Consider the following 57,671-nt stretch of genomic DNA (forward strand, 5'->3'; position numbering starts at 1 on the left):
CTGTGAAGTAAATTTAGGCATAGTCACAGCAACATTTGGCTACATCATATAATGTATTTAGTGTATCCAAATCAGATATACTGCGTTGGCGATGTTAGTATATATTACTTGGCAAAGTCAGTACTACTGCGTTTGCCGACTAATAAATGACCGATTGCCATACACTTCCGTTAAAATAAATAAAAAAGGAAAAAGAGCTTACGTATCCCTTGCCCCAGAGTTGTCTCATATATAAAACACCGACAAATTTGTATTAACAATAAAGCTATACGTACATGAAAATAACAATCGTATCGTTCGTAATGACAGCTGCTTTCGGTTTAATCGCCTGTGATAACACGAAGCATAACACATTGACCGAACAAGAGAAAGCGGAAGGTTGGGAACTTCTATTCGATGGGGAAACCTTGGATGGCTGGCGGGATTATAACGGAACCGCCTTGACCGGACCTTGGGAAGTTGTAAACGGAACCATCCAAGCGGACGGGCAAGGTAGCGATGCCAGCGGATACATCGTCACCGACAAGGCTTATGAGAATTTTGAGCTTTCGTGGGACTGGAAAATCTCGAAAGGAGGAAATAGCGGTTTATTATATCATGTGGTAGAACGTCCTCAATTCCCGGTTCCCTACGTTACCGGCCCCGAGTATCAATTGATTGATGATATCAATTTCGCGGAGCCATTGGAAGATTGGCAACGTTGCGGAGTGGATTACGCGATGTATTTACCGGACTTCAACACGATAAAAGTACATCCGGCCGGCGAATGGAACAACTCTAAGATTATTTTTGACAACGGACATGTCACCTACTTTATGAACGGGCACAAAACCGTAGAGTTCGATGCATGGTCTGATGATTGGTTCTCCCGTAAGAACAGCGGTAAATGGGCGAACGCTCCTGAATACGGATTAGCGCATAAAGGCTTGATTTGTTTGCAAGACCACGGTTATCCCGCATGGTTCCGTAATATCAAGATCAAGGAACTTCCCCGCAAGACACGAGAGGCTCGTTTATTCAACGGCGAGGACATTACGAACTGGGATAAATACGGCACAGAATTATGGTATGTAAAAGATGGTTTATTAATATGCGAAAGTGGCCCGGATAAACAATACGGCTATCTAGCCACCCGGGAATATTACGACGATTTTGACCTTTCCGTGGAATTTAAACAGGAAGCGGATGGTAATTCTGGCGTATTTATTCGTTCCTTTGTAGAAGAAAAAGATGTAAAGGTAAACGGCTGGCAAGTGGAAGTCGCCCCCAAAGGCTTTGACACGGGCGGTATCTACGAATCCTACGGACGAGGATGGTTGATACAGATCCCGGACGAGAAGGAGAACATCCTAAAACAAGGAGAGTGGAACACGATGCGTATCCGGGTACAAGGAGATAATGTACAGACTTGGCTCAACGGAGAGGAGATGGTAAACATCCGGGATGAAAAGATCGGAGCCGGTCAAGGGCGCATCGCATTACAAATACATGATGGTGGCGGCATCAAGGTTCTTTGGCGCAACCTTCATTTACAAACATTATAGAATTATCGTTTTCTTAAAATTTAATAGTTATGAAAAACATTTCGAGAAGAAGTTTCCTCAAGACCGGAGCCGTAGCGGCAGCCGGACTAACGATCGTTCCGGGTTCCGTGCTCGGTAAATCCTTTGGCTATACAGCTCCTAGTGACAAACTGAATATCGCGGGTATCGGTGTCGGCGGTATGGGACGTCGTAACCTCGCCAACATGAACACGGAGAATATCGTAGCTTTATGCGATGTAGATTGGCACTATGCGGACAAGACCTTCAAGGACTATCCGAAGGCTAAACGCTTTAAAGACTGGCGTGTCATGTTCGATGAGATGGGTAAGTCCATCGACGCGATTATGGTAGCCACCCCAGACCATACACATGCCGGCGTGACCGCCCACGCAATCACGCTAGGCAAGCATTGCTATACGCAAAAACCGCTTACCCACTCCGTTTACGAATCGCGTTTGCTTACCAAACTGGCGAAGAAATATAAGGTAGCCACCCAAATGGGTAACCAAGGTAACTCATTCGACTGGTGCCGGCAGATCGCGGAGTGGATACAGTCTGGCGTAATCGGCGATGTATATGAGGTACATTGTTGGACAGACCGCCCCATCTGGCCCCAAGGCTTGATGAAGCCGAACGATACCCCGAAGTGCCCGAAGACACTGGATTGGGATTTATGGATCGGCCCGGCTCAAAAGCGGCCTTATAATCCGGTCTATACCCCTTGGAACTGGCGTGGATGGTGGGACTTCGGAACCGGGGCCTTGGGCGATATGGCTTGCCATATCATGGACCCGTTGTATTGGGCACTCGACTTAAAATATCCGACCAGCGTAATCGGCAGCTCGACTTTGAGTAATCTGTACTCCCCTCCTCACGCACAGATCGTAACGTATACATTCCCCGCACGTCCGCCCAAAGGAAATGTCAAGATGCCGGAAGTAAAAGTCTATTGGTACGATGGTGGCTTGATGCCTCCCCGTCCGGAAGAATTGAAAGACGGGCAGATGATGGGCGACGAGAACGGCGGTATCATCTTCATCGGAACGAAAGGAAAGATCATGACAGGCTGTTACGGAATGAACCCGACCTTATTACCGGTTTCCGACATGGAACATTTCAACCAGCCCAAACCGACGATCCCGAGAGTGAAAGGTGGCAATGGAGACATATGGTCTACCAACGCCCATGAGCAAGACTGGATCCGTGCATGTAAGGAATCCCCGGAAAATCGTACGGAAGCCTCATCCAACTTCCAGTTCTCCGGTCCGTTCAACGAGATGGTCGTGATGGGAGTCTTGGCCGTTCGCCTCTCCGGACTGCAAGGTTTGCATCGTGAGTTGCAATGGGATGGAGAGAATATGCGGTTTACGAACATCTCCCCGAACGATAAGATCAAGATCGTCACGGTGGATGATTTCAAGGTAATTGACGGAGATCCGCGTTTCGACCGTCGCTTCGCCGAGTTTAACGCCGCAGAGATGGCCAACGAATGGATCAAGCATACGTATAACAACGGTTTCTCTCTGCCGGATATGCCAAGATAAACCTTTTAATAACAACCGAATATGATAAGACATATCTATAAAATAATGATAGCGATCGTTTGCTGCCTATTGGCTATTCCAACCGAAGCGCAAACGAAGGCCGAGAAGAACGGATGGCGTCTAGGGATGCAATCCTATAGTTTCCACCTGTTCCCTTTGACGGAAGCTCTCGATAAGACACAAGAACTGGGATTGAAATACATCGAGATTTATCCCGGCCATAAGCTCGGTGGTAAATGGGGAGATAAAGTATTCGATTTTAACCTCGATGCACAAACTCAGAAAGAGATCAAGGAGCTTGCGGCATCCAAAGGTATCAAGATCGTAGGAACCGGGGTGTATGTAGCCGAAAAGTCGTCCGATTGGGAAAAGATGTTCAAATTCGCGAAAGCGATGGACCTAGAGTTCATTACTTGCGAACCGGCTTTAAGCGATTGGGACCTGGTAGAAAAATTGTCCAAGCAATACAACATTAAGATCTCCGTCCATAATCACCCGCAGCCTTCCGAGTATTGGAAACCGGAGAACTTGTTGAAAGCCATTTCCGGACGCAGCCACTTGCTAGGTTCTTGTTCAGATGTGGGGCATTGGCGTCGGGAGGGGCTAAACCAGATTGATTGCTTAAAGCAACTCAAAGGTCGAATCATCTCTTTGCATTTCAAGGATATCGCCCCGAAAAAAGCAGGAGAGAATGAGCAGCACGACGTGATCTGGGGCACAGGCATCCTAGATGTAAAGGAAATGTTGAAAGAACTCAAATCCCAGAATTTCAAGGGAGTATTCTCTATCGAGTATGAATACAACTGGGAAAACTCAGTACCGGATATTAAAGAATGTATCCAATATTTCAATAAAACCGCAAACGAAATCTTATAATAGGGTCAGCATTAATTGACAGGCAGTAAGCGTATAGGCCCAAGGAATGTTCTCCTTGCCTATACGCTCCACCTTTCTAATAATACACGGGAATAAAATGGCATCTGACAACAAAATAATCGAATTGATCAAACAAGGAGATATAGCCGCCTTTAATACCCTGTTCAAGTCTGTTTATCTCCAACTTTATATACATTGCCGAAAATTTATCCCCGACCCGGAAGACGCAAAAGACATCTTACAAAACGTCTTCCTCCGCTTCTGGGAAAAGCGTGAGAACATCGATATTCACACGTCTTTAAACGCTTATTTATACAGGGCTATACAGAACGAATGCCTCAATTACCTTCGTTCTACCGGAACTCCCTATCTGATTAGCCATAATTAATAAATTTAAGATTAATAATAAGATCTAACAATGTTACGTTTTTATCCGTATTACACTAAAAATCATCCATTTCTCATAAGCAAGACTGTTTTTAAGATTAATAATTCAATGATTTATTATTTGATTACTATAGTATCTTTCAGTATTTGATAGCGAATGCCCGTATTCGTCTTTATCACATTGAGAATCTCCGATAAATCTTCGTTGTTACGGAAACTTCCGCTAAACCTTAATTTTTTTATCCCTTGATTTTCATAACGAAACACAACGTTATAGTTCCTTTCCAACAACTTTGTTATATCTTGCAGATACATCATTTCAAAAGACAAGAAACCTCCTCTCCATTGAGCGAATAGTTTCTTATCGTAAGGCACTACTTCTATCTTATTTCTACTTTTATCATAAACCGCCACTTGGTTAGGCTCAAGTAAGACCTCTTGTTTAGTCAACGTAGGTTGTACGGCGACCTTGCCATTGAACAAGGTTGTGGTTAGTTGCGAGTCTTCCATATAAGCGGAAACATTAAAGGCCGTACCAATCGCTTTCACATCGATACCGTTTGCCTTTACAACAAATGGTAAGTCTTTATTCTTTGCGACTTCAAAATAAGCTTCTCCATCCAAATAAATGCTACGATTGGAATGGCCGTAGTTCTCCGCATATTCTAGAGTTGTACAAGAGTTAAGCCAAACCTTCGTACCATCCGGTAATTGCAAATAGCTCTTCTCTCCTTTGCTCGTTACTAATTTATAATTTCCAACTGTCGATAAGTTCTCTTGATTCGTAAGATACAACGTTGATAGTGAAATACCTATGCCCAAAACCACGGCAGCGGCATATTTCATGTATTGAAGGAATAGCCCTCTTGTTTTCATTTTGGAAATAGTTTTTTTCTCTATGGATGAAAACAAACGCTCCCACTCCCTATCAACATCTACTTCGTCTTTGAGACTTTCCGCAATTATATTTTTTATATATTCTTTCATTGTTTTTTCTCGATTCTATATGTATGACACTTCAAAACGATGTGCTACTTACAAGATTGATAGATTTTTGTATTATATTTTTTCAAGAAACCAGATAGTCTTTCAATCTACTTTTCAAAATCTTAAGGGCTCTATATATCTGTGTTTCCACTGTACGGACGGAGATAGCCAATTTATCTGCGATCTCTTGGTTCTTGAGTCCATTTATACGACTCAATTTAAAAATGGATTTACATTGATCTGGTAATTCCTCTATCGTATTTTCCGTGATTCGTTCTATTTCAAAAATACTAAGTATCGAATAAGGATCATTATCTTCCACAGCCTCTTGTTTATCCATCTCTGATATTTCATATCGGGGAATGTCAATGGTTCCGGTAGAACTAATTACAGAACCCTGAAAAAATCATTATTTTTAGGTTTGTGCTTAACCTTTTTCCAGCCGTACACAGTAGCGGCATCAGCACAAATTATATCCTTAAATATCACAAAAGGAACTATCACTGAAGTTTTTAAGGCGATTGAAGACCAAAGTGAATATAAATTCTTTTATAATGACAATCAAATCAATTTGAATAAACGGGTTGATGTCAATATCCATGAAGAATCCATAGAACAAGTATTAAACAATGTCTTTAGAGGTACGGATATTACGTATAAGATCGTCAAGAATCACGTAGTACTTACCAACAAGACCATGAAAGATACGGAGTTGCCATCCACCAACCAAAATCGCAAACGGCTAACCGGACAAGTAGTAGGACAAGATGGGGAGCCTCTGATCGGAGTAAACGTTGTAGTGAAAGGTACGACAATCGGATCTATGACCGATATGGACGGAAACTACATTCTAGAGAATGTTCCCTCCAACGCTACCGTTGAATTCTCGTACATCGGCTATCTCCAACAAAGTATCAACATAGGCAATAAAAGTAACCTCAACGTCACTTTAGCGGAAGACACTCAAAAGTTGGATGAGGTAGTAGTTGTTGGTTACGGTTCCTTCAAGAAAAGAGATTTAACCGGAGCTGTTTCTCAAGTAAAAGGAGATGAGATCTCGAACCTACCGCTTCGCAGCGCTGCCGACGCCTTGCAAGGAAAAGCAGCCGGTGTAACCATAACATCTAGTTCCGGTAGCCCAGGTTCACTCGGTAATGTCCGTATCCGTGGTGTCGGTACTATCAATAATAATGATCCGTTGTATGTAGTAGATGGTCTACCTCAAGGTGATATCGGTTGGTTAAATGCCCGTGATATCGAGAGCATAGAGGTATTGAAAGACGCTTCCGCACAAGCGATCTATGGTGCCCGTGCTGCCAACGGTGTGATCCTAGTGTCCACAAAGCGAGGAGCTTCCGGCGAGAGTTACCGAAGCAACATCGAGTTTGATATGAACATTGGTTTCCAAGATGTAGTGAAAACGTATGACATGCTAGACGCCGAAGGTTTCATGGAATATAAGAACCGGGCTTACGCCGCATCCGGGAAAGCCTTGATCGATGATTTCGCCACATCAGAGAAGCGAGAGCAGATCCTTACTTTCCTAGGGAAAAACGGAGGACGATCCGGTACGGATTGGTGGAAAGAGAGTACCCGTAAACCCAAGGAAGCTATCAGTCAGAATTACAACCTAGCTTTCTCTGGAGGTATGAAGAAACTCAGATACCGTGCTAGCTTTGGCTATATGGATCAACAAGGAATCTTGAAAGGTTCCGACTATGAACGCCTCTCCGGTCGATTGAACGTAGACTCTGAGGTAACCAAGTGGTTGAACCTCTCCGCAAATGTGAACGTCACGTACGAATCCAGGCGCAACCTAGATGAGAATAACTCTTACACAGCAACCGTGTTCAGTACCCTTGCGGCAGACCCAATCACTCCGGTATATCGCGACAACCTAGTGGATATCCCAGATTTCTTGCAAAACCGGATTATGGGTGGTTATGAGCCGACCAATCCTTGGTCTCGCTATACAGGCGTGATTTACTCAAACAAACCGAACACGGTTGGACAGGTAGACCGCTCCGCATTAAATCAATGGCACGGGATCGCCACGAAAAGTAATATCTCCGGCGAAGTCAAGTTGTTACCCTTCTTAACCTTCAAATCCAGTATCGCTCTTGACTTAGTCCGTAACCAAAGCGACTCTTTCCGTCCTTCTTACTATCTGGATGGAGATGAGTACTCCACTTATGCGGGCGCCAGTCGGAGCGTAGCGAATAAAGATTACTGGGTATTCGACAATTACCTAACTTACAATCAAAAATTCGACAAACATGCGGTAACAGCCATGGTCGGTACCTCCGCGGAGAAAGAACGCTACGAAGAGATCTACGCCTATAAAGAAGGACAGGTCAACAACAACCCGAACCAGCAGATCATCAACGCCGGTACCATGAATCCCGCCGCATCAGGCTACTACGCCACAAGTACGCTGAATTCTTATTTCGGTCGTGTATTTTATTCCTTTGACAACCGTTATATGATCACAGCCAATATCCGTTGGGATGGATCCTCTAAATTTGCGGATGGTAATCGCTGGGGTTGCTTCCCCTCCGTATCCGCCGGTTGGAATTTCTCGGAAGAGAGCTTCATGAATAACCTTGAGTGGCTGTCACAAGGTAAGTTAAGAGCAGCTTGGGGTGAGATCGGTAACCAGACTATCTCCTCCGGAGCCTATATGAATACATTCGGAAATGGTAGCTACTACCTCTTCGGTAATCCGTATCAGACGAACTTGTATGCCGGACGTACGCAGGTGGGTAATCCGGATCTGAAATGGGAGACTACTCGCCAACTGGACTTCGGATTGGATTTGGCCTTTTTCCAAGGTTCCTTGAGAGCAACCTTCGACTACTTTGACCGTCAGACAAGTGATATGTTGGTGCAAGTACCCGTGCCCAGTTCACTAGGATTCCCCAACACGCCGTGGATGAATGCCGGTAGCGTAAGCAATAAAGGTTTTGAAGTAACGCTAGGATACGACGGTAAGATCGGGAACGACTTCCAATATCATATCAACGGAAACGTATCCACCTATAAAAATAAGGTAAAAAGCCTAGGCAGTGGAGCGAATATTCCGGGTAAAGGCATCCATCTAGGATACTTCTCCTATACGATGACAGAGCCAGGACAACCGATCGGTTATTTCTACGGATATAAAACCGATGGTGTCTTCCAGACCCAAGAAGAGATCGACAACTACAAGAACAACGGTCAAATGGTAATGCCAAACGCAAAGCCGGGCGACTTAAAGTTCCAAGATTTAAACAAAGATGGTAAACTAGACGACGAAGACCGCACGATGACAGGAAATCCTCATCCAGACTTCACCTTTGGTTTGACCTTAGGCGCAGAATGGAAAGGATTCGACATTTCCGCCTTCTTCCAAGGATCAGTCGGCAACGACATCTTAAACATATTGAAATATGACATCTATTCAGGTACCGGTTGGTACAATGCTCCGAAAGATATATTAACAACCTACTGGAACGGACCAGGTAGTACAAACGAGAACTTCGCAATCGATGCGGATAGCCGCATGAACTTGGAAATGTCCGATTGGTATGTGGAAAACGGTTCTTATGTTCGTTTGAAGAACCTGACAATCGGTTATACGCTTCCGTCCGAATGGACTAAGAAGATCACGATCAACAACCTTCGTTTCTTTGTTGCCGCACAGAACTTATTCACGATCACCGGTTATTCCGGACTAGATCCTGAGATCGGAGAGATCAATAACTCGCCTCTTTACAAAGGCTGTGATATGGGATTCTATCCGCAACCGCGTACATTCATGTTCGGTCTTAGTTTGAAATTATAATCTTAAAATGAATTATTATGAAATCTATAGTTAACATAGGGAAATTACTTGTATCGATCGCATGCGTCGGTGCCCTTACGACAAGCTGTAACAGCGACTTTCTAGACCGCCCGCCATTGGGAACATTGGATGAGGTAACTTATCTGAGTACCAAGGATGCCGGCTACAAACTTTTGGTCAATTGCTATCAGCCCTTACAGGATAGCTGGAACTATCAGGACATGAAATTTGTCTTGGGAGATCAATTGAGCGACGACTGCTCCAAAGGCGGCTCTGATGCAGGAGACCGCGTTCGTATCACGGAAATCGCCCGCGGAACACCAATGGCGACTAATCAAGTCTTGTCCGACCTTTGGACTCATCGCTACCAAACAGCGATCTCAGCCTGCAACGTATTCCTATCGCTAATCACACCTGAATCAGAATTGATCGATGATGCCGGAGGCTTGGTCAGCACAGAAACCAAACAGCGATGGATCGCAGAGGCTCAATTCATGCGTGCGTTCTATTACTACGACCTAGCTACAATCTTCCAGAATATTCCACTACTTGACAAGCCCCTGGAAGTCGTCGACAAAAGTACGATCACGAAATCCAGCAAGGAGGAGGTCATGAACTTTATCCTGAAAGACCTGAACACCGCAATTGCCGAACCTAATCTACCTAATGCAAAAAGCCTTCCAACCAGCGAGATTGGACGAATCACCAAAGAGGCCGCCATGGCTTTCCGTGCTAGGGTATTGATGTTCTACGGCAACTACGGAGAGGCTCTGAAAGACCTGAAGGCAGTTGTCGAATCCGGAAGCTATGAATTAGTAGATGACTACGAGAAGCTATTCAATAACGCCACAGAGGGCTATATGTCAAAAGAGTCCGTCTTCATCACCCTGCGCTCTTACATTCCTAGCTACACTAGCGGTAGCGTTTGTCCACAAATGAATGTCGGTCGCGGTATTGCCGGCGGATGGGGCGGCGAGTGTCCGACGAAGGATTTGGTAGACGAATATGAGGTAGGCGATCCACGCTTGGTACACACGGTATTGTCATCCGGCGATATATTCGTCAAGAACGATGGTTCCGAAGAGGTACACGACTATTCCGGCTACGACAATTTCCCACAGCAACACAGCCGCAAGCAGTATCCAGACTTCTCCAGACGGCCACTAAACGATTTATTGAACACGGATTGGACCCACTATCACATCCGCTATGCCGATGTATTGCTGATGTACGCTGAATGCCTGATCGAGACGGGTGGCGACAAACAACTGGCGGCGGACCTGATCAACCAAGTACGTTACCGTGCCTTCGTGACAACCTCCTTGACAGATAGCTACGCAAAATACCGTAAGTTCAATCTCAAGGAGAGCGATCGAGTGACCGAGGATACTTTCAACGCTAAGTATAAAGTGAAAGCTTCCGATGATCTGCGTGCCGCCGTTCGCCACGAACGCCGTATCGAACTTGCAGGCGAGGGATTACGCTTCTACGACTTAATTCGCTGGGGCACCTTCGTATCTACGATGCAGAAATTCGGCAAGACTGATGAGGGCAAGTATTCCGGTGCCGGGACACTCGTCACCGATAAGACATACCCCTACCCGATTCCACAAAGCGAGATCGACTATGTAGGAGGCGCATTAACACAGAACGATAATTATTAATCTTCAATTTTTATAACTGTAGCCCCCCGCAGATAGTCCTTCTTGTTGTCTGCGGGGGTTTCTATTCACGAAATACCTTAGAAATCCATGAAACGAATCTTATTTCTCCTAACCATCGCCCTCCTAAATTTGGGAAGTGGCCTATGCAAGACACGACAATCGTTAAGAATCATGAGCTACAACATCCGCATCGGGATCGGTATGGACCAACAGACCAATTTGAAGCGAATCGCTGAAGTGATCAACAAGATCCAGCCGGACTATGTCGGGCTACAAGAGGTGGACAGTGTATGCGAACGCTCTGGATGGATCAACCAATATGCAGAATTGGCACGGTTGACCGGCATGTATCCAATCTTCGCACCCGCCACAGAACGTTCTAAGGGATTATACGGAATCGCCGCACTCTCCCGCAAGAAACCTCGCAGCTACCAATACATACCCCTGCCGGGAAAGGAAGAGCCACGTACCTTCCTTTGTCTCGAATATCCGAACTATACCTTGTGTAACACACATTTCTCGCTCGACCCAGACTCTCGCCTGGCCTCTATACGACTCATCAATGAGACGATGAAAAGCGAAAACAAACCAATCCTGATCACCGGAGACTTCAACATGGAGCCAGACTCTAAGGAATTCAAGGCGATGAAACAAACGTGGAGGCTCTTATCCGACCCTACGTTAGAGACCTACCCCTCGGATCATCCCCGTTTGCGTTTAGATTATATCTTCGGCGACCTAAAGCATGAATTTAGGATTATCAACGACCAAGTGATCGATATCCAGTCGTCCGATCACCTGCCGATCTATATAGACGTGCTATTTTAAGCTTTCTCCCCCGGACATCCTCAGAATCCCGAACAATGCGAATCTAGAAATTCTTAATGTTGTCCGGGATTTTCATGCAATAAGAATACTTCCAATTGGTTTTAAGCAAAATATTTCCTAGTTTTGCGCAATAATATACAGAATTAAAATAAACTGGGATATGAAGAATATAATCATTATAGCTAGTTTACTCCTCGGGATGCCGCTTATGGCACAAACCAAGGTGGTAAAAAAGAACGCCGTAAAAGCCAATAATTTCGGAATCACCTACTCGTTACCCAAGACCTCGCTAGTCGTTGATGCAGAAGTGACGAAAGTAACTTGCAAAGCCGGGCCTTACTATCAATATGCAGAGAAGTATCTAGGCGTAAAGGATGCAGTCACGGAAGACAAGGTTTATTTCGATCTCGGAAAAATCAGTCTGATCAACCGGGGATTACCCGATGCGGATAATACCTATATCGTAGAATTCAAGCAAGGTACGGTCGCCCCTTACGCTTATCTTACCGAAGATGGATTATTATGCTCGATAAACGCAGAATATACGCCTGTTGAATCCGAGCTAGATGCTGTAAAGAAAAATAAAGGTCCTCAGCAAAAAGTGACAGACGCTTCCGTTTTCTCGGAGGAATTACTAATGGCAGGCTCCACCGCCAAACAAGCGGAGGTGGCCGCTAAACAAATTTACCGTATCCGGGAAAGCCGTTTGAACATCTTGACCGGCGAGGCGGATAATTTACCCCCCGATGGTGAAGCCATGAAACTGGTGATCCAGCAATTGGAGGAGCAAGAAAAAGCATTAACAAACCTATTCACCGGAATCTTGACCAAAGAAACCGAGCATTATGAGGTAAGCATTATCCCTCACGACAACCTAGACAAAGAAGTATTGTTCCGTTTCTCCAAGCAGCTAGGTATCGTAGACGCTGACGATTTGGGCGGTACCCCTGTCTATATGAACTTGAAAGCGACAGAAAGAGCTCCGATCCTTGATGCCAAGGAAGCCGAGAAGAAAGACAAATCATTGAAAGGAATCGTCTACAATGTTCCGGGAAAAGCCAGCATAGAAATACTAATGAACAAAAAAACACTCTACAAAGGAGAGGCCCAAATCACTCAATTCGGAACACGGGAAGGATTAGCCCCTGTTATGTTTGAGGATAAGAAAGCCCCTGTCAAGGTTCTTTTCTATCCGGAAACCGGCGCCATAAAGCAAATTATTCAATAAGTATAAACTAATATTATCTAAAACACATGTTACAAGGACAACCTAAAGGTCTCTATGCCCTAGCACTCGCGAACACGGGCGAACGCTTCGGTTATTACACGATGCTTGCGATTTTCACATTATTCTTGCAAGCGAAATTCGGCTATACGGCCGCTGAGACATCAACGATTTTCGCTAGCTTCTTAGCGTTCGTGTATTTTATGCCATTGATTGGCGGTATGATGGCCGATAAGTTCGGTTATGGAAAGATGGTTACCTCGGGTATCATCATCATGTTTGTCGGTTATCTTTTATTAGCCATCCCAACAGATGCCGCCTCGGGAAAAATCATGATGTTCGGCTCGCTAGCGCTAATCGCTTGCGGTACCGGATTATTTAAAGGTAACTTACAAGTGATGGTAGGTAATCTTTATGATGCCCCGGAATATAGAAGTAAACGTGACCAAGCCTTTAGTTTGTTTTATATGGCGATCAATATCGGTGCCATGTACGCACCTACGGCTGCCACTAAAATGACAGACTGGATGTTGGGTAAGTATAACCTTTTCTACGAGTCACAAATTCCGGCACTCGCTCACCAATTCTTAAACGGAACCATCTCCGCAGAGAACAAAGAGGCACTCGCCGCTCTGCAAAGCGCACAAGGTTTCACCGGCGATATGGCTACGTTCTGTTCCACGTATATCGAGAAGTTGTCCGAGGCATACAACTATGGATTCGGCGTAGCTTGTATCTCATTGATCATATCGATGGCTATCTATATGGGATTCCGCTCTACCTTTAAGCATGCGGATGTCAATACCAAACAAGCACAGGCTTCCCACGCTCCGCAAGAGGAATTGTCACCTGCCGAGACGAAACAACGTATCACCGCCTTGCTGCTGGTATTCGCCGTGGTATTGTTCTTCTGGATGGCTTTCCATCAAAATGGTCTGACAATGACGTTCTTTGCTCGCGACTATACGGCCAACCAAGTGACCGGACTGGATCGTATCGGCTTTGATGTGATTAACTTAACATTATTGGTTATCGCCGTGTATGGAGGATTCGCTATCGCACAATCCACAACGAGCAAAGGCAAAACGATCGCCGGCATCGTGACCGTGGCCGCATTAGCCGCTCTAGGTATCAAATATATGGCTATGCCGGAAACCGTAACGATCCTTCCGCAGACCTTCCAGCAATTTAACCCGTTCTTCGTGGTTGTATTGACTCCGGTATCATTGGCGCTCTTTGGTTACCTGGCTAATAAGAAGAAAGAGCCGTCCGCTCCTCGTAAGATCGGATTGGGTATGATGATCGCCGCTTGCGGTTTCTTGATCTTAGCGATCGGTTCTATGGGCTTGCCTACACCGGACGCTTTAGCGGCAGATAGCAAATTGCAGGTATTGGTTTCTCCGAACTGGTTGATCTCGACTTATCTGGTATTGACCTTCGCCGAATTATTGCTTTCTCCGATGGGTATCTCTTTCGTATCCAAAGTGGCTCCTCCTAAATACAAAGGTATGATGATGGGTGGGTGGTTCGTGGCTACGGCTATCGGTAACTATCTGGTCGCTATCATCGGCTATTTGTGGGGAGGCATGCAGTTATGGATGGTATGGAGCGTGTTGATCGTTCTTTGTTTACTGTCCGCGTTGTTCATGTTCTCTATCATGAAGAAACTGGATAAAGTGGCTTGACAATTGAAAATTAGAGGATGAGAAAGTCGTATACATATCGTTCGCAGGCACTCCGTTTCAGAAGATGGAGCCGGAAGGCGTATGCGGCTTTCATCAGTGTACAGAGGGCTGTTACGATCGGACAATTATCCTTTTCTGTAGCCGATCGCTTCGAGAAAAAGAACCAGTCTTTACATACCGGTATCGGTACGTTCACGGACGGATTTTTCGAAGAGGATGACGAGGAGAGGGAGAATACCGAGGAGAACAAACGGAGCCTTGCGGTATCGCATGGACTGTTTACGGCATTACTCCCGGTATTGGTATCAAATGAGATCGCTCATCCGGCTCATCGTGTAGCTCACTATACATTATATAATATAGTAAAGGCGGGAAGTATTCTTTCGGATACTTCCCGCCTTTCTTATTTCCATCCGGTTGTAGAGACGGGGCACGCCCCGTCTCTACAACTGGGTATATATATACACGGAATTATTAAATGAGAGAAAATGACAATAGAAGAAGCAAAGCAGTACATCCTAGAGGGTGGGAAGATTACTGAGGAACAGGCTTTAAGCTTGGCGAATCACCCGGACAAAGAGGCGCTTTACGAGGCCGCCCACCAAATCACCCGCCATTTTATGGGGAATAAGTTCGACACTTGTTCCATCATCAACGCCAAAAGCGGTAATTGCAGCGAGGATTGTAAATGGTGCGCACAATCGGGACATTACAAGACCCTCGTAAACTTATATCCTTTGCTTCCGGCCAAGGAATGTGTCTATCATGCGGTATATAACCGGAAACAGGGCATCCGGCGTTTTGCCTTGGTGACTAGCGGTAAGCGAGTATCGGATAAAGAATTGGAACAGATCACCGATACGATCCGGCAAATCAAGCGGCAAAGCGATATTAAATGCTGTGCCTCCATGGGATTGCTAACCCGCTCCCAACTCCAATCGCTTTACGATAGCGGAGTGGAGAATTATCACTGCAATATCGAGACCGCCCCTTCCTATTTCCGTCAACTTTGTTCCACGCATACGATCGAGCAGAAGATGGAAACCATCCATACCGCCCGGGAAATCGGTTTCCGCATCTGCTGCGGTGGTATTATCGGCATGGGCGAGACGATGGAGGAGCGAATCGAGATGGCTTGTTTCTTACAAAAAGAAGGTATCTTATCCATCCCTCTCAATTTATTACAGCCGATACCGGGAACTCCTATGGAGAATACACAGATCCTAGAAGAAGAGGAATGGCTAACAACGATCGCCCTTTTCCGCTTGATCAATCCGAACGCATTTCTCCGTTTCTCCGGCGGACGGGCACAATTAAGCGAGGCCACGCAACGGAAATCCCTATATATAGGGATTAACTCTGCGATCATCGGAGACTTATTAACGACTATCGGAAGCAAGGTAGAGGAAGACAAAGTCTTATTTACCTCCGAAGGCTATTCACTCACCGAAAACACCGATTGGGAAAAATGACAACAACCGAACTTTTACAATACGACCGGGATCATCTATGGCATCCCTACACCTCGACCATCGATCCACTTCCCGTCTATCTGGTATCCAAAGCGGAGGGCGTAACGATAACCCTTGCGGACGGCAGGGAGCTAATAGACGGAATGTCTTCTTGGTGGGCGGCAGTCCACGGATACAACCATCCGGTACTTAACGCGGCGGCTAAAACCCAACTGGATAAGATGAGCCATATCATGTTCGGGGGATTCACGCACGAGCCGGCTGTCGAGTTGGCCGCTAAATTACTACCGCTATTGCCCCCTTCCCTAGAAAAGATATTCCTAGCGGATAGCGGCTCGGTCGCCGTGGAGGTAGCCTTAAAGATGGCGATCCAATACTGGCAGTCCAAAGGCATACCGGGAAAACATACCTTCGCCACGATCCGTAGCGGTTATCACGGGGATACTTGGCACGCCATGTCGGTATGCGATCCGGTGACAGGTATGCATGGGATCTTCTCCGGAAGCCTACCCATCCAATACTTCATACCTCAACCTTCGGTCCGATTCGGCGAGGAATGGAGAGAGGAGGCCATGGCTCCCTTGCGGGATTTACTAGAGCGGCATGCCGACGAGATCGCCGCCTTGATCTTGGAACCGGTCGTACAGGGGGCAGGAGGCATGTATTTCTACTCCCCCACTTTCCTCGTTCGTGCCCGGAAACTTTGCGACCGGTATAACGTCTTATTGATATTCGACGAGATAGCGACTGGCTTCGGGCGTACCGGAAAGTTGTTCGCATGGGAACATGCGGGAGTCGAACCCGATATCATGTGTATCGGAAAGGCATTGACGGGAGGTTATCTTACGCTTTCCGCCACGATCACGACAAAGCCGATAGCCGACACGATCTGTTCCGGCGAGGCGGGATGCTTTATGCATGGACCTACGTTTATGGGAAATCCCTTGGCATGCGCTATCGCTTCGGCCTCGATCTCTTTATTGATCGCCAGTCATTGGCAGGAGAAAGTGAAGCTTATAGAGGAACAATTGCGGGCGGAGTTAGCGCCAGCCGCCAAGCTGCCTGAAGTCGCTGAGGTACGGGTATTGGGGGCGATCGGGGTGATCGAGATGAAGCATCCGGTGGATATGGCGGTATTGCAACGTCGATTCGTAGAGGAAGGGATATGGGTACGTCCATTCGGACGGCTGGTTTATCTCATGCCTCCTTTCGTTATCTCCACGTATGAACTATCCAGACTAACCTCCGGATTATTGAGAGTATTAACGCATAATTAACATATCTACAACCGGGTAATATATAGATATATGAAATCATATAACGAGCAACTTACGGCTTTACGAGCCTCCGGGAATCTTAGGCACCTACCGGAAGTCGAGCATCAAGGAATATGGATATTAAAAGAGGGAATGCGTATGCTGAATCTCTCTTCCAACGATTATCTTGGATTAGCCAGCCGGCAGGATTTACAAGAGGAGTTTCAAGCATCCACACAAGACCGCTTCTATCCCTACTCCTCCTCATCATCCCGCTTGCTAACGGGTAATTTCTCCGTATATACGAAACTGGAGAAACAGATCGCCCGCTCCTTCGACCGGGAAGCCGCATTGATCTTCAATAGCGGCTATCATGCCAACACCGGAATCCTCCCGGCCTTAACCGATAAACAGACCTTATTACTCGCCGACAAGCTGGTGCACGCCAGCATCATCGATGGCATCTTGTTGAGTGGCTCCCCATTCCTCCGTTACCGCCACAACGACTATGACCAACTGGAACGCCTCGTACAAAAGAACGCCTGTCAATACGAGACGATCATCATCTTGACCGAAAGCATTTTCAGCATGGACGGGGATGTAGCGGATTTAAACCGCCTGATAGCTATCAAAAGGCAATATCCCAATATCCTATTGTACGTAGACGAGGCTCATGCCATCGGAGCCCGTGGAAAGACGGGGCTAGGTATCGCCGAGGAACAAGGCTGTATCCAAGAGATCGATCTATTGGTCGGTACTTTCGGCAAGGCGTTAGCATCTATGGGGGCCTATTTGGTTTGTTCCCATACGATACGGGAATATCTGGTCAATACGATGCGACCGCTCATATTCAGTACGGCCCTGCCACCGTTCCAAATCGCATGGACTTCCTTCATCTGGGAGCAACTCCCCTCGTTCACGAAGGAACGGGAGAATCTTCTAGCGTATAGCCGATTGTTAGCGGAAGCTTTAACGAGCAAAGGTGGCGAGATCAGCCAAAGCCACATCATCCCTTTCATCGTGGGAGAGAGCGAGGATTGCGTACGGAAAGCGGAAGAGCTACAACGAAAAGGCTTCTACTGTCTCCCGGTTCGCCCGCCGACAGTGCCCAAAGGTACCTCCCGTATCCGCTTCTCCCTTACGGCAAACCTCACGATAAAAAATATGCATCAACTGATTGTAGAGACGGGGCGTACCTCGTCTCCCACCGGGACACGCCCCGTCTCTACCCCCCCGGATAGAGAACTGGATAGATAGTATGTATATAAATTGAATTGATAGTATGTATATAGATAAGATAATAAATAAGCGATCCCCTAGTCTGATCCTCTGTCTCGCCGGCTGGTCCACCTCGCCGGAGCTTTTCCGCCATCTGGAAGTACCGGAGCAGACAGACCTATGGATTGCCTACGATTACAGGACGCTCGGGTTCGAAGAGACGTTCGCCCCCTATAAGGAGGTGCATCTGGTCGCTTGGTCTTTAGGCGTATGGGTAGCCACCCGGCTCTGGGCAGGCCACCGATCCTTTACCACGGCGACCGCCCTGAACGGTACCCCTTTTCCCATGCACGATACGCTAGGCATCCCGACCGCAATCTTCGAGGGAACCCTCCATCATATCAGCGAGGAAGGCATGCGTCGCTTTAACCGCAGGATGTGCGGAGACAAGGAGACATTCAATCGCTATTCGGAACTCTCACCACGTCCGCTGGAAGAGATCAAGGAGGAACTGGAATCTCTATATAATCAGATCCTCCCGGAAAAGCTCGAATCAGCCGATCCGCGGATATCCGCCTTCTGGGATCAAGCCATCCTGTCCACCGAAGATAAGATATTCCCGGCAACCAACCTCCGGAACTACTGGCAAGGCCGTTGCCCCATCCAAGAGATCAAGGCGCCTCATCTTCCTTTTTACCACTATCAATCATGGAACGAATTATGGAAGTAATCGAACAAGAACGGATCCGCCGGCGTTTCAGCCAAGCGGTGAATACATACGACGATCACGCGGAAGCCCAGAAACGGATATGCGCCCATCTGGTACAGCTATTGACCGTATACACCTCCTCTCATTTCCGCAGGGTGCTGGAAATCGGTTGCGGAAGCGGCGGATTCACCCGTTTATTAAAACAAGAATGCCAAATCGAGGAATGGGTACTCAACGATCTTTGCGAGACTTGGCAAAGCGCCATCGAGGAGTTGTTTCCTTCCGCCCCTCCTCTATTCTTGGCCGGTGATGCCGAGCGACTGGCTTTTCCCGGCACGTTCGACTTGATTGCCTCGGCCTCCGCCCTGCAATGGATGAAAGACCTTCCGCGTTTCCTCCATAAGCTATCGTCCACCCTATCGCCCGGAGGCATACTGGCTTTCAACACCTTCACGCCGGACAACCTTCACGAGATCAAGGAACTGACCGGAGAAGGGCTCACCTATCCTACCGCCGGACAATTAAGGGAGTGGTTATCCACCTACTTCCGGATCGTCCATGAAGAGGAAGGAAATATCGCCCTGACCTTCCGGCACCCGCTGGAGGTGCTAAGACATCTAAAGTACACGGGTGTCACGGCCAACGCCTCTCGCGTCTGGACACGGGGAAAACAGGAACGTTTCTGCCGGGATTATCAAGAGAGATTCCCCTCGGCGGATGGTGGGGTCACATTAACTTACCGTCCACTCTATATCTTAGTGGTCAAAAGATAAAGGTGAGGTAGGTCGCCTCTTCCGAAGTATTGATCCTTTCACCTATATGATATGATCGTATCACAAGGGTGAAACGATCTTTTCACCTAGGTGATACGTTCTTTTCACAAGGGTGAAAAGATTAATAGCACAGAAGAAAAGGAATAAATCTCTTAGAGACAAGGGGGAATATCCATAGAGACAAAAGATTAATCAAGCAACTATTTAAACAACAGAACAATGAGCCATCAAACGAAAGAAAATGTATTATTTATCTCCGGCATAGACACGAACGTCGGAAAGACCGTAGCCACCGGAATGATCGCCAAGGCATTGGCGAAAGCCGGAAAGAAAGTGATCACCCAAAAGATGATACAGACCGGATGCGAGCACGTATCAGAGGATATAGAGGCACACCGCCAAATCCAAGGGATACCCTTTACCGACGAGGACATGCGAGGGTTGACTTGTCCTTATATCTTCACCTATCCTTGCTCTCCCCATATGGCGGCGGCGAAAGATGGAAGACGTATCGATTTAGACACGATCACCCAATCCACCCGGCGATTGCGAGAGACCTACGAGTATGTATTACTGGAAGGAGCCGGAGGCTTAATGGTGCCGAACGACATGGAATCCCTTACGATCGATTATGTAAAGGAACAGGCGTATCCCCTGATACTAGTCACGTCCGGCAAGCTGGGAAGTATCAATCATACTTTGCTCAGCCTGTACGCCTGCGAGCGATACGGCATCGAGGTAAAAGCTATCGTCTATAACCAATATCCAAGCATCGACCCGCTGATCGAGGCGAATACCTTGGAGTATCTAAAGGCCAAATTCCCGGAAATCCCCTTAATCCTCCTTCCGGAAATGAAAAAGGGAAGCGAGGAGCTTCCCGATATTCGCCCGTTGCTATAACGCCCTATCAAGCCGGATCAGGAAATAGATCCAGTATTTTCTGATCCGCTTTTCTCCGGATCTCCGGTGTAATGCTATCCTTCACCATTTTCAATACGAAAGTCATCACCGCCACATCGTCCGTGAAGCCGATAATGGGGAGCACGCTCTCCGGGATCAAGTCGAAAGGCAGTATAAAGTACCCTAAAGCCCCGATTATATAAGCCTTATGTTGAAGAGGCACCTTTTCATCCTGCAACATATAATACAGCGTGAAGACAGGACGCAATACCGTAGCCCCCACTTTCTTCGCTACCCGCTCTATCTTCTTCCAGAAACTCTTCTCCGAGAAATAAGTCCCATATCTTTGTATCTCATGTACTTCCTCGAAAGGAACATCCTCAATCTTTCTTGTGTCCATAAACGAATCCTATTAAATCATCTTTCACAAAGATAACAAGTAGTGTAGAAAAATTGCACATCAAATGAGGAAATATTACACAATGCCACCTCCACACCCGTATTCAAAGCTTTTCGTAATAATCTCATAAGAAAACAATTATAAAGAAACCTACAGGATTTATCACATCTGGCACGCCTTTTTCAGATAATCCTCTAGTTAGTATAGGTATTAATAAGACGTTTTAAACAAAAAGAGATGAGAAATGTAAAAACATGGGGCATACTATTCCTATGTCTACTTCTATTGCCCGGGGTAGCGTATGCCCAAAAAAGACAGATCGAGGGAACGGTGATTTCCCAAGAGGACAAGGAGCCTCTGATCGGAGCGACCGTTATCGTAAAAGGGAGCCTGTCGGGAGCGGAGACCGATCTCGACGGGCATTTCACGCTGGAAGTTGATCCTGACGCCAAATTCATTATTGTCGATTACATCGGCATGAAGCAGGCCCAAGTACCTATCCCGAAAAGCGGTATCTTAAACGTGGCTTTACAACCGGAGGCAATGAACCTCGATGAGGTCGTGGTAACCGGTTACGGTAACTTCTCACGTTCTTCCTTTACCGGTTCCGCCAACACTTTACGGGCTGACCTACTGAAAGAGATGCCGGTGGTTTCCATAGAACAGAAACTACAAGGTATGACCTCCGGTGTCAATATCACGGGAAGCTCCGGGCAACCGGGAGCGAACGCATCCATCCGCATCCGTGGTATGGGCTCGTTCAACGCATCGAACGAACCTTTGTTTGTGATAGACGGAGTTCCCGTCACCTCGGGAAACCTAAGTACCGGAAGCGGTTCGGAGGCCTCCTACATGAACAATGCCAAGACCAACATCATGAGTACGATCAATCCTTCCGATATCGAGAATATCACGGTTATAAAGGATGCCGCCGCCGCCTCCCTTTACGGTTCCCGTGCGGCCAACGGTGTTATCTTGATCACGACCAAACAAGGATCGAAAGGACGTACCCGGGTCACGTTGAACGCTAGCGCCGGATTCTCGGACGCAGCGGTAGACTTCCGCCCGACCCTCAACGGAGAGCAACGCCGGGAACTACTTTATGAAGGCTTGGTTAATTACGCGCAAGACCAGATCGCCAAAGATCCCGCATCTTTCACCCAGACTCCGGAAGAGTACGCCAACGCCAATATCGGGGCATACACCTCTGTTCCTGCTTTAGGCTATACCGATTGGAAAGACGTGTTGATGAGACGGGCCGTACATCAAAATTATGAGGCTTCCATTTCCGGCGGTTCCGAGAACACGACGGTCTACAGCTCCTTGGGTTATCAAAAACAAGAGGGTCTGGTGGAGAACTCATCGATGGAACGGTACTCCGGACGCTTTAACGTGCAACAAAAGATCGGCAAACGAGGCGAGGCCGGAGCGAACCTCATGTTCTCGCAAGTGAATCAAGAGATGAACGAGGAACGTACATCCAGTATCAATCCTTTCTATTGCATGGCGGTAGCCACTCCTCCCTCCTACCCGGTATTTAACGAAGATGGTTCCTACGCCAATACCTATCCCGGAACGAACGTAAATCCTTTGCGGGATATGCGTACCGACTATAACCGGGTTCGTATGACCCGTATCTTCGGTACGGCGCACGGTGCGGTAGAGATTATCAAAGGACTTAAATTAAAGGAAGTACTCAGCTATGATTATAGCATCCAAAAGGATGCCCGCTATTTCAACGCATTAAGCGGGGCGGGTCCCAAGAGCGGTAGCGATGCCCAATCGTCCAAAGGTTTTATCGAATACGGGAAATTGATCTCTTCTACCTCGTTGAACTACGTGAAGACATTCGCCAACAAACATCATCTGGATGTACTAGCCGCTTATGAGGCGGAAAGTTTCCAGACAGATAAAGCCGCCGGTGAGAAAAGCAAGATGCCGTCCGACCAATTATTCGAGCCGGACAATGCCGCCGTTATAAACAGTTTCGTATCCTCTACACAGGATTATCGGTTGCTTTCTTATCTAACCCGCTTGAATTACGATTACGACAACCGGTATTATATCGCCGGAAGTTTTCGCCGGGATGGTAGTTCCCGATTGGCGCCGGAGCATCGCTGGGGTAATTTCTGGTCGGTCTCAGGCATGTGGCATCTGGGAGCCGAGGATTTCATGAAAGCCGTAAAGCCGGTGTTGAGCGATGTCAAGATCCGTGCCTCTTATGGCGTGAACGGTAATCAGCCGGGATCTTATTACGGTTATATGGGCTTATATAGTTACGGAAAGAACTATATGGATAACCCCGGTTCGTATGAAAGCACACAAGCCAATCCCAATCTAAAATGGGAGAAGAACTATAATATGAACCTCGGACTAGACCTCGCGTTTATCGATCGCATCTTCGTAACGCTCGAGTATTACAATCGTGACACCAAGGATTTGCTTTACAACCGTCCGATCAGCGCCACGACCGGATTCCTGAACTATCTGGGTAATCTGGGGCAGTTAAACAATAAAGGTGTCGAGCTGGAGGTTCGTTCCTTGAATATCTCGAACGCAGATTTTAATTGGACTACGGTATTGAACTTGACACATAACAAGAATAAGATCGTGGCCCTTGATGGTAATCTCGATCAAGTGGTGGAAAGTAGTTGGTTTATCCGGAAAATAGGATTGCCATTCAATACATTCTATGTAAAGGAATTCGCCGGGGTAGATCCCTCGAGCGGAAATGCGCTGTATTATAAAAATACGGAAGACGAGAACGGCAATCTAGACCGCACCTTGACCCAAGATGTCAATGAGGCGCAAGCGGTTCCTTATAAACAAGTAGATCCGAAGATATCCGGAGGCCTTACCAATATCCTTTCTTATAAATGGTTCGACTTGGCCTTTACGCTCTCTTATTCATTGGGCGGCTATTCTTTCGACAAGACCGGTACGTATATCGAGACAGACGGAGCCAGCGAAGGAAACCGCAACCTGCCCATCTATGAGTTAGACCGTTGGCAAAAGCCCGGTGATATCACCGACATTCCCCGTTTCGTATTGGGACGCTCCGACAAAGTGAGCGGTGGTTCCTCTCGCTTCGTACATAGTACGGATCACTTGCGGTTAAAGAACCTGACGTTCGGGTTTACCCTGCCTCATAACTGGACCGATAAAGTCTTGCTGGATAAAGTCCGTGTCTATTTCTCCGGCAGCAACTTGCTGACTTGGGCGAAATGGAAGCAATATGATCCGGAAGTGCCCGTATCCGGCGAGGTATTCTGTGAGACACCGCCCATGCGAACCTTTAGCTTCGGCGTGGAAGTTAATTTCTAAACACAACAATTCATTCGATAAAAAAGAAATACAATGAAATGGTCAATTAAATATATCGTAGGCGCTCTTCCTTTCTTATTCACGGCTTGCTCCGGAGATTGGCTGGATCTGGATCCCTCCACTTCCGTGACCAGCGATAACGCTATTCAGTCACTGGAAGACGCTAAAACCGCATTAAATGGAATCTATCGCATAGCATCCGAGCATAGTTATTATGGAGACAACTACCTCTATTATGCCGACTGCCGTGGCGAAGACGTACAAGCTCGTATTGACAAAGGTCCCGGCAGACGTGTATCTCCGTACTATCTGTTCAACGTAGCCGCCGACGACGCTTTTAATATCACGAGAGTATGGAACCAACCCTATATCGTGATTCATCAAGCGAACAGCTTAATCGAGAAAATAGACAACGGTAGCGTCCAAACCTCCGACACGCAAGAAATCGCCCGTATAAAAGCAGAGGCGTTGGCTATGCGTGGCTTGGCCTTATTCGATTTAACCCGCCTCTTTGGTATGCCTTATACACTGGATAATGGAGCGTCCTTGGGTGTGCCCATCGAGATCAAGACGGAGTTGCCGACTCACCAACCGTCTCGTAACACGGTAGCCGAATGCTACAACCAAGTGATCAAAGACCTGACCGAAGCCTTACCCAACCTTGTTACAACCAAATCCGACGGTCACCAAAATGTATGGAGCGTGAAAGCACTTCTATCTCGTATCTATTTATATATGAACGATAACGAGAACGCCCTTAAATACGCTCAAGAAGTAATCAATAACGGAGGTCTTTATACCTTGTTCACGCACGATGAGTATACCTCCGTATGGGGAAAAGACTTCAATTCCGAATCCCTGTTCGAGTTCTACTTTACGCTTACCGAGCCTTCCGGCGGTAGTGGCGGAGAGGGCGCTCCCATGGTATATGCCGATAACGTGAAAGATTGGAACAATTTGGTCTTGACGAAAGATTTCTTGGATTTACTGGGTGAAGACCCGGATGATGTTCGCCATGCCTTATGCCGCTTACCTCAAAAACCGGACGAGGATATCCTTCCAACCGGTTCGACCGGACATCCTAAATATCTGGCGAAGTATCCCGGAAAAACAGGAGATGTATTGACCGGCAATCCGCAAGACAATGACCTATGCATCATCCGTCTGTCCGAGATATACTTAAATGCGGCCGAGGCGGCTTTCAAGCTAGGAAAACGTAGCGAGGCGTTAGGCTACCTGAATCAAATCGTAAGCCGAGCCAACCCCAATAAATCCGTTAGCGACTCCGAGCTTTCCCTAGAGAGAATCCTTAAAGAACGCCGCAAAGAATTGGTTGGCGAAGGACATGCGTTCTTTGATTACATGCGTAACAATATTCCGGTAATCCGCAAGGGCGGTTGGCATTTGCCGCAATTACCTACCGACGTACAGGTGATCAACGCTTCCGATCCCCGGGTAGCACTCCCGATTCCGCAAAGCGAGATCGACGCAAACCCGAATATCGTACAGAATAAACGGTAACCAACAAGAAAAAGGGGAATGGCATTAAAACCATTCCCCTTTTTCTTGTTTCGCTTATTTCTTTTTCAAGATCCGTTGCGCCGAATCCGACAGCACCACGATCGCACCGGCCAGTATCGCCGTATCTTTTATCACCAATCGCCCGGCCCCCGATAATAACGGGAAACCAAATTCCCCGCTGCCAAGATTAGGTACCCAGACCTCCGGAGTCGTGACCAAGAAGGACAACGTCCCGAACGTCATGATTATAGCCAACCCCGCTCCTACCAAACCGATCTTCGGCGAGAAAATGCCGAGGAAAGTCAAGATACCGATCGCCATGATCAAGATTCCCAAGCCACGAGAGAAGCCATACGTGTTATTCTCTTGATGCCACTCATGCTTCGCTTGATCGAACTCACCCTCTTTTAATTTATACGTCTTATATTCGGGAGCGCTTTTCGTATAGAAGAAACTCATGAAAGGGCTGTTCGCCACAAACGGAACGATGCCTTCCGCTTCATAATTCCAGAACTTCAAACCGCCGATCCACACAAATATGATCAAGATCGATATACGGATCAAATTAATACCTAGCTTCTGAGTAGAGGCCGCCACTTGCAAAAACGAGTAAAACAGGTCATTCAACTTTTTCATCTTATTATTTGTTTTATAGTATTGAACTTATACCGCAAAGATCGGTAGAAACACCTATCCCGTAAATGGCGATTTTACCGGATGAGTTAGCAATTATTCCCGTTTCTCTCTTTTCCGGTACTCAGAGACGCTTTCTCCCGTCATTTTCTTGAAAAAACGGCTGAATGTGGCTTGATCCTCGAAGCCCAAGATCTCCGTGATTTCCTTCGCGCTCTTCTGGCTATATAATAGCAATCGTTTGGCCTCAGCCTCAATTCGTTCGTGAATGATCCGTAACGGAGAAGGTAATCCGCAAGTCGTAAAAAGGTTGGATAGGGTTTTTGGGGAGCGATGCAGCATATCCGCATAATCTTGGACCATCTTCTTTTCCTTAAAATGGTTATCTACCAATACATAGAACTGGCGAACCATATCGAACGCCTTTTCCCGTTCCGGGCTTACCGAAAACTTCTCACGTGCGATCCGGGTGCACAAAATAATGAAACGTTTCAGTAAGATACGCAGCATCTCCTCTTGCAAATTATCCTTTATGGCGTACTCACTCGTTAGGCTGTCGGTGATATCGCGCAAAGAGGCAACTTGGGATTCGCTCAATTTCAATTGCATCACATTGGAAGTCCCGTTAAAAAGAAAACCATTACACGACACCTCATTGTCATGTCCGAAAATACAATAGAAGTTACTGTTAAACAGAAGGGTCAAGTACTCGCCATTGATCGCCTTGAACTCGATATGGTGCAAAGGAGTCAAGGGAATAATCTCACCTTTCACTAAGGTAGTCGGTACGTGATCGATCTCCAGTTGCAACGAACCGCTTTGTACCCAAATAAACTTGTAAAGCGTATTATCTTTCTGCAAAGCAAGGTTCGTGTGATACGAATCGGTCAACGCTATATTACCTCTTAAGCGAGTATTAAAAATATATTCCATAGATTTCTTCCGGATTTTAAGACGGATAAAGATAACAATATTATATAAACAAAAAGCGGAAGTTCACTTTATTCCCAGCAAACTTCCGCGTCACTAATCCCCAAAACACACTATACGAGTTATTTCGACTCTAATAAAATATCATCAACCAATTTCTTCAACTCATTCTTCTGCATAGCCCCTTGAACCATACTCGGTTCTTTCTTCATCGGTACAAACAATAAAGAAGGAATACTACGGATACCGAAAACACTCGCTAAATCCGCCTCTTTATCGACATTCACCTTATATATGTTGATTTTACCCTCGTACTCTTTGCTGATCTCATCCAAGATAGGAGACATCATCTTACAAGGGCCACACCAAGTGGCATAGAAATCGATAACCGCAGGTTTATCACCCTCGAACTTCCATGCGTTCGGGTTTGTCTCAAAGTCATACACTTTCTTTACGAAATCTTCTTGTGTTAATTCTGTTACTGTCATTTTATTTTCTGTTTTATTGTTATTATTCTTATTTCCATTACTAGCGTTCGCCATTCCTACCAAAAGACTTGCGAACAATACGGCACCGACCTTAATAAAACCCATCTTGAACCTCCTTTTTATTTATTACTTTGTCTTCTATTTATATTGCAAAGTTCATCTTATTTCCACGATTAAGAAATGGCCATATCGCCGGATAAGTTTGCAATACTTCCCGATCCCCATCAAAAAAGTATAAAATAAGTTTTTTCAAGATAAATGCCGTACCTTTGCGACGTTTTCCCAAAGAACACATTATGAGCAATAAACAATTATTCAACGACCCTGTTCAACGTAAACGATATATTTGCGCTTTATTAATGATCTTATTAATGGTGGGTGTCTCTGAGCTTATGGGAGAGAAAGAGATTATCTTCCCGGAGATGGCGGCGCTCACGATCGGAATGTGGATCGTAGATAAAAAAGTATGGACCGTAAGTCGTCTTAAATTAGTTCTGTTAATGTCGATCGGGGCCATCGTCGGTGTCTGTATCGTACGCTATTCTCCTTTTCCCTTGATCGTAACGTACGTAGGATGCCGATCCTATTTACGCCAACAAGAAAGAAAAACGATGCCGAACCTTGGTTAACAAGATCCGGCATATCGTACATTCTTTTTCCGTAAAACCTCAACGATCTACAAATGCAACTGCAAGCCGATAGAAACCGGATGCACCTTCGGACCTTTCCCATTTTCAAAGAGGTCGATCGGTGAGTACTTGGCGTAAAGACCGATCCAATCCCAACCGGCTTGAAATAAGAAATCCATAGTTACCGGACGGATATTCATACCGGAATCCATTTTCTCTTTGTGCTTTTTACCGGAAGCGTCATTATATACGATCTTCGAGGAAGAACAAGTCTTGATCACACCGACTACACCCGCAGACAAGAAGAATTCACTCGAACGCTTTTTAGGTTGCCATTCCAATAACAACGGAATGGTCAGACTCGTGATATTCAACTTACTCGCTTTCAACGTAACACCCTCAGGAGCCGGACGCAAAGCCGTAACACCGTCTATCTCCTTGAAATACTCATTCGTATCTATCCGGTAACGGCTCCAACGCATACCGGCACCGATCACCACCGCCCAACGATACCGAGAGAACGGGAACGCTTTTTCCAATACATTCAAATTATATTCCAATGAGTTTCCACTACGAAGGGAGACTCCGTCTACATCATTTACATGTAAACTCCCATCCGCAAAGTTCGCGAAGCCCATTCCAAAACCGGCCCAATGCGGATTGAAGTCCTTATCCCAAGTAGGCACAGGGATATTGATAGACTTCACGTGTTTACGGCGTTCATAGCTTTGTCCGTCCCGGTAATGCCCTTCGAAGATCAACTCGTCGTCCACGGAATCACCATCCTCGTCTACCTCATACACCCTGACTTTCATGCGATCGCCATTATCTTTCACCTCGATACGTTTTCTCTCAAGGGTGATAATCGTATCCCCAGCCAAAGGCTCAACCTCAGCGGCCATCAACCCGATTACCGGGAAGCAAGCCATTAAGACTAAAAGTATTCTTTTCATCTTCCTATCTGTTTTGTTTGTTTATAAATCTTTCTTCGTAAATAATAGCGTGATTAAATCATCACTATCCAAATCTCCCTCAATGTACACCAAGGTTATTACCCCTTTCTTGCTGACCTTAAAAAGGACAAAACGGTTGATATCTGCTTCTACGCCCTTCAACTGGTAATAAGCGGAGACTACCCCTCCATCGTCCGTCACCTCTTTGATCTTCCGGGCCCCTTTCTGGTCCGCTTCCAGACATTGGCGGGTAAACCGCAGGGCTTCCGGATCATCTTTGATCGTAATACTCTTATAACGAGTCATGCCATACGTTTCCAACATCTCGTTAGACAACTCCACCATCGTGACATTACGTTTTTTGCCATATCGTTGAAAGACTTCCTGAATCTTCAAGTCTTTCTGTGTCTCGGCAGCCGAGACACCACAAGGCATTAAGCAAAATACCGCCACCAGCAACCATAACATGTATTCGAACCGTCTCATATTTACAGTATTTTTATTCATTATCATCAAATAAAGAACGAAGCTCGTTCAATTGGTTATCAATAATCATACGGTCGGCCTCATCACGATCCGCTTCCGGAAAGTACTCGTCCGCAGGTGTGGCCACCTCCTGCAAAGCTTCCAGCGCCATGGAGCGAACTTTATGAATATCCGTATAACAACGACCGTTTATAACGACATAATTATCCGAACAGAAACAAGGATCTACCGGATTCAACAGATGGTTAAGCCCCAAAAGCAGCAAGAAACTGGCGGCGATACCGGATACCAAATACAACACGGATCGTAAAGTAAACGTCTTCTTTTCCTCCACCTTTTCCGCATCCAGCATAAAAAGGATATCCTCATCAATCGGAATCAATGCCTCATCCGGCTGTCGTTCCTTCCGACTCTCTTCCTCCAAATAGGCAAACATAGGCGTATAGACCGCCAACCTGTCCGGAACATTCCCGGAAGTAAAGAAGGCTCGAAGTTCCCGCTCTTCTTCCGAAGAGGTTTCTCCTTCAAAATATCGGTTTAATAACTCGTCTATGTCCATTTCTCTTGTTTATTTAATTGTAAAAACTGTTCCCGTATCTTTTTCCGAGCCCTTGAGAGATTCACCCGGACATTCTCGACCGGTGTAGCCGTGATCTCCGCAATCTCGGCTAACTCATAGCCCTCTACATCCTTCATCCGGATAATGGTTTGCTGCAAAGCGGGCAACTGGGCGATCAAGTGCCGTATGCATTCGGCGGCATCCCTTTGCTCCAGTTGTTCGTCGGGGCTTACCGCATCCGATACCAACGTAACGCTCTCCAACTCCGATCCCTGCGGCTTTCGCAACTTTATCTTATCCAATGAGAGATTTTTCGTAACCTGCATAGCCAGCGCCTCCACGCTATGGTAGGCATCCAGTTTTTCCCGGATATACCAAAGCTTTATGAATGCCTCTTGCACCACATCCTCAGCTTCGGCTGTGTCCTCAACCAGTCTCTGGGAGAAATTCAACATCTTCTGCCGGAGAGGTAGTACGGTTATTTTAAACGTCTCAAGTTCCATTTCTATAATCAAGACGACAAAGGAAGAAAAACATATCATGGAAAATTAACTTATTTGGAAAAAACTTTGCCTGTCACCCGCTTGTTTGTAATAGAAAACTTAAACGTTATGAAACTAAAAGTATCATTTACAGCTATTTTATTCATGAGCTGCTGCTTATTCCTCACCGTAGGTTGCCAACAAAAGAAACAAGGCTCCGATGACAAATCGGTCCCTCAAGCGATTCAAAAGGTTATCCAGATGAAATATCCGGGGGCGACCATTACCGATTACGATAAAGATGCCGCAGGTGTAGAAGTCGACATCAAGGATAAAGGCGTTAAGAAAGAGGTCCTGCTCGGCAAAAATAACGAGTGGCTAAGTACGAAATTCGATATCCATGCCGAAGATGTTCCCGTAGACATCATGGACAACCTAACAAATTCGGCTTATCATGAATATAAGATAGATGAGGTGACACAAATAGACAAGCCTTCGGGAACATTTTACGTATTCAAACTAGAGCATGAGAACAATGAGGTTCGCCTCACGTTTAACTCAGAGGCCCAATTATTGAAGTAGAACGGTACTGAATCTTTTCTTATTCCAGATTTTTACCAGAATATTTCAGTAGCTTTGTGTGATTAACAAGCTAGCCTATGAAAATTCTGGTAGTCGAAGATGAAAACGCATTGAGAGAAGTTATCGTTCGTTCTCTTGAGAAAGAACGATATGTGGTAGAGAGCGCTTCCTCTTTCCGGGAAGCTTCTCTTAAAATAAATGATTATGATTACGATTGTATCGTATTAGACATCATGCTTCCGGGAGGTAGCGGCCTTACCCTTTTGAAGGAATTAAGGGCCTTACGCAAGAAAGACAGCATCATCATTATCTCCGCAAAAGACTCTATCGAGGATAAAGTTACAGGATTAGATCTTGGGGCCGATGATTATCTGACCAAGCCTTTCCATCTGGCGGAATTGAACGCCCGCATCAAGAGCGTTATCCGCCGCAAGCAACAAGATGGGGAATTGCAACTGTCTTTAGCGAACCTAACGATATATCCCGATAAACATTCCGTCTATATAAACGGGAAAGAGATCGTATTGAACCGTAAGGAGTTCGATCTGCTCTACTATTTCATATCCAACCCCAACCGTTTGATCAGCAAAGCTACTTTAGCCGAGTCCGTCTGGGGAGATTATATAGACCAAGCCGATAATTTCGACTTCATCTATAGCCAAGTAAAAAACTTGCGAAAGAAATTAAAAGCCGCCGGAGCCATCCCCGAAATAAAGGCGGTCTATGGCTTCGGTTACAAAATGACCGACGAGGAATAAATATGAAGCTAATCCATTACACCCTCCGCAATTTATTTGTCCCCATATTGGTCATTTTCGCCGCTTGGGGATGTGTTTTCTGCCTTATGATTCTACATGAGGTAGAAGACGAGACGAATGACAGCCTTGAGAACTACAAAGAGATTATCATCCGCTCCGCCTTAGCGGACAGCACATTGCTGAAAGATCATGTGGATATCATGACCCGGTACTACATTCGTGAGGTTCCGGAAAGCGAAGCGAAACTAGATAAGGACGAGTTCTACGATGCTACGGTATACATAGAGATAGAGCAAGAATACGAACCGGTTCGTGCCTTACGCACTTATTTCATGACAAAAGATCGTAAATTCTACGAACTGACGCTGGAGTTATCCACCTTAGAACAAGAAGATATGATCGAGACGATTATCTGGAGCATGGCCGTCTTATATATCGCATTGATAAGTTGCATCTTATTCGTGATCCATCGAGGATTCAAAAGAAGCTTTAAGCCTTTATATAAGCTATTAAGCTGGCTGAAAAGTTTTCAAGTAGGCAAATATAATCCTCCATTAAACAACCCTACACCCATCGAGGAATTTAAGATATTAAACGAGACCGTTCAAGAAAGCGTCAACCAGAGTGACAAGCTATACAACAAACAAAGACATTTCGTAGAGAATGCCGCCCACGAGTTACAAACTCCATTGGCCGTATGCATGAACAAATTAGAATTATTAAGCGAACATCCAGATTGCACGGAAGATCAACTGAAAGAGATCGCTGGCTTGCATCAAGCGTTGAACGGCATCATCCGGTTGAATAAATCCCTCCTATTACTTTCTCGGATAGATAACAAACAATTCCCCGAGACCCGGGATATTTGCCTAAATCATCTTATCCATAAGATATTAGAAGGAATTAATGACATATACGAAAGAAAAGCTCTCCACTTACGAGTTTCAGAAAAAGAGAGTTTGGTATGCACCATGAATGAATCGCTGGCCACTACGTTAATCACCAATCTCATTAAAAACGCCTATGTCCATAATTACGAGAAAGGGGATATAGGAATCACGATCTCTCGCCGTATGCTTACGATCGCAAATACGGGAATCGACAAAACCCTTGATAAGGAATTATTATTTGCCCGTTTTGCCAGCCAAAGCAAACAACAAGAATCGACGGGCCTTGGGTTGGCCATTGTCAAATCAATAGTCGATCTATATTCGATCCGGATAGATTACCAATACGCAAATGGTATGCATACATTCACATTATTATTCTATTAACGGCCGAAATTCCCAATTTTTTCCAAAATGCATCCTTTTCTTTGCGGTATAATAAAAAACAAGGCATATGAAAAGGATCAATTATTTACTGATAGTCTTATCATTATTATCTGTCATGGCTTGTGCCGGCAACGATAAGATCACGAGTGACACCAACGTATTGCCGGTTTCCAGCCGCCAATTCATATCGGATCATTTTAAGGACATCCCGGTATCGCATATCCAAATAGAGAAAAATCTGATCCGGATTAGCAGTTACGACGTGATCCTCACGGACGGGACCAATGTTGAGTTTAACCATAAAGGAGAATGGAAAGAGATTAAACGGCATGGGCTCCCTATCCCGCAAGCGATCATTCCGGAGGTAATACAAGACCTTATCAAGAAAAACTATTCATCGAATAAGGTTGTTAAAATAGAAAAAGAGATACGGGATTATGAGATAAAGCTAGATAACGGTCTTGAGATGACATTCGACTTAAAAGGGAACTTGATTGATATCGATGACTAATAGACACTCTAAGATAAGTATTAATATATTTTTAATTAAAATCAATCGTATGAAAACAAAAGCATTCATAATGGCAACTTTGGTTTGCAGCTCATTCGTATTCATGTCATGTGATGACGATGATGACAAATTCACACCTGAGAGTATTGTAACAAAAGCCTTTGACACAAAATATCCGGATGCGCAACGTGTCAGTTGGGAGAACGAGGCAGGCTATGTCAAAGCAGAATTTTACACCGGTTCATATGAGGCTGAAGCGTGGTTTGATCCGCAAGGCAACTGGATGCTGACAGAGACCGATCTTCCTTACAAGGCTTTGCCCCAAACCGTAAAAAACAGTTTCGAGGCAAGCCTATACGCTAAATGGAAGATAGACGATGTAGATATGCTAGAACGTCCGGACGCTGGTACCATTTACGTTCTCGACGTTGAAAATGGCGAGCAAGATGCAGACCTACATTATACGGAAGGCGGTATTCTCATCAAGGAAGTAACCGATGGTAACGGCGACAACGAGCATCGTCCCTCCGTTACCCCCAGCGCTATTAAGGAACTCATTTCAGAGATGTATCCGGGAGCGACAATCCTTGAGATAGATACGGAGGCAAAAGGTACCGAGGTGGATATCCTTCATGAGAATATCCATAAGGAAGTTTGGCTGGATACCCAGAACAAATGGTTATATACAGAGTGGGAAATACGCTCTTCCCAAGTACCCGATATCGTGATGACCGCATTCAAGGCCTCCGCATATGCCTCTTATCGAATCGATGATATCCATGTCATTCAAAAAGCGGAAGGACTCTCTTATGAGTTCGAGCTGGAGCAAGGAGACCGAGATATAACGATTCTTTTTAATGAAGAAGGGATCTTAGTCTCTCCTACCCATTAAAAAAAGACTCTTTATCGCAGTACTACTGCAACCCACGTGCAGTACTGCAAAGCGGGTTGCAGTAAAACCTCATGAACTATATCGGAGTGGATGGATAAGGAAAGAATTACTGAAAATGATATTTCTGCCACGTATAGACTTTCGGTTCACTGAGATACGGCTCTATTTTCTCACGAGCCTCTTGGCTCAGATACTGAGGAGTCGTATAAATGGCGGTCAAAGTCTGATCATCCGGACTCAATCGATATTGAATTAAATCCATATCCAAATGTGAGGCGGCCTCTTGATAGGCTTCGTCTTTCTTATCCATTCCCTGCTTGATATACCAATCGGAAGTTGGCTGCGTGAATAAATCGGATGTTGCCAAAGGCTCCCAATTGGTCGTGAAAAACTCGATACGGCTATCCGGAACCGGGCCGTTTACCGTAGAGATCATACAAACCACGTAGGTATTGTTTACCAAGGGAAGTAATTTCATCTCTACCGTGCTACGCTCCGTAGTCTGTAGCAAAAGGTAATCGTTCGTTAGCTTTTGCAAGGTAGAAAAGCCATTCATCGTATTTTTCAGCCGGGATTCTTTTCCTGAAGTATAAAGATCCACCAAATCCTTTCGCCAAGCGTGCTCCAATTGAGGAATGTATTGGTCTGGCATCGCCGTGAACACACTTGTCATATCTTGTGCGTTCATTCCCAACGCAAAGACACAGATCAACAACGTAACTATAACTCGTCTCATTATCTAATTTTCTATTTTGTCCCCAAATATAGGAATATCATTCCTAACAACACAAGGAATAAGTCGATCGCCTTGTTCTTTAAGTTTTTTTCATGGAAGAAGATGGCTCCCGCCAAGAATGTCACCAATACGTTACTCCGACGTACCATCGATACGATCGAGATCATGGAATCCGGGAATGTCAAAGCATAAAAGTATACCCAATCCGCCACGCATAAGAATACGGAGATAAAGATGATATTCCATCGCCATTGGAAAGGCGTGCTCTTTTTCCGGTTCGGATACCATAGAAACAACAGGATAAATGACATGATAACACATTGATAGACATTAAACCAGACTTGTACCGTCATTACATCCATACTACGCATCAAATGCTTATCATACAATCCGCTCATCGCCCCGGTCAAGATAGACAGGACCGTGAAGAAGATCCATTTATTATGGGCAAAATGAATCCCCTCTTTCTTCCCCGATGAGGAAAGGAGATAAAAGGAAGCGATAGAAAGCAAGACTCCGACCCATTGAAATAGATTCAGCCGTTCCCCGAACAGAAGCATCGCACCCAGTAATGTAAGCACGGGCTGGCTGGCCTTGATCGGCCCAGTTATCGTCAGCGGCAAATGTTTCAAGGCAAAATACCCCGATATCCAAGAGGATAAGACGATCACCGCTTTTATCAACACCTTCACGTGATCCTCCAGAGAGGCACGGGGTACATACACCATCGTCCCGTCCAAGCAATCCGTATAAAAAGAGAGCAAGATGAACGGGACGAAAATCAAACTGCTTATGAGCGTATTGAAGAATAAAACGGGAATAACGGCATTCCCATTTAACGACATTTTCTTATTGACCTCGTAACAACCTAACAAAAAGGCAGAGAGGAAGGCTAGAGCTAACCACATGATTTAACCCTCCACTGGAAAGAGTTCTTCCGGGTACGTGACGTCTACCAAGAACAGGGCATGTCCCGGCACGGAGGTTCCGGCCTTGCAACGATCCTTTGCCTCAATCACGTTTCGGAAGCCGTCTATCGTTAAACGTCCTCTTCCGACTTCCAATAAAGTACCAACGATCGCACGCACCATATTACGAAGGAAACGGTCTGCACGGATCGTAAACACCCAAATATCCCCTTCTTGCGTCCAACCCGCATGTTGGATATGGCAATTATTCGTCTTTACATCCGTATGCAACTTACTGAAACTCGTAAAATCGATATAATCGAATAAGACCTTACACGCCTCGTTCATCGCCTCGAAATCCAAACGACCGGGAAGCTTATAAACCAGCTCATAATTAAACGGATCTTTCCTGGTCGTAATATAATATTTATAGGTTCGTGAAGTGGCGTCGAAGCGGGCATGCGCTTCCGGTACGACAGGCACGATCTTATAAACGGCGATATCTTTAGGCAGCAGCCTATTTAATTTTTCCGCAAGGAAAGCCAAATCCTCGATCGGTCCTTCCCAATCAAAATGGGCGATCATTAAGCGGGCATGTACACCGGCATCGGTACGGCCGGCCCCCACAATAGGCACGGGCTTACGCATCAAGATGGCCAAGGCCTCCTCTATAGATTGCTGCACCGTCATACCATTCGGCTGGATCTGCCAACCCCGAAAATTCTTTCCGTTATACCCCAGATATATAAAATATCGTCTCACGCTTATACTCTTTACTTTCTCTTTTCTAAAATATGGCACAAAGGTACAGAAATCCAGCCAAGCCGTTGCCTGAATGGACTAAAAAGTTTAATTTTGCATCTTTAACAGCTTCACTTCAAAACTATCTGACATGTTTGAAACATTACTTCAGTCTTCTTATTTTGCCCTGTTTCTGATCATAGCGCTTGGATTCATGCTAGGCCGGATACAGATCAAAGGTCTTTCGCTAGATGTATCGGCAGTTATTTTCATCGCCCTGTTATTCGGTCATTTTGGGGTTATCATACCCAAGGAATTAGGGAATATGGGGTTGGTGTTATTCATCTTTACCATTGGTATCCAAGCGGGCCCCGGATTTTTCGACTCCTTCCGTTCCAAAGGCAAGACACTCATTATCCTGACGTTATTAATTGTCGGTTCGGCATGCCTGACAGGAATCTTATTCAAGTATATCTTGGATATCGATACCCCGAGTATCGTCGGTCTGATCGCCGGGGCATTGACGAGTACGCCCGGTTTGGCGGTAGCGATCGACTCCACGCAATCATCCGCCGCATCCATCGCCTATGGTATCGCTTATCCGTTCGGCGTAATCGGCGTGATCCTTTTCGTGAAACTATTGCCAAAAATGCTTCGCAAGGATTTGATAGCCGAGGCTAAAGTGCTGGAAACCCAAAGGAAAAGCCAATATCCTACATTACATACCGCCGCATTTAAAGTCACGAATAAAAACATCTGCGGAAAGAGTTTGGCTCAATTGCAGGTACGGGCCATGACCGGAGCGGTAGTCTCCCGTATAAAACACGACAATGTCATATCTATGCCAACTCCCCATACCACGCTTAACGAAGGAGATTTACTGAAGGCCGTAGGTAACGACAAAGCCTTGGAGCAACTGACATTATTGTTGGGAGAACGTATCGAGGGAGATCTGCCGTTAAGTGGCGGACAGACCTTGCAATCCCTGTTACTGACCAATAAGAGCATTATCAATAAATCGCTAGGCCATTTAAATTTACAAGGAACTTTCGGTTGTACGGTAACCCGTGTACGTCGAAGCGGAATCGACCTTTCCCCAGAACCTAATTTAGTGTTGAAGTTTGGAGATAAGTTGATGGTCGCCGGCGAGAAAGAAAGCGTAAATGAACTCGCCCAATTCATTGGCAATGACGAGAAACGTCTTTCAGATACGGACTTTTTCCCGATCGCTATGGGTATCGTATTAGGCGTATTGTTTGGAAAATTAAATATATCCTTCTCGGATTCTTTCTCATTCTCTCCGGGACTGACCGGCGGTATCCTTATGGTTGCCTTGGTATTAAGCGCCATCGGAAAAACAGGCCCGATCATTTGGTCTATGTCCGGCTCCGCTAATAACCTGCTTCGCCAATTGGGGTTATTACTATTCCTCTCCGAAGTAGGGACATCTGCCGGTGTAAACCTAGTTTCCACTTTCCAATCAAGCGGTTTAACGTTATTCGGAGTCGGTATCGCTATAACAATGATCCCTATGATCGTAGCTGTATTAGCCGGATATTATTTCTTTAAGATCAACATTCTCGATTTAGTCGGAACAATCGCCGGCGGTATGACCAGTACCCCGGGGCTTGCCGCCGCGGATTCCATGACAGACAGCCCAGCCCCAAGCGTGGCTTATGCGACAGTTTATCCGATAGCGATAGTATTCCTGATCTTGTTTATACAGATGATAGCGAATTTGATTGTCTAAATCTTTATTTATTGAAAAACACAGAATATGAGAAGAAAGAACATGAAAAAAACTGCGGCTTTATTCCTCTTAAGTGTCGGTATAAACTGCATGACCGCACAAGACATCGTGCCTGTGTATGAGTTTGACATCGATGTACAGAATGTAGGTGCGCCTATCCAATCAACTATGTATGGAATCTTCTTCGAGGATATCAATTTCGGGGCAGATGGAGGATTGTATGCGGAACTAATCAAGAACCGCTCCTTCGAGTTTGAGAATCCATGGGGAGGTTGGGAACCTTTCGGTGATGTAAGCATAGCTGAAAAGAATCCCTGTTTCGACAAAAACCCCCATTACGCACCCCTGACTTATGCCGGACAAATCACCGGAACCGGTCTGGAGAACGAAGGCTTCAAAGGTATCGGTATAAAAGCTAATGAAAATTACGACTTTTCCTTATATGCCCGTACCGAGACCAATAACCCGATCAAACTACGTATCGAATTGGTAAATAGAGATAACGATATTTATGAGACACAACACCTAGAGATAAAAGGAAAAGACTGGAAGAAATATTCCGTTATCTTGTCTCCCAAAGCGACCGAGGCTAAATCACGCCTACGCATCACGATGGAAACGGCAGGTACCTTGGATCTGGAACATATCTCCCTTTTTCCGCAAAAGACATTCAACAATCGCACGAACGGCCTACGCCGCGATCTAGCACAAGCGTTGAAAGATCTAAAGCCGGGAATCTTTCGTTTTCCGGGTGGATGTATCGTTGAGGGTACAACCATCGCCACACGCTACCAATGGAAAAATACGGTAGGCCCCGTAGAGAACCGGCCTATCAATATCAACCGGTGGAATTATACATTTCCTCACAAGAAATTCCCGGATTATTATCAATCTTACGGTTTGGGATTCTTTGAGTATTTCCAATTAAGCGAAGATATCGGAGCCGAGCCCTTGCCTGTGTTGAATTGCGGGCTGTCATGCCAGTTTGAGAATGAGGACATGGACCAGCATGTGCCAGTAGATAAATTACAACCTTATATAGACGATGCCTTGGACTTAATCGAATTCGCCAATGGCCCGGTTACCTCCCAATGGGGCAAAATGCGTGCAGATATGGGGCATCCGGCTTCTTTTAATCTGAAATTTATCGCTATCGGTAACGAGCAATGGGGACCGCTATATCCCGAACGCCTCGAGCCGTTCGTGAAAGCCATCCGAGCTAAATATCCGGAGATCAAAATCATCGGTAGTTCCGGTCCCAATTCGGAAGGAAAAGATTTCGAATATCTATGGCCGGAGATGAAACGCTTAAAAGTAGATCTGGTGGATGAACATTTCTATCGCTCACCTGAATGGTTCCTAAATAGTGCCAAACGATATGATTCGTATGATCGGCAAGGTCCCAAAGTGTTCGCCGGTGAATATGCTTGCCACCCGACTAACCGGGAGAATAGCTTCCTGACCGCATTATGCGAGGCTGCGTTTATGACCGGTCTTGAACGGAATGCCGACGTGGTCGAATTATGCACATACGCCCCTTTATTCGCACATGTCGATGCGTGGCAATGGCGCCCGGACTTAATCTGGTTCGACAACCTAAACATCGTGAAAACTCCTAACTACTATGTACAACAATTATACGGGCACAATGCTGGAACAAACGTATTGCCCCTGACGATGAACAAAGAAGCCGTTACCGGGCAAAGCGAGCTATTCGCCACAGCCGCTTTCGACAAAGGCACAAACGAGTTCATCATCAAAATCGTCAATACCAGCATCCAGAGCAAAAAAATCAAATTAAACCTAAACGGAATCTCATCCGGCAAGCATAAAGGAAAGTTGACAGTCTTACATGCCTCAGACCTAGAAGCGAAGAATACATTGGGTAAACCGGAAACAGTCATACCCATTGAATCAGCGGTGGAACTAGAGGCTCCCGCTACTGAAGTCTCCGTCCAACCATTAAGTTTCTTAGTCTATAGGATATCGCTATAATCTATCATACATACGAAAGTTATGAATATTGAAGAGTTTAGGGAATATTGCCTTTCGTTGAATGGTGTTTATGAAAAAATGCCTTTCACGAATGTCCCTGATAAATACAGTCGGGACGTTCTTTGCTTTTATGTAGGAAGTAAATGGTTTTGTTTTGTGAATATCGAAGTATTTGATTTTTGTTGTATTAAATGCGATCCCAATGAGTCGGGTGAATTACAAGCCCGATATTCAGGAATAACACCCGGTTGGCATATGAATAAAAAATACTGGATTAGTATCTATTTTAATCAAGATGTACCCGACAACAAGATCAAAGAGCTTATAAAACAATCCTACGATATCGTATATCAATCTCTTCCTAAAAAGGAAAAAGGGATGTAGATTTTAGCGCAGTTACTCCGTTTATTTTCCATTTGAGAAGGACGTTTGAAAGATTATACGTACATTTGTGAATTCACCTAAACGACTTAAATATGATGCAAACAAATTTACAATTGGACCTTGCCTTCAACTATCTGGAAAATACCGGAACCAACATCTTCCTTACCGGAAAAGCGGGAACAGGAAAGACCACATTCTTGAAAAAACTTAAAGAGACTTCCCCAAAACGGATGATTGTGGTAGCACCTACCGGAGTGGCGGCGATTAACGCGGGAGGGGTAACCATTCACTCCTTCTTTCAGCTACCTTTCGGACCGTATATACCGGGTAGCGAAATGGCCTCCGGGCAAAATAAATCCTATTCTCATAAATTCAGCCGGGATAAGATCAATATCATCCGTAGTATGGACCTGCTCGTTATTGATGAGGTCAGTATGGTACGTGCCGATTTGCTGGACGCTATCAGTGATATGCTACGTCGTTACCGGGATAGGAATAAACCCTTTGGGGGCGTTCAATTATTATTGATCGGAGATTTACAACAATTAGCCCCCGTAGCGAAGGAGGACGAATGGAATTTGTTGAGAGAACATTACGCCTCTCCCTTCTTTTTTGACAGTAAGGCTCTTTCCGAAAGTGATTATCTTTGCATCGAATTAACTCAAGTATATCGCCAAGCGGACGATACGTTCGTACACTTATTGAACAATATCCGGGAAAACCGCTTCGACGAGAATACGCTACACACCTTAAACCAACGTTATATCCCCAATTTTAAACCAAATGACAAAGCGGGTTATATCACACTGACAACCCATAATTATCAAGCCCAGCAAATCAATAACCGGAAATTGCAAGAATTACCCGGCCCGGCTTATACGTATAAGGCAGAGATCAAGGATGACTTTCCGGCTTACTCCTACCCGACCGACGAGGTATTGGAGCTAAAGCAAGACGCTCAAGTCATGTTCGTAAAAAACGACTCTTCCGGCGAAAGACGATATTATAACGGAAAGATCGGCCGAATTGTCTTCATCAGCCCGAGCAAGATTATCGTATCCGACGAATTAGGAAACGATATCACCGTAGACCGGGAGACATGGACAAACGTGAAATATACGATCGACGAGAACACGAAGGATATCACGGAAACAATCGCCGGCTCTTTCAGCCAATACCCACTGAAAACCGCTTGGGCGATCACGATCCATAAAAGCCAAGGCTTGACTTTCGAACATGCCATCATCGACGCATCCGCCGCCTTCTCACACGGACAAGTCTACGTTGCCTTGAGCCGTTGCAAGACATTGGAAGGAATGGTATTGAGTAGCCCGATCACTCGAAACGCCATGATTAGCGATGAGAAGATATTAAGTTATACCTCTTCCCTCTCGGAGCGTCAACCGTGTGAAGACCAACTGCGTCAAGCCCAACAACAGTATTATTTGAGATTGGCAACCGAGCTATTCGACTTCAATCCCGTACAACAAAAGTTGCAATATACATCTTACGCGGCATACACCCATCTGCAAAAACTATACCCGGAATTAAGCAACCAATATCCCCGGGTACGGGATTATTTCCGTTCGGATATAGTAGAAGTAGGCGAACGTTTCTGCCAGCAACTCACCCGTATGATCTCCAGCACGAATCTCTATGATACGGACGAGCATATACAAGACCGCATCCGAAAAGGTTGCGCTTACTTTCTGGAAAAGATCGAGACCTATTGCCTCCCTTTGATAGAGGCTTCCGACGTGGAGATCGACAATAAAGAGGCCCGTAAGGCATTTACATCCGCATTAAAAGCTTTCAGCGATGAGCTTACGATCAAGGTCGCTACATTAAAAGCCTGCCAAGATGGTTTTCGTCTCATCGACTATCTATCCGCCAAGGCTAAAGCGAACATTGAGGAGTCGGCTGTTGCCAGCAAGCGGAAATCGACACGGAAATCGACGGAAGCGGAAAAGATCCCCGTCTCCACGGATGTCTTACATCCTGAGCTATATGCCCGTTTGAAACAATGGAGATACGAGCTTGCCGTAGAAAAGGAGTTGCCTCCTTACACGATCTTGCAACAGAAAGCCTTAATTGGCGTTTGCAACACTTTGCCCACGAACTCGAAAGAACTGTTGAAGATACCCGGAATCGGCAAAAAGATCATAGAGAACTACGGTGAGACCCTATTAGAAATCGTATCTTCCTACTCACCTTCCACGCATGGGAACGGGCTGTGAGATACGGAGACAACTCACGATAGCGGCGACTAAAGCGAAACCGACCGCCACATACATACAAACCGGCATACTATCGGTCGCAGAGGTGACACTAAAGATCAAAGCGACAAATGTCGTCCCCAGCGTTTGCCCCAGCAGTCGTGCCGTACCTTGCATACCGTTCGCCCCACCACTCCGGGAACGAGGGGCGGCCGATATCATCGTACTATTATTCGGGGTCTGGAACAGGCCGAAGCCCATACCGCAAAGCATCAATCGCCAAGCGATGTCCATATTGGTGGGTTGCCCCGGCAATAAAGCCAATAGAAGAAGTCCGGTCGCATACACCACCATTCCGATACCGCCTAACAATCCGGGATGATATTTCTCGATCAGCCTCCCGGCTACCGGAGCGGTCAAGATCGTCGCTACCGGCCAAGGAGTCAACAGCAGCCCCGTCTCCACCTCATTTCTGCCGGCTACATTTTGCAAATAAAAGGGTAATGATACCATCGCCAACAACTGTGCCGTAAATGAAGTAATCGAGGATAATACGGACAAGGCGAATATCGGAATCCGCATCAAGTCCAATGGCAATATCGGAACCTCCTGCCGTAGTTGCCTGCGGATAAAAAATGTTCCGATCACCAATAGAAGAAGAACCTGTAAAGCGATCATTCTCCAGTTCTCATGATGGGCGATGCCTTCCAACGAATAAATCAGCAATCCGAAAGTCAAGGCATTCGAGATTCCACCGATCTTATCAAACTTTCGTTTCGGCCCATCCTTGCAAGGATTTTGAGGCAAAAGAAAATAACCCGTTATAATCGCGCAAATCCCTAAAGGTACGTTGATAGCGAACAACCAATTCCAAGAAGCGACTGATAAGATAGCGCCCGCCAACGACGGCCCGGCAGCAATCGATACCGCCACGACCATGGCATTGATACTCATTCCCCGCCCTATATATTGAGGAGGATAAATAATACGAAGTAAAGCGGTCGTCACGCTCATGATAGCCGAGGCTCCGATCCCTTGCAATATTCTCGCGACCGTCAACATGGCGAAAGACGAGGATAAGGCACAGAATAATGACGTTGAGCAGAATATTGTCGTCCCGATCAAGAAAATCCGCTTATATCCATAAATATCTCCCAAAGCGGAGAACGATAAAAGAGACATCGTAATCGTTAGCTGATAAGCGTTGACAATCCAGATCGTGGAGGAAGGGGATGTCCCGAATTCACGGGACAAGGTAGGAAGCGCCACGTTGACAATCGTGCCGTCCAACACGGACATGATTAATGCCAACGCAACCGCTATTACTGCCCAATAGCGCCTCGGTATAAATCGTATCATATTACATTATTTCTTCAAATCGAAACCCAGCATCATGCCATCGTACTCACTCGCCAACTTATTGATGGCTTTCAAGGTCGTATTGCTAGATATAGAAGAAACCGTGCTCAAGAACTTCAGTAATTTATCCGCGTTAAAAAGCAATGTCAACTCATTACCAGAAAGGACGACATGGGCGGTAAGCGTAGAAACGGTCAGCTTCTTATTACCCACCGTATACCGTAACGTCACCGTTTTATCTTCCGGACTCACCGAGTAAGTACCTTTCAGGCTTCCCCTTTTCAATGCGCTCGTAAACGTACTATCCGAATTAAAGACATAATTAAATACACCTTCCACGATACCTACTTTCTCGCAATATTCCTTCATTTTCTTCTCTGCCTCGGTAGCCGCCAAGCTTCCCGCTACATTCTTCAAGGCATTATCACCTTCCAGTCGCAAGGCAGGATTCACATACATCCAAGTTCCCTGTAAATTCTCGAAAGTCACGGCTTTCCCTCCGGTGACAGAAGTCACGGCGTTCTTTACGGCAGATGAATTTAAGATATCTTTCAAGGACTGTCCCTTCATGTTTCCGGGAATCAACAAAAGGCCGCATACGGCCATCCACATACATAGTAACTTTTTCATCTCTTTGTTTTTTACTCAATTAGAAAAATCGGCCAAAGATACGAATATTATTCATACATTTGTTTTAAATAACTTTATACAAACATACCATGAGAAAGCAAGTCGTACGTATTTGTATGTTACTGGCCTGCGCCTTTGGCTTTATGCAAGGGCAAGCCAGCATCCAGCCTTCTATCGTAAAAGCTACGATAGACGAGCTAATAGCCAAGGACGCTAAGAATCAAGCAGGAATCACGAAGGGTGTCGAGCAAGTAGCCCGCCTCTGGCAAACCTCCGATGGGGATGAGCAAGCGTTTCAAACCTTCTGCCGGGAGAATTATCTATCCGATCCCGCCGAAAAAGACCAAGTTTTCCTCAAGATCAGCGAGTATCTTGAAGGTATCAATGGCAATTTCAACGAGATGGTACTCTGTCTGCAACGAAATTTGAATCTAGATACCGGACCTCTACACGCCATCGACGAGAAATTCGGGTCCTACAGCCCCAGTTCCCACCTAATGGACGATCTATACGCCAACAAGATCGGCTTCATCATCGCCCTCAACTTTCCCCAACTTACTCTCAAGGAGAAAGAGGCGTTAGGTGATGACCGTAAAGCATGGGCCTACGCCCGTCTGGGCGATATGTTTACGGAACGGATACCGGCGGAAGTAAAGCAAGCCGCCGCCGATACGGAAAGTGACGCAGATATTTACATCGCGGATTATAATATCTATATGGGGCATTTACTAACTCCTAAAGGAAAAACCATTTTCCCCTCCGACATGCGCTTACTTTGCCATTGGAACCTTCGCGACGAGATCAAGGCCAATTATAACAAAGGAAAAGAGGGATTGGAAAAACAACGGATGGTATATGAGGTCATGAAGCGAATCATCTCGCAAGAAATCCCGAAAGAGGTGATCAACTCGGATCGTTACGAATGGAACCCGTACGCCAATACGTTATCCCAAGCTGGAAATGAACTAGAAGGTACCCCTGAAAGCCCGGCCCGCTATCAGAAAATGTTGAATAACTTCAACGCCATGCAGCGTATAGACAAATATACGGGAAACACTTATATAGACCGTAAGTTCACGGAAGATATGGAAATAGATGTCAACGATGTAGAAGCCCTGTTCGATCAGTTCCTTTCCGCCCCCGAACTAAAGGAAGTGGGGAAAATCATCTCCAAACGCCTCGGACGCAAACTGGAAGCCTACGATATATGGTACGATGGCTTCAAGGCCCGTAGCAATCTGGACGAGAACAAGCTAAACGAGCAAACCCGTACCCTGTATCCCGATGCGGTAACGATGGAAAAGAAGCTACCGGACATCTTACAGAAACTAGGATTCAGCCCCGATCGTGCCCAATATCTGGCGGATAAGATCGCAGTCGATCCCGCCCGTGGTTCCGGTCATGCGTGGGGAGCCTCCATGAAAGGCCAGCGTTCCCGTTTACGTACCCGTATTCCTTCACAAGGGATGGATTACAAAGGATATAATATCGCCATCCATGAGTTTGGGCACAACGTAGAGCAAACGATCTCATTATATGATGTCGATTATTATATGCTCAACGGAGTTCCCAATACGGCTTTCACCGAAGCGCTGGCCTTTGTCTTCCAGAAAAGAGACCTTGAGTTACTGGGCATAAAAGACGAGAATCCGGAAAAAGAAAAGATGGATATCTTGGATAAGATATGGAGCATGTATGAGATTTGCGGTGTTTCCATGCTGGATATCTCCGTATGGAAATGGATGTACGCACATCCTAACGCTACCGCCGGGGAATTGCAGGAGGCCGTGATCCGTCTTTCCAAGGAAATCTGGAATAAGTATTACGCTCCGGTATTCGGTGTGAAAGACGAGACCGTTCTAGCGATTTACTCCCATATGATCGGTTATCCGCTCTACCTTTCCGCCTACGCTTTCGGACAGATTATCGAGTTCCAACTTGAGAACTACCTCAACGGCAAGGATTTCGCGAATGAGGTTAGCCGTATCTTCAAGCAAGGCCGCCTCACCCCGAATGTGTGGATCAAGCAAGCTACCGGCAACGATCTTACCGTAGATCCGATGTTGGAAGCGCTTCGTAAGGTATTAAAAGACTAAACTACAGACCAAAAGAAAAGCCATCCCGATACCGAGATGGCTTTCTTTATTTATATCAAGAAACTTCCGATTATAACTTGTCGTTAGAACCAAGAACGTTGATGATCTTGTGTTTGTAAAGTTTCTCCATGTTATCACGAGCCGGGCCCAGATATTTACGAGGATCGAATTCAGCCGGTTTCTCAGCGAAAGTCTTGCGGATAGCGGCAGTCATCGCCAAACGAGAGTCTGAGTCGATATTGATCTTACATACAGAAGATTTAGCAGCCTTACGCAACCACTCTTCAGGAATACCGATAGCAGCCTTCAAAGCGCCACCGAATTTGTTGATAGTCTCAACCTCTTCCTGAGGAACAGAAGAAGAACCGTGAAGAACGATAGGGAATCCCGGAAGTTTCTCCATAACAGCGTCCAAAACGTCGAATGCCAATGGAGGAGGAACCATCTTACCTGTAACAGGGTCGATCGTACATTGCTCCGGAGTGAACTTATAAGCACCGTGAGAAGTACCGATTGAGATAGCCAAAGAATCGCAGCCCGTACGAGTAGCGAAGTCGATAACTTCCTCAGGATTGGTATAAGTGTGGTGGTCTGAAGAAACCTCATCCTCAACACCTGCCAATACACCAAGCTCGCCTTCTACAGTTACATCGAATTGATGAGCGTACTCAACAACTTTCTTAGTCAAAGCGATGTTCTCTTCATAAGGAAGGTGAGAACCGTCGATCATTACAGATGAGAAGCCAGAGTCGATACAGCTCTTGCAAGTCTCAAACGTATCACCATGGTCTAAGTGAAGAACGATCTGAGGATTCGGGCAACCTAATTCCTTAGCATATTCAACAGCACCCTGTGCCATGTAACGAAGCAAAGTAGCGTTTGCGTACTGGCGAGCGCCCTTTGAAACTTGCAAAATAACCGGAGATTTTGTCTCTACAGCAGCCTTGATGATAGCCTGCATCTGTTCCATGTTATTGAAGTTGAAAGCAGGGATAGCATATCCGCCCTTGATAGCCTTAGCGAACATTTCTTTTGTGTTCACCAAGCCCAAATCTTTGTAATTTACCATAGTTGTTATTATGTTATTACGTTAATGATTAAAAACTTGCACAAAGATAATCAAGATTCACGACAAATGATGCTTCAAAGCATATAAAATAACACAAAATCAACGCCCTTGAAAAAAATAATACGATTTTCTTTGTTTGTTTGTGGCAAACCCTTACCTTTGCAAGCCAAAATACCGGTTACCAAATATATACAGAGTATAAATTAAAATAGATAATAAAGCAATGAAAAAAGGTATTCATCCTGAAAATTATCGTCCTGTAGTATTTAAGGACATGTCAAACGATGATGTATTCATCACTCGTTCTACTATTAACGCTAAAGAGACGATCGAGATCGACGGCGTAACTTATCCGTTGGTAAAGGTCGAGATCTCTAACACTTCTCACCCGTTCTACACTGGTAAGTCTAAGTTGGTCGATACAGCCGGACGTGTTGATAAGTTCATGAGCCGTTATGGTAACCGTAACAAGAAATAAGATTTCTTTCTTTAAGAAATAAAAAAAGGTCACGATTTGTATCGTGGCCTTTTTTTGTATCTTCGCGGGAGTTAACATAATGAAATATCATGGCAAAAACGAAAGAACAATTACTAAACATCTTGGATCAGTTCCAGTTGGACGAGAAAGTAGTTTCCGCTGAACCATTCGGAAACGGACACATTAATGATACATTGAAAGTGACCAACGAGAAAGGGGAGATCAAATACGTGCTACAGCGTATCAACCATTTAATCTTCACCAATGTGGATATGCTGCAAAATAACATCCATGTGGTTACCACTCATATCCGCAAAAAGCTGGAGGAAAAAGGTGAAACGGATATCGACCGTAAGGTATTAACCTTCTTGCCGACTAAAGACGGGAAAAAATATTATTTCGACGGAGATAGTTATTGGCGGGTATGCCTATTCATCCCTCGCAGCAAAAGCTATGAGGAAGTAACTCCTGAGCTTTCTTATGAGGCTGGCAAAGCGTTCGGTGATTTCCAGACTATGTTGTCCGATATACCCGAGGGTACGCTGGGCGAGACCATCCCGGATTTCCATAATATGGAGTTCCGCTTGCGACAATTCCATGAGGCTGTAGCCGCTAATCCGGCAGGCCGGTTGGAAGAGGTGAAAGATTTGGTAGAGGAGATCGAGAAACGTGCCGAAGCGATGTGCATCCAAGAACGCCTGTACCGTGAGGGCCAATTGAAGAAACGCACGAACCATTGCGATACAAAAGTTAACAATATGATGTTTGACGCTGATAGCGACAAGGTGCTTTGCGTGATCGACTTGGACACCGTGATGCCGGGTTTCGTCCTTTCCGATATCGGCGACTTTATCCGTACCGGAGCCAATACGGGTGCCGAGGACGATGAGAATCTGGATAATGTAAACGTTAATATGGAGATATTCAAAGCCTATACCCGTGGATATATGGAAAAAGCCAAGGCGTTCTTAACTCCTACCGAGATCAAATTGCTACCTTACGGTGGACGCTTATTGACTTATATGCAGACCGTTCGTTTCTTAACCGATTATATCAACGGCGATACCTATTACAAGATCCATAGCCCGAAACATAACTTAATCCGCACAAAAGCCCAATTCAAGCTACTTCAAAGCCTAGAAGCCCATGCGGAAGAGATGGATCAGTTCATGAATCAATGGTTATAATATAAAGTAACTGAGGAATATAAAAACGGGCGGGATGACTCATCGATTCATCCCGCCCATTCTTTTTATTTCGTCCAATAATCCAACACCGTAACCGCCGATGCCTTCCCTCCTAACACCTTGCCAAACGCTTTATGCGCCGGATGTACCAAATAGGCGTCCCGATCCGCATCCGAATGAAAAGTCAAGAAAAAGCAATGAGTCAAGCCCTGTTGCAATCCCTCCGGACTACAATCCGTTCCCCACTCATATCCTTTGATCAAGTCGATTTGAGAAGGCAACTTACAAAAGGCATCCTCAACCTCTTTCACCTGCGCCTCGGACACATCCGGCTTAAAACCGAACATAACAACATGGCGAAGAACTTTCTCCGGCTTTTGATCACTCGAATAGCTTACCATTAATACAGAAAATACGATAATCGCAAGGATAAATAATACAGATACTACTTTCTTCATGATATTCAAGATTAGATTTCTATTGCTTTGTTATACGGCCCAAAGATAGTATAAAATCCAGTACAGCTTGCCCAAAACCTCCGTATCCTTTAGTCCTTTCCATCCCTATCTTTAGACTTTTCCTCTAGAGACATCCATCATCTATCAACTGTTGGACGATCATGCAACGGCTGGTAGAAGATCGTGCAACAGTTGGTAGATGATCATGCAACGGCTGTTGCATGATGAATACAAGCAGACAAAAAGGCTAACATCTGTAAGGATACAGTCTTAGCCTACAAGAAAAAAACCTTAAACAATAAAGGGATTATTTCAACTAAACCAAATCTTAAACCTTGTCAATCCATCCGCGTAAGAGCGGAGAGAGAATCGGCAATCATGTTTTAACAGTACCTCACGGATAAAGATCAAGCCGATACCTTGTCCGTTCGGTTTCGTAGAGAAGAACGGACTGAATAGTTTAGTTTCCGTTTCCTTGTCGATGCCCTTGCCCGTATCGGCTATCTCCAAGCAGGTGGGACGCACAGTCGTCCGGATATAAATCTTTCCATCTCGCTCGATGGATTCGGCGGCATTCTTGATAATATTGACCAAGACTTGCTCGAATAATGAATTATCCAAATTCACGACTGGAGATTCCTCGCTCAGATCCATAACAATCTCGATATTCCGGTTCTGGCAAACCGTCTCCATAAAGCGTTTACAAGCGGACACCACTTGGTTCAATTCTTGCGGACGACTTTGGGGCTCGGGTATACGCACCACATCAGCGAAATTGGTGATAAAATGGCTCATGCTATAGCAGCGTTCTATGGAGACCCGCAAAACCTCGCAGACATCCTCCATATCTTCCATCCCGCTGAAAGTAGACTCCAACGTATCCAAGGTAGAGGTGATACCCGCGGTCGTATTATTCACCTCATGAGAGATCATACGTATCACTTTCTCATACGCTTTCTTCTCGGCCTTGAACACCTCTTGGGTCAACGTCTCTATCAAATAAAACTGGTGGTGAAAGCCCCGGTCCACGAATGAAGAATGCGTACATTTATAAATATTAGCGTCGTTCAATCGGACGGTTTGCGCTTGATACATCGGAACCCGTACCAATTCTTCCGCCAAGGGAGAATCTAGTTGAAGAAAACGTTTTCCCACCATATCCTCCGAGCTTTGCGCGCCAAACAATTTACATGCGGCCGGGTTCATGGATAGAATCTCCTCATCCAAGTTCAAGATGATCACTCCCATCGGAGAGGCGTTGACCAGCAAGTCCAAGAAATGGTTTTGCTCCCGGAGGTGCAAACGCTCATTCTTCAACTGCTCCATCATCTTATTAAACACATCGACCACCCGGTCTGCCTCCGTTTGCCCGACCTTTCCCAAGCGGGAACTAAAGTCTTGCTCTTTCAACAACTCCATACCGTTACCGATGATATGCAAGGGCTTTATGATACGGCGATAAAAGACAAATAAATAGATGATCGTAAGCAAGACCAAGGCTTCTACCGCAAAAAACATCCGGATAGAAGACGTATAAAAGACATAATAAGTCACCACCGCCAATATAGTCAACAGCAGCGTCGTCAATATCCAAAATAATCCTTTCAGCCTCATCCTCGCCTCTTCTTATTTATCGATCGGGATTCCGTATTTCTCTAATCTCCGGTACAATGCGGCACGACTGATTCCCAGTGCCGTAGCGACATGCGATAAATTACCTCCATGCGCTTCCAAGGAGCGTAAGATGGTTTGCTTCTCCAACTCATCCAAGGTCAAGCCCTCCAAAGAAGACGGAATCGTTGATTTAGAGCCGGATGTATTCATGCAATGAACCTCGAAATCAGCGGCATCCAAAAGCGTCTTACCCGACACAAGGATCGTCCGCTCCACCAAGTTCTTCAACTCACGGATATTACCGAGAAAAGGAAGACGGCTTAAATAGGTCTGGGCATCCGATGAGAACTCCACCCTCGGTAGCCCATTGACCTCCGATTGCTTATCCGCGAAATACCGGGCCAGCAATGGGATATCCTCCCTTCGCTCACGCAAGGCGGGTAAATGCACCGTGATCAAATTGATCCGGTAAAAAAGATCCTCACGGAACGTACGGTCCGCCACCATCGATCGTAAATCCCGGTTCGTAGCGCTTACGACCCGTATATCCACCTTCCGGGGGCGGCTATCCCCCAAGACCTCAAAGGTCTGGTCTTGCAATACCCGAAGTAGCTTTACTTGGCAAGACAGTTCTAAATCGCCGATCTCATCCAAGAAGATCGTACCTTTGTTCGCCATCTCGAAACGTCCTACCCGATCCATGTATGCGTCCGTAAAAGCCCCCTTCTTATGTCCGAACATCTCGCTTTCAAAAAGACTCTGGGATAGTCCGCCTAGGTTTACCTTTACGAAAGCCTCTTTCGACCGGGGGCTATTCGCATGGATCGCTTCCGCTATCAGCTCTTTACCCGTACCGCTCTCGCCGGTAATCAAAACAGAGGCATTTGTCGGGGCGATACGCGAGACCGTCCCCAATATATCCATCAAAGCGGCACTTTGCCCCACGATCTTATCAAAATGAAATTTATGGTCGGCATCCGAACGGTTCAAGGGAGCGTTTGTCTCTTTCTTCTGCTCGCTCAATTCCAAGGCGGTCCGGATCGATTTCAATAATACCAAGTTATTCCAAGGCTTCGTGATAAAATCGAAGGCTCCGGCTTGCATTCCCTGCACTGCCAAAGAGATCGATCCCCAAGCGGTCATCAAGATCACAGGTACATCGGGACGAAAGATCTTCACCTGTCTCAATAATTGAATCCCCTCCTCGCCCGTGGTAGTCAGCGTGAAGTTCATATCCATCAAGATCAGCTCCGGCGCCGTGGCACGGACCACCTCCAAGGCCTCCTTCGGCCCCGGAACCGCCTCCGACCGGAAACCCGCACGTTTTAGCAGGAATGTAAGCGAGGAACGAACAGCCGCATCATCATCTATTATCAGTATCATATAATCAATTTATCGTTTCACGATTTCCTCGAAATCGGCATCTAATGTACGATTATTCAAGAAATCATACAATGTTATACTACGGATGTTATAAAAATAACGCCAGTAATAATACAGTTCTTGGATATGCTTTTGCTTCGCATCATCCTTCGAACTCTGGGCGTCATTCAAGTCTAGGATATCGATCTTTCCGATCATGAAAGTCTCGATCGAGGTCTTGTAGCGCTTTTCCGCCAACGTGTCCACCTCGGCGGCTATCTCCAATTGAGCGGCCTGATTGTTGAAATTCTCCACCAAGAGGAAGATATCTTGATTGAAATCCATTTGCTCCTGACGGATCTTGGAAAGTACGACATCCCGATTCGATTCGGCTACTTTTACCTTACCTTTTCGTTTTCCCCAGTCCAAGATAGGAATCGAAAGCCCGACCTCTACGATCTGGTTATCTTTCAACGGGTTGTAAGCTCCTCGCATGGACACATCCTTACCGGTATAACCCACGGAGGCAAACAGGTTAATACTTCGACGGTTTCCCTTGGCGGTCGCCACATCATAATCCGCTTCCAACTGACGGCGCATGATATTCTTTGAGAACGAGTTATTTTCTTGAGCCTTCTCCAATACCGCCTGATAATCCATACGGACCCCTTCTATCGCCTCGGGAAGAACAGGCTCGATCACGTCTTGCTCGCTCATCCCTAAAAAGGAACGGAGCTTGAACATCATCGCGTTATAATTGGATTGAGCCTCGGTTAGCTTACCTTTCGCTTGCAAGGCCGACTGTTTCAAACGCATCAACTCGCTCTCCGAGATATGCCCGATCTTACGCTTCGCTACCGCTATGTCATAGAGTTTATTGGCGTTCAGCAAGTTCTGATTACAGATATCCAGATTATCTTCCGCCAACAGTAAGTTGAAGTAATTCGTGATGGTAGCGATCGTTACATTCTCCACGTTCTCCATATAAGCGGCCTTAGCCTCTTGGTAACGAACAGGCTCGATACGACGTTTCCATTTTTGGTCATTCACGCCGAAGATCGGTTGCGTCAATGTCAAACTAACAGGTACGCTCATAAACTCGTTGTAAGCGCCACTACCTAGCTGACGGGTAAAATCCAAGGAGGTATTCAAGGCGATCTTACCTCCGGTCAAGGCTATGTTCTGGGCGATAGAGATCTCTCCATTTAAGCCTAAGGCATTGTTTTGCACATAGGTATAAGAACCATCCGATTGCTGGTACTTCGAGTATTGCTTGCTATATGAAGGCAGAGTCCCCGTAAATATCACTTCCGGCAACTGATCCGCCCGATGCGTACGGAATTCCCAATAGGCCGTTCGCAACTCATTGAGCGCCACGGCAGCGTCTACGGATTGAAGCTGTGCGATCTGGATCGCTTGCCGCAGGGTTATTCGAACTTTATTCGTATTGTCTTGGGCACATACTCCCGAAATCCCCGCCCACAGACAACACATCGCTATATAGATCCTTCTCATCTTAGTATAAGTTTTTTTATCCTGCCTAAGGCAAAAGGCATGCCAAAAACATATACTATTGATAATCCGACAAATAGGAATATTTAAAGTGTTCGATAATGAACAGTGTGTTCGTTTTTGGATACTTATCTTTGAATGAGTTGATTATTGACGATCGATTTATAGACCTCTTCCCGTAAAGGGCGCGACACCGGTATTTTATGCTCCCCAATGATTAATAGATTTCCTTCTATCGCTTGTACATAAGAAAGATTCACGATGAAAGAGCGGTGCACTTGCATAAAAATTTGTGCCGGCAACGTTTCCAATATACTCTTCAACCGGAGATGAACGATCTCTTTGGAAGTGAGGGTATGGATAACAATATAGTTCTCCATGCCCTCTATAAATTGAATCTCCTTTAAATAAAGCCTTTTAAGTTGCTTCTCCGTCTTGACAAAGATATAAGCAGGCTCCTCGCTTTTCGATGTAGATTCCATCAACGCATGTGCTTTATTGACCGATTTCAGGAAACGGGAAAAAGAGATCGGTTTCAATAAATAGTCCACCACGTCAAACTCATATCCTTTCAACGCATACCGCTCGTATGCCGAGGTGATAATTACCTTAGGAGCGTTCTGAGCACTCTCCAAAAAGTCCAGTCCAGACATATCCGGCATCTCTATATCCAGAAAAAGCAAATCCGCTTGAACCGAATTCAGCATATTATTGAGTTGTATAGCGTCCTCACATTCTCCGACGATGGTCAGAAAATCAATTTTACCGATGTGTCGCCGAAGTCCTTTTCTGGCGATTGGCTCATCATCCGTTATGATACACTTTATTTCCATATTATTCTGATAAATCAATACATAACTCAACCCTAAAACGGGTATTGTCTTTTTTTATACGTAACTCATGTTTATCCGGGTACAATAGCTCCAACCGTTTTCTCAGATTGTCGATCCCAATGCCTTTCCCCTTTCTTTGTTCCAAGGAGTCCGGATTGAAAGTATTGCTTACCCCAAAGCATACCTTTGAACCCTCTTCCCGCATAGATACTTGTATCCAATACGCTTCGCCCACATATTTAAACGCATTCTCCAATAATGGAAGGAAAAGCAACGGATGTATTTTTTGTCCGGTCAATTCCGGGTCAAAGGACTCCTCGAACTGTAAGCGTTTCGTCATACGAAGTCGCTGGAATTGAATATATGTTCGCAAATAATCAATCTCCTCATCGATCGTCACTTTCGTATTTATATCATATAATTGATAACGGAGTAAGTCCGAAAGTAACTCTACAGCCTCAATCGCTTCCTCATTTTCCTCATCGATCAAGAAATAGATCGTATTCAAGGCATTAAACAGGAAATGGGGATGGTATTGCATCTTCAGCAGCTTCAATTGCGTTTCCAGCTGATCTACTCTCAGTTTCTCCAATTGAACGATTTTCTCCGAATAGCGTTTGGCTAATATATTATTACGGATCAAGAAATAGTATAGGAGAAAGATCGGCACAGCTACCGCATTGATCATTAACGCCTCTCCCCACCGATAGGTCGTTCCATTTATAGAATAGATCACGATATATAAGCCGATATTGAGCACGACTAAATTAAACAAGACCACCCATAGATATTCCCGGAACACCGGGCGGGACCTCCGCTCTTTACTCCTATCTAAAAAAATATTAGCCAAGTAATTAAAAAACAAATAAGATAAGCTAACGCCGATCAATATAATAGCAAGGGCCTTGATACGCCCGATCCACGCATCCACTCCCAGCTCCCACATGCGGACACCATAAGCGACATCCGTAACAATCCACAGGCAACAGATCGTCAATATCGCCATTAGCAACGGACTTAGAAAGTTATA

53 protein-coding genes (1 of these 53 running past the window's edge) are annotated in these 57,671 nt (G+C 45.6%); 31 read left to right on the top strand and 22 right to left on the bottom strand.

The annotated features are described in order from the left end of the window. Positions 1 to 275: 275 nt before the first annotated feature. From DWX84_RS05225 to DWX84_RS05240, 4 genes are all read left to right on the top strand, one after another. Positions 276 to 1,544, top strand: a complete 1,269-nt coding sequence (locus DWX84_RS05225; protein WP_048927652.1) for a DUF1080 domain-containing protein — start codon at positions 276 to 278, stop codon at positions 1,542 to 1,544. A 29-nt stretch (positions 1,545 to 1,573) separates the two neighbouring features. Continuing rightward, entirely contained in the window at positions 1,574 to 3,088 is a 1,515-nt protein-coding gene (locus DWX84_RS05230; protein ID WP_005854795.1) for a Gfo/Idh/MocA family oxidoreductase, read from the top strand. A 21-nt stretch (positions 3,089 to 3,109) separates the two neighbouring features. Then, on the top strand, positions 3,110 to 3,964 hold the full coding sequence (locus DWX84_RS05235) for a sugar phosphate isomerase/epimerase (protein ID WP_048927651.1): 855 nt from the start codon (positions 3,110 to 3,112) through the stop codon (positions 3,962 to 3,964). 97 nt (positions 3,965 to 4,061) lie between these two features. Next, complete coding sequence (locus tag DWX84_RS05240; protein ID WP_008778163.1) at positions 4,062 to 4,352, top strand: RNA polymerase sigma factor; 291 nt, start codon at positions 4,062 to 4,064, stop codon at positions 4,350 to 4,352. Between the two features lie 116 nt (positions 4,353 to 4,468). Here the strand turns inward: DWX84_RS05240 and DWX84_RS05245 are convergent, their stop codons facing one another. Then, positions 4,469 to 5,338, bottom strand: coding sequence for a FecR family protein (locus DWX84_RS05245; RefSeq protein ID WP_048927650.1), 870 nt, complete (start codon positions 5,336 to 5,338; stop codon positions 4,469 to 4,471). Between the two features lie 82 nt (positions 5,339 to 5,420). Then, positions 5,421 to 5,678 carry a sigma-70 family RNA polymerase sigma factor gene (locus tag DWX84_RS05250; protein ID WP_048927704.1) on the bottom strand — a complete coding sequence of 86 codons (258 nt, stop codon included), beginning with the start codon at positions 5,676 to 5,678 and terminating at the stop codon, positions 5,421 to 5,423. A gap of 81 nt (positions 5,679 to 5,759) precedes the next feature. On the opposite strand from DWX84_RS05250, the gene DWX84_RS05255 reads away from it, so the two are divergent. The 12 genes from DWX84_RS05255 to bioD all read left to right on the top strand — a co-directional run bounded on the left by DWX84_RS05255 (position 5,760) and on the right by bioD (position 20,891). Then, positions 5,760 to 9,161, top strand: coding sequence for a TonB-dependent receptor (locus DWX84_RS05255; protein WP_048927649.1), 3,402 nt, complete (start codon positions 5,760 to 5,762; stop codon positions 9,159 to 9,161). Positions 9,162 to 9,178: 17 nt separating this feature from the next. Beyond that, positions 9,179 to 10,825 (top strand): RagB/SusD family nutrient uptake outer membrane protein, encoded by a 1,647-nt coding sequence (locus DWX84_RS05260; protein WP_121961170.1) that lies wholly within the window; start codon positions 9,179 to 9,181, stop codon positions 10,823 to 10,825. 87 nt (positions 10,826 to 10,912) lie between these two features. Further along, a complete protein-coding gene (locus tag DWX84_RS05265) occupies positions 10,913 to 11,653 on the top strand; it encodes an endonuclease/exonuclease/phosphatase family protein (RefSeq protein WP_121961169.1) in 741 nt (246 codons plus the stop codon). A gap of 160 nt (positions 11,654 to 11,813) precedes the next feature. Next, complete coding sequence (locus DWX84_RS05270; RefSeq protein ID WP_008773393.1) at positions 11,814 to 12,881, top strand: DUF4831 family protein; 1,068 nt, start codon at positions 11,814 to 11,816, stop codon at positions 12,879 to 12,881. A 26-nt stretch (positions 12,882 to 12,907) separates the two neighbouring features. Next, complete coding sequence (locus tag DWX84_RS05275) at positions 12,908 to 14,563, top strand: peptide MFS transporter (RefSeq protein WP_005864865.1); 1,656 nt, start codon at positions 12,908 to 12,910, stop codon at positions 14,561 to 14,563. Between the two features lie 17 nt (positions 14,564 to 14,580). Continuing rightward, positions 14,581 to 15,045 (top strand): hypothetical protein, encoded by a 465-nt coding sequence (locus DWX84_RS05280; RefSeq protein ID WP_121961168.1) that lies wholly within the window; start codon positions 14,581 to 14,583, stop codon positions 15,043 to 15,045. Between the two features lie 6 nt (positions 15,046 to 15,051). Then, positions 15,052 to 16,035: a biotin synthase BioB gene (gene bioB / locus DWX84_RS05285; protein ID WP_005864860.1), complete on the top strand. Its 984-nt coding sequence runs from the start codon at positions 15,052 to 15,054 to the stop codon at positions 16,033 to 16,035. Next, the gene (bioA, locus tag DWX84_RS05290) at positions 16,032 to 17,312 is read left to right on the top strand and encodes an adenosylmethionine--8-amino-7-oxononanoate transaminase (RefSeq protein ID WP_121961167.1); all 1,281 of its coding nucleotides are present in this window, start codon (positions 16,032 to 16,034) and stop codon (positions 17,310 to 17,312) included. The genes bioB and bioA overlap by 4 nt, the downstream gene beginning before the upstream one ends. Positions 17,313 to 17,342: 30 nt before the next feature. Then, positions 17,343 to 18,548 carry an 8-amino-7-oxononanoate synthase gene (locus DWX84_RS05295; RefSeq protein ID WP_005864856.1) on the top strand — a complete coding sequence of 402 codons (1,206 nt, stop codon included), beginning with the start codon at positions 17,343 to 17,345 and terminating at the stop codon, positions 18,546 to 18,548. 25 nt (positions 18,549 to 18,573) lie between these two features. After that, positions 18,574 to 19,239, top strand: a complete 666-nt coding sequence (locus DWX84_RS05300; RefSeq protein ID WP_005864854.1) for a DUF452 family protein — start codon at positions 18,574 to 18,576, stop codon at positions 19,237 to 19,239. Next, on the top strand, positions 19,230 to 19,991 hold the full coding sequence (bioC, locus tag DWX84_RS05305; protein WP_121961164.1) for a malonyl-ACP O-methyltransferase BioC: 762 nt from the start codon (positions 19,230 to 19,232) through the stop codon (positions 19,989 to 19,991). The genes DWX84_RS05300 and bioC overlap by 10 nt, the downstream gene beginning before the upstream one ends. A gap of 219 nt (positions 19,992 to 20,210) precedes the next feature. Next, a complete protein-coding gene (gene bioD, locus DWX84_RS05310; RefSeq protein ID WP_122377445.1) occupies positions 20,211 to 20,891 on the top strand; it encodes a dethiobiotin synthase in 681 nt (226 codons plus the stop codon). 7 nt (positions 20,892 to 20,898) lie between these two features. Here bioD and DWX84_RS05315 read toward each other — a convergent pair whose 3' ends face one another. Then, positions 20,899 to 21,291: a YkvA family protein gene (locus DWX84_RS05315; RefSeq protein WP_005854762.1), complete on the bottom strand. Its 393-nt coding sequence runs from the start codon at positions 21,289 to 21,291 to the stop codon at positions 20,899 to 20,901. A gap of 237 nt (positions 21,292 to 21,528) precedes the next feature. Here DWX84_RS05315 and DWX84_RS05320 point away from each other — a divergent pair, with 237 nt between their 5' ends. After that, entirely contained in the window at positions 21,529 to 24,615 is a 3,087-nt protein-coding gene (locus DWX84_RS05320) for a TonB-dependent receptor (protein ID WP_122377446.1), read from the top strand. A gap of 33 nt (positions 24,616 to 24,648) precedes the next feature. After that, the gene (locus DWX84_RS05325) at positions 24,649 to 26,136 is read left to right on the top strand and encodes a RagB/SusD family nutrient uptake outer membrane protein (protein ID WP_048927642.1); all 1,488 of its coding nucleotides are present in this window, start codon (positions 24,649 to 24,651) and stop codon (positions 26,134 to 26,136) included. Between the two features lie 54 nt (positions 26,137 to 26,190). Here the strand turns inward: DWX84_RS05325 and DWX84_RS05330 are convergent, their stop codons facing one another. From DWX84_RS05330 to trxA, 3 genes are all read right to left on the bottom strand, one after another. Beyond that, positions 26,191 to 26,772 carry a DUF417 family protein gene (locus tag DWX84_RS05330; protein WP_005854756.1) on the bottom strand — a complete coding sequence of 194 codons (582 nt, stop codon included), beginning with the start codon at positions 26,770 to 26,772 and terminating at the stop codon, positions 26,191 to 26,193. A 93-nt stretch (positions 26,773 to 26,865) separates the two neighbouring features. Continuing rightward, positions 26,866 to 27,702 carry a helix-turn-helix domain-containing protein gene (locus DWX84_RS05335; RefSeq protein WP_005864844.1) on the bottom strand — a complete coding sequence of 279 codons (837 nt, stop codon included), beginning with the start codon at positions 27,700 to 27,702 and terminating at the stop codon, positions 26,866 to 26,868. Positions 27,703 to 27,821: 119 nt separating this feature from the next. After that, positions 27,822 to 28,292 (bottom strand): thioredoxin, encoded by a 471-nt coding sequence (gene trxA, locus DWX84_RS05340; RefSeq protein WP_005864842.1) that lies wholly within the window; start codon positions 28,290 to 28,292, stop codon positions 27,822 to 27,824. Positions 28,293 to 28,483: 191 nt separating this feature from the next. Between trxA and DWX84_RS05345 the strand changes: the two genes are divergently transcribed. Then, a complete protein-coding gene (locus DWX84_RS05345) occupies positions 28,484 to 28,816 on the top strand; it encodes a hypothetical protein (protein ID WP_048927641.1) in 333 nt (110 codons plus the stop codon). A 47-nt stretch (positions 28,817 to 28,863) separates the two neighbouring features. On the opposite strand, the gene DWX84_RS05350 is transcribed toward DWX84_RS05345, so the two are convergent. The 4 genes from DWX84_RS05350 to DWX84_RS05365 are packed head-to-tail and all read right to left on the bottom strand — an operon-like array spanning position 28,864 to position 31,356. Beyond that, entirely contained in the window at positions 28,864 to 29,769 is a 906-nt protein-coding gene (locus tag DWX84_RS05350; protein ID WP_005864838.1) for an outer membrane beta-barrel protein, read from the bottom strand. A 21-nt stretch (positions 29,770 to 29,790) separates the two neighbouring features. After that, a complete protein-coding gene (locus DWX84_RS05355; RefSeq protein WP_005864834.1) occupies positions 29,791 to 30,255 on the bottom strand; it encodes a hypothetical protein in 465 nt (154 codons plus the stop codon). 13 nt (positions 30,256 to 30,268) lie between these two features. Further along, positions 30,269 to 30,814 carry a hypothetical protein gene (locus tag DWX84_RS05360; protein ID WP_048927640.1) on the bottom strand — a complete coding sequence of 182 codons (546 nt, stop codon included), beginning with the start codon at positions 30,812 to 30,814 and terminating at the stop codon, positions 30,269 to 30,271. Then, positions 30,805 to 31,356, bottom strand: a complete 552-nt coding sequence (locus DWX84_RS05365; protein WP_005864832.1) for an RNA polymerase sigma factor — start codon at positions 31,354 to 31,356, stop codon at positions 30,805 to 30,807. The genes DWX84_RS05360 and DWX84_RS05365 overlap by 10 nt, the downstream gene beginning before the upstream one ends. A gap of 69 nt (positions 31,357 to 31,425) precedes the next feature. Here DWX84_RS05365 and DWX84_RS05370 point away from each other — a divergent pair, with 69 nt between their 5' ends. The 5 genes from DWX84_RS05370 to DWX84_RS05390 all read left to right on the top strand — a co-directional run bounded on the left by DWX84_RS05370 (position 31,426) and on the right by DWX84_RS05390 (position 35,313). Continuing rightward, on the top strand, positions 31,426 to 31,878 hold the full coding sequence (locus tag DWX84_RS05370; protein ID WP_005864829.1) for a PepSY-like domain-containing protein: 453 nt from the start codon (positions 31,426 to 31,428) through the stop codon (positions 31,876 to 31,878). 77 nt (positions 31,879 to 31,955) lie between these two features. Beyond that, a complete protein-coding gene (locus DWX84_RS05375; protein ID WP_005854737.1) occupies positions 31,956 to 32,636 on the top strand; it encodes a response regulator transcription factor in 681 nt (226 codons plus the stop codon). 2 nt (positions 32,637 to 32,638) lie between these two features. After that, on the top strand, positions 32,639 to 33,910 hold the full coding sequence (locus DWX84_RS05380; RefSeq protein WP_005864828.1) for a HAMP domain-containing sensor histidine kinase: 1,272 nt from the start codon (positions 32,639 to 32,641) through the stop codon (positions 33,908 to 33,910). A 67-nt stretch (positions 33,911 to 33,977) separates the two neighbouring features. Beyond that, positions 33,978 to 34,421, top strand: coding sequence for a PepSY-like domain-containing protein (locus DWX84_RS05385; protein WP_005864826.1), 444 nt, complete (start codon positions 33,978 to 33,980; stop codon positions 34,419 to 34,421). Positions 34,422 to 34,470: 49 nt separating this feature from the next. Then, positions 34,471 to 35,313 (top strand): PepSY-like domain-containing protein, encoded by an 843-nt coding sequence (locus DWX84_RS05390; protein WP_005864824.1) that lies wholly within the window; start codon positions 34,471 to 34,473, stop codon positions 35,311 to 35,313. 106 nt (positions 35,314 to 35,419) lie between these two features. Here DWX84_RS05390 and DWX84_RS05395 read toward each other — a convergent pair whose 3' ends face one another. From DWX84_RS05395 to truA, 3 genes are read right to left on the bottom strand one after another with little or no spacing between them, the layout of a single operon-like run. Continuing rightward, a complete protein-coding gene (locus tag DWX84_RS05395) occupies positions 35,420 to 36,049 on the bottom strand; it encodes a DUF3256 family protein (protein WP_005864822.1) in 630 nt (209 codons plus the stop codon). An 11-nt stretch (positions 36,050 to 36,060) separates the two neighbouring features. After that, a complete protein-coding gene (locus DWX84_RS05400; protein ID WP_005864820.1) occupies positions 36,061 to 36,957 on the bottom strand; it encodes a DMT family transporter in 897 nt (298 codons plus the stop codon). A gap of 3 nt (positions 36,958 to 36,960) precedes the next feature. After that, entirely contained in the window at positions 36,961 to 37,719 is a 759-nt protein-coding gene (truA, locus tag DWX84_RS05405; protein ID WP_005854725.1) for a tRNA pseudouridine(38-40) synthase TruA, read from the bottom strand. A 130-nt stretch (positions 37,720 to 37,849) separates the two neighbouring features. Here truA and DWX84_RS05410 point away from each other — a divergent pair, with 130 nt between their 5' ends. From DWX84_RS05410 to DWX84_RS05425, 4 genes are all read left to right on the top strand, one after another. Beyond that, the gene (locus DWX84_RS05410; RefSeq protein WP_121961163.1) at positions 37,850 to 39,448 is read left to right on the top strand and encodes an aspartate:alanine exchanger family transporter; all 1,599 of its coding nucleotides are present in this window, start codon (positions 37,850 to 37,852) and stop codon (positions 39,446 to 39,448) included. Positions 39,449 to 39,475: 27 nt separating this feature from the next. Continuing rightward, on the top strand, positions 39,476 to 41,443 hold the full coding sequence (locus DWX84_RS05415) for an alpha-L-arabinofuranosidase C-terminal domain-containing protein (RefSeq protein WP_121961162.1): 1,968 nt from the start codon (positions 39,476 to 39,478) through the stop codon (positions 41,441 to 41,443). A gap of 21 nt (positions 41,444 to 41,464) precedes the next feature. Continuing rightward, on the top strand, positions 41,465 to 41,827 hold the full coding sequence (locus DWX84_RS05420; protein ID WP_121961161.1) for an MmcQ/YjbR family DNA-binding protein: 363 nt from the start codon (positions 41,465 to 41,467) through the stop codon (positions 41,825 to 41,827). A gap of 92 nt (positions 41,828 to 41,919) precedes the next feature. Then, complete coding sequence (locus DWX84_RS05425; protein ID WP_121961160.1) at positions 41,920 to 44,064, top strand: HRDC domain-containing protein; 2,145 nt, start codon at positions 41,920 to 41,922, stop codon at positions 44,062 to 44,064. Here DWX84_RS05425 and DWX84_RS05430 read toward each other — a convergent pair. Both DWX84_RS05430 and DWX84_RS05435 read right to left on the bottom strand, forming a co-directional pair. Beyond that, on the bottom strand, positions 44,035 to 45,402 hold the full coding sequence (locus tag DWX84_RS05430; protein ID WP_057326676.1) for an MFS transporter: 1,368 nt from the start codon (positions 45,400 to 45,402) through the stop codon (positions 44,035 to 44,037). The genes DWX84_RS05425 and DWX84_RS05430 overlap by 30 nt on opposite strands. Before the next feature lie 6 nt (positions 45,403 to 45,408). Next, positions 45,409 to 46,032 carry a DUF4923 family protein gene (locus tag DWX84_RS05435; protein WP_121961159.1) on the bottom strand — a complete coding sequence of 208 codons (624 nt, stop codon included), beginning with the start codon at positions 46,030 to 46,032 and terminating at the stop codon, positions 45,409 to 45,411. 89 nt (positions 46,033 to 46,121) lie between these two features. Here DWX84_RS05435 and DWX84_RS05440 point away from each other — a divergent pair, with 89 nt between their 5' ends. Further along, positions 46,122 to 48,128, top strand: coding sequence for a hypothetical protein (locus tag DWX84_RS05440; RefSeq protein WP_121961158.1), 2,007 nt, complete (start codon positions 46,122 to 46,124; stop codon positions 48,126 to 48,128). A gap of 70 nt (positions 48,129 to 48,198) precedes the next feature. On the opposite strand, the gene DWX84_RS05445 is transcribed toward DWX84_RS05440, so the two are convergent. After that, positions 48,199 to 49,197, bottom strand: coding sequence for a class II fructose-bisphosphate aldolase (locus tag DWX84_RS05445; RefSeq protein WP_005854709.1), 999 nt, complete (start codon positions 49,195 to 49,197; stop codon positions 48,199 to 48,201). Between the two features lie 223 nt (positions 49,198 to 49,420). Here DWX84_RS05445 and DWX84_RS05450 point away from each other — a divergent pair, with 223 nt between their 5' ends. After that, the gene (locus tag DWX84_RS05450) at positions 49,421 to 49,675 is read left to right on the top strand and encodes a type B 50S ribosomal protein L31 (protein ID WP_005854707.1); all 255 of its coding nucleotides are present in this window, start codon (positions 49,421 to 49,423) and stop codon (positions 49,673 to 49,675) included. A gap of 89 nt (positions 49,676 to 49,764) precedes the next feature. Beyond that, on the top strand, positions 49,765 to 50,862 hold the full coding sequence (locus DWX84_RS05455) for a phosphotransferase enzyme family protein (protein WP_005854705.1): 1,098 nt from the start codon (positions 49,765 to 49,767) through the stop codon (positions 50,860 to 50,862). A 65-nt stretch (positions 50,863 to 50,927) separates the two neighbouring features. On the opposite strand, the gene DWX84_RS05460 is transcribed toward DWX84_RS05455, so the two are convergent. The 6 genes from DWX84_RS05460 to DWX84_RS05485 form a co-directional block, all read right to left on the bottom strand. Next, complete coding sequence (locus DWX84_RS05460; RefSeq protein ID WP_005854703.1) at positions 50,928 to 51,320, bottom strand: Dabb family protein; 393 nt, start codon at positions 51,318 to 51,320, stop codon at positions 50,928 to 50,930. Between the two features lie 312 nt (positions 51,321 to 51,632). Further along, positions 51,633 to 52,934, bottom strand: coding sequence for a PAS domain-containing sensor histidine kinase (locus DWX84_RS05465; RefSeq protein WP_005864800.1), 1,302 nt, complete (start codon positions 52,932 to 52,934; stop codon positions 51,633 to 51,635). A 12-nt stretch (positions 52,935 to 52,946) separates the two neighbouring features. Further along, entirely contained in the window at positions 52,947 to 54,317 is a 1,371-nt protein-coding gene (locus DWX84_RS05470; protein WP_048927626.1) for a sigma-54 dependent transcriptional regulator, read from the bottom strand. 9 nt (positions 54,318 to 54,326) lie between these two features. Beyond that, positions 54,327 to 55,811 carry a TolC family protein gene (locus DWX84_RS05475; protein ID WP_048927625.1) on the bottom strand — a complete coding sequence of 495 codons (1,485 nt, stop codon included), beginning with the start codon at positions 55,809 to 55,811 and terminating at the stop codon, positions 54,327 to 54,329. Between the two features lie 125 nt (positions 55,812 to 55,936). Continuing rightward, positions 55,937 to 56,641, bottom strand: coding sequence for a LytTR family DNA-binding domain-containing protein (locus DWX84_RS05480; protein ID WP_048927702.1), 705 nt, complete (start codon positions 56,639 to 56,641; stop codon positions 55,937 to 55,939). Between the two features lies 1 nt (position 56,642). Beyond that, a protein-coding gene (locus DWX84_RS05485; protein WP_121961157.1) for a sensor histidine kinase crosses the window boundary here: on the bottom strand, positions 56,643 to 57,671 show its 3' portion. The gene runs 12 nt beyond the window's last position; only the last 1,029 of its 1,041 coding nucleotides appear in the window; the start codon falls outside the window, past its right edge — the gene reads right to left on this strand; it ends in the stop codon at positions 56,643 to 56,645.

This window comes from Parabacteroides sp. AF21-43, assembly GCF_003635435.1.
Classification (GTDB): domain Bacteria; phylum Bacteroidota; class Bacteroidia; order Bacteroidales; family Tannerellaceae; genus Parabacteroides; species Parabacteroides distasonis.

What these genes read in the sequence shown, in the direction of transcription:
- DWX84_RS05225 (WP_048927652.1), top strand. Translation starts at nt 276, where the DNA reads ATGAAAATAACAATCGTATCGTTCGTAATGACAGCTGCTTTCGGTTTA.
- DWX84_RS05230 (WP_005854795.1), top strand. Translation starts at nt 1,574, where the DNA reads ATGAAAAACATTTCGAGAAGAAGTTTCCTCAAGACCGGAGCCGTAGCG.
- DWX84_RS05235 (WP_048927651.1), top strand. Translation starts at nt 3,110, where the DNA reads ATGATAAGACATATCTATAAAATAATGATAGCGATCGTTTGCTGCCTA.
- DWX84_RS05240 (WP_008778163.1), top strand. Translation starts at nt 4,062, where the DNA reads ATGGCATCTGACAACAAAATAATCGAATTGATCAAACAAGGAGATATA.
- DWX84_RS05245 (WP_048927650.1), bottom strand. Translation starts at nt 5,338, where the DNA reads ATGAAAGAATATATAAAAAATATAATTGCGGAAAGTCTCAAAGACGAA.
- DWX84_RS05250 (WP_048927704.1), bottom strand. Translation starts at nt 5,678, where the DNA reads ATGGATAAACAAGAGGCTGTGGAAGATAATGATCCTTATTCGATACTT.
- DWX84_RS05260 (WP_121961170.1), top strand. Translation starts at nt 9,179, where the DNA reads ATGAAATCTATAGTTAACATAGGGAAATTACTTGTATCGATCGCATGC.
- DWX84_RS05265 (WP_121961169.1), top strand. Translation starts at nt 10,913, where the DNA reads ATGAAACGAATCTTATTTCTCCTAACCATCGCCCTCCTAAATTTGGGA.
- DWX84_RS05270 (WP_008773393.1), top strand. Translation starts at nt 11,814, where the DNA reads ATGAAGAATATAATCATTATAGCTAGTTTACTCCTCGGGATGCCGCTT.
- DWX84_RS05275 (WP_005864865.1), top strand. Translation starts at nt 12,908, where the DNA reads ATGTTACAAGGACAACCTAAAGGTCTCTATGCCCTAGCACTCGCGAAC.
- DWX84_RS05280 (WP_121961168.1), top strand. Translation starts at nt 14,581, where the DNA reads ATGAGAAAGTCGTATACATATCGTTCGCAGGCACTCCGTTTCAGAAGA.
- bioB (WP_005864860.1), top strand. Translation starts at nt 15,052, where the DNA reads ATGACAATAGAAGAAGCAAAGCAGTACATCCTAGAGGGTGGGAAGATT.
- bioA (WP_121961167.1), top strand. Translation starts at nt 16,032, where the DNA reads ATGACAACAACCGAACTTTTACAATACGACCGGGATCATCTATGGCAT.
- DWX84_RS05295 (WP_005864856.1), top strand. Translation starts at nt 17,343, where the DNA reads ATGAAATCATATAACGAGCAACTTACGGCTTTACGAGCCTCCGGGAAT.
- DWX84_RS05300 (WP_005864854.1), top strand. Translation starts at nt 18,574, where the DNA reads ATGTATATAGATAAGATAATAAATAAGCGATCCCCTAGTCTGATCCTC.
- bioC (WP_121961164.1), top strand. Translation starts at nt 19,230, where the DNA reads ATGGAAGTAATCGAACAAGAACGGATCCGCCGGCGTTTCAGCCAAGCG.
- bioD (WP_122377445.1), top strand. Translation starts at nt 20,211, where the DNA reads ATGAGCCATCAAACGAAAGAAAATGTATTATTTATCTCCGGCATAGAC.
- DWX84_RS05315 (WP_005854762.1), bottom strand. Translation starts at nt 21,291, where the DNA reads ATGGACACAAGAAAGATTGAGGATGTTCCTTTCGAGGAAGTACATGAG.
- DWX84_RS05320 (WP_122377446.1), top strand. Translation starts at nt 21,529, where the DNA reads ATGAGAAATGTAAAAACATGGGGCATACTATTCCTATGTCTACTTCTA.
- DWX84_RS05325 (WP_048927642.1), top strand. Translation starts at nt 24,649, where the DNA reads ATGAAATGGTCAATTAAATATATCGTAGGCGCTCTTCCTTTCTTATTC.
- DWX84_RS05330 (WP_005854756.1), bottom strand. Translation starts at nt 26,772, where the DNA reads ATGAAAAAGTTGAATGACCTGTTTTACTCGTTTTTGCAAGTGGCGGCC.
- DWX84_RS05335 (WP_005864844.1), bottom strand. Translation starts at nt 27,702, where the DNA reads ATGGAATATATTTTTAATACTCGCTTAAGAGGTAATATAGCGTTGACC.
- trxA (WP_005864842.1), bottom strand. Translation starts at nt 28,292, where the DNA reads ATGGGTTTTATTAAGGTCGGTGCCGTATTGTTCGCAAGTCTTTTGGTA.
- DWX84_RS05345 (WP_048927641.1), top strand. Translation starts at nt 28,484, where the DNA reads ATGAGCAATAAACAATTATTCAACGACCCTGTTCAACGTAAACGATAT.
- DWX84_RS05350 (WP_005864838.1), bottom strand. Translation starts at nt 29,769, where the DNA reads ATGAAAAGAATACTTTTAGTCTTAATGGCTTGCTTCCCGGTAATCGGG.
- DWX84_RS05355 (WP_005864834.1), bottom strand. Translation starts at nt 30,255, where the DNA reads ATGAGACGGTTCGAATACATGTTATGGTTGCTGGTGGCGGTATTTTGC.
- DWX84_RS05360 (WP_048927640.1), bottom strand. Translation starts at nt 30,814, where the DNA reads ATGGACATAGACGAGTTATTAAACCGATATTTTGAAGGAGAAACCTCT.
- DWX84_RS05365 (WP_005864832.1), bottom strand. Translation starts at nt 31,356, where the DNA reads ATGATATGTTTTTCTTCCTTTGTCGTCTTGATTATAGAAATGGAACTT.
- DWX84_RS05370 (WP_005864829.1), top strand. Translation starts at nt 31,426, where the DNA reads ATGAAACTAAAAGTATCATTTACAGCTATTTTATTCATGAGCTGCTGC.
- DWX84_RS05375 (WP_005854737.1), top strand. Translation starts at nt 31,956, where the DNA reads ATGAAAATTCTGGTAGTCGAAGATGAAAACGCATTGAGAGAAGTTATC.
- DWX84_RS05380 (WP_005864828.1), top strand. Translation starts at nt 32,639, where the DNA reads ATGAAGCTAATCCATTACACCCTCCGCAATTTATTTGTCCCCATATTG.
- DWX84_RS05385 (WP_005864826.1), top strand. Translation starts at nt 33,978, where the DNA reads ATGAAAAGGATCAATTATTTACTGATAGTCTTATCATTATTATCTGTC.
- DWX84_RS05390 (WP_005864824.1), top strand. Translation starts at nt 34,471, where the DNA reads ATGAAAACAAAAGCATTCATAATGGCAACTTTGGTTTGCAGCTCATTC.
- DWX84_RS05395 (WP_005864822.1), bottom strand. Translation starts at nt 36,049, where the DNA reads ATGAGACGAGTTATAGTTACGTTGTTGATCTGTGTCTTTGCGTTGGGA.
- DWX84_RS05400 (WP_005864820.1), bottom strand. Translation starts at nt 36,957, where the DNA reads ATGTGGTTAGCTCTAGCCTTCCTCTCTGCCTTTTTGTTAGGTTGTTAC.
- DWX84_RS05410 (WP_121961163.1), top strand. Translation starts at nt 37,850, where the DNA reads ATGTTTGAAACATTACTTCAGTCTTCTTATTTTGCCCTGTTTCTGATC.
- DWX84_RS05415 (WP_121961162.1), top strand. Translation starts at nt 39,476, where the DNA reads ATGAGAAGAAAGAACATGAAAAAAACTGCGGCTTTATTCCTCTTAAGT.
- DWX84_RS05420 (WP_121961161.1), top strand. Translation starts at nt 41,465, where the DNA reads ATGAATATTGAAGAGTTTAGGGAATATTGCCTTTCGTTGAATGGTGTT.
- DWX84_RS05425 (WP_121961160.1), top strand. Translation starts at nt 41,920, where the DNA reads ATGATGCAAACAAATTTACAATTGGACCTTGCCTTCAACTATCTGGAA.
- DWX84_RS05430 (WP_057326676.1), bottom strand. Translation starts at nt 45,402, where the DNA reads ATGATACGATTTATACCGAGGCGCTATTGGGCAGTAATAGCGGTTGCG.
- DWX84_RS05435 (WP_121961159.1), bottom strand. Translation starts at nt 46,032, where the DNA reads ATGAAAAAGTTACTATGTATGTGGATGGCCGTATGCGGCCTTTTGTTG.
- DWX84_RS05440 (WP_121961158.1), top strand. Translation starts at nt 46,122, where the DNA reads ATGAGAAAGCAAGTCGTACGTATTTGTATGTTACTGGCCTGCGCCTTT.
- DWX84_RS05445 (WP_005854709.1), bottom strand. Translation starts at nt 49,197, where the DNA reads ATGGTAAATTACAAAGATTTGGGCTTGGTGAACACAAAAGAAATGTTC.
- DWX84_RS05450 (WP_005854707.1), top strand. Translation starts at nt 49,421, where the DNA reads ATGAAAAAAGGTATTCATCCTGAAAATTATCGTCCTGTAGTATTTAAG.
- DWX84_RS05455 (WP_005854705.1), top strand. Translation starts at nt 49,765, where the DNA reads ATGGCAAAAACGAAAGAACAATTACTAAACATCTTGGATCAGTTCCAG.
- DWX84_RS05460 (WP_005854703.1), bottom strand. Translation starts at nt 51,320, where the DNA reads ATGAAGAAAGTAGTATCTGTATTATTTATCCTTGCGATTATCGTATTT.
- DWX84_RS05465 (WP_005864800.1), bottom strand. Translation starts at nt 52,934, where the DNA reads ATGAGGCTGAAAGGATTATTTTGGATATTGACGACGCTGCTGTTGACT.
- DWX84_RS05470 (WP_048927626.1), bottom strand. Translation starts at nt 54,317, where the DNA reads ATGATACTGATAATAGATGATGATGCGGCTGTTCGTTCCTCGCTTACA.
- DWX84_RS05475 (WP_048927625.1), bottom strand. Translation starts at nt 55,811, where the DNA reads ATGAGAAGGATCTATATAGCGATGTGTTGTCTGTGGGCGGGGATTTCG.
- DWX84_RS05480 (WP_048927702.1), bottom strand. Translation starts at nt 56,641, where the DNA reads ATGGAAATAAAGTGTATCATAACGGATGATGAGCCAATCGCCAGAAAA.